The sequence below is a fragment of the Serratia plymuthica NBRC 102599 genome (assembly GCF_001590925.1).
Lineage (GTDB): Bacteria > Pseudomonadota > Gammaproteobacteria > Enterobacterales > Enterobacteriaceae > Serratia > Serratia plymuthica.
This window is the reverse complement of record NZ_BCTU01000013.1, coordinates 1-55,902: the sequence shown is the minus strand read 5'-3', so window position 1 is coordinate 55,902 and position 55,902 is coordinate 1. Positions and strand designations below refer to the sequence as shown.

57 protein-coding genes, 1 tRNA gene and 1 pseudogene (1 of these 59 only partly in view) are annotated in these 55,902 nt (G+C 54.2%); 36 read left to right on the top strand and 23 right to left on the bottom strand.

All coding sequences use genetic code 11. The annotated features are described in order from the left end of the window. On the bottom strand, positions 1-907 hold the 5' portion of the coding sequence (etsA, locus tag SPL01S_RS09755; protein WP_063199237.1) for a macrolide efflux RND transporter periplasmic adaptor subunit EtsA. It extends 278 nt beyond the left edge of the window; the window shows 907 of its 1,185 coding nt (coding positions 1-907); its start codon is at positions 905-907; its stop codon lies off the left edge, out of view. 247 nt (positions 908-1,154) lie between these two features. Between etsA and cho the strand changes: the two genes are divergently transcribed. The 5 genes from cho (at position 1,155) to SPL01S_RS25680 (ending at position 3,492) form a co-directional block, all read left to right on the top strand. Next, a complete protein-coding gene (gene cho / locus SPL01S_RS09750) occupies positions 1,155-2,006 on the top strand; it encodes an excinuclease Cho (RefSeq protein ID WP_063199235.1) in 852 nt (283 codons plus the stop codon). An 84-nt stretch (positions 2,007-2,090) separates the two neighbouring features. Further along, positions 2,091-2,187, top strand: a tRNA-OTHER gene (locus SPL01S_RS09745). A gap of 175 nt (positions 2,188-2,362) precedes the next feature. Next, a complete protein-coding gene (locus SPL01S_RS09740; protein ID WP_004942964.1) occupies positions 2,363-2,662 on the top strand; it encodes a sigma-S stabilization anti-adapter protein IraP in 300 nt (99 codons plus the stop codon). A gap of 125 nt (positions 2,663-2,787) precedes the next feature. Next, the gene (locus tag SPL01S_RS09735; RefSeq protein WP_006324632.1) at positions 2,788-3,291 is read left to right on the top strand and encodes a YlaC family protein; all 504 of its coding nucleotides are present in this window, start codon (positions 2,788-2,790) and stop codon (positions 3,289-3,291) included. A gap of 69 nt (positions 3,292-3,360) precedes the next feature. After that, positions 3,361-3,492 (top strand): hypothetical protein, encoded by a 132-nt coding sequence (locus tag SPL01S_RS25680; RefSeq protein WP_004942970.1) that lies wholly within the window; start codon positions 3,361-3,363, stop codon positions 3,490-3,492. A 632-nt stretch (positions 3,493-4,124) separates the two neighbouring features. Here the strand turns inward: SPL01S_RS25680 and SPL01S_RS09730 are convergent. The 3 genes from SPL01S_RS09730 to mdoC form a co-directional block, all read right to left on the bottom strand. Next, on the bottom strand, positions 4,125-5,846 hold the full coding sequence (locus SPL01S_RS09730; protein WP_013812406.1) for a potassium/proton antiporter: 1,722 nt from the start codon (positions 5,844-5,846) through the stop codon (positions 4,125-4,127). 282 nt (positions 5,847-6,128) lie between these two features. Beyond that, on the bottom strand, positions 6,129-6,353 hold the full coding sequence (locus SPL01S_RS09725; protein WP_004942973.1) for a hypothetical protein: 225 nt from the start codon (positions 6,351-6,353) through the stop codon (positions 6,129-6,131). Positions 6,354-6,667: 314 nt separating this feature from the next. Beyond that, positions 6,668-7,798: a glucans biosynthesis protein MdoC gene (gene mdoC, locus SPL01S_RS09720; protein ID WP_063199234.1), complete on the bottom strand. Its 1,131-nt coding sequence runs from the start codon at positions 7,796-7,798 to the stop codon at positions 6,668-6,670. A gap of 260 nt (positions 7,799-8,058) precedes the next feature. On the opposite strand from mdoC, the gene mdoG reads away from it, so the two are divergent. The 3 genes from mdoG to SPL01S_RS09700 all read left to right on the top strand — a co-directional run bounded on the left by mdoG (position 8,059) and on the right by SPL01S_RS09700 (position 12,589). Beyond that, positions 8,059-9,627 (top strand): glucans biosynthesis protein MdoG, encoded by a 1,569-nt coding sequence (mdoG, locus tag SPL01S_RS09715; protein ID WP_013812409.1) that lies wholly within the window; start codon positions 8,059-8,061, stop codon positions 9,625-9,627. Continuing rightward, positions 9,620-12,181 carry a glucans biosynthesis glucosyltransferase MdoH gene (mdoH, locus tag SPL01S_RS09710; protein ID WP_062870460.1) on the top strand — a complete coding sequence of 854 codons (2,562 nt, stop codon included), beginning with the start codon at positions 9,620-9,622 and terminating at the stop codon, positions 12,179-12,181. Before mdoG ends, mdoH begins: the two co-directional genes overlap by 8 nt. Before the next feature lie 210 nt (positions 12,182-12,391). Further along, positions 12,392-12,589, top strand: a complete 198-nt coding sequence (locus SPL01S_RS09700; RefSeq protein WP_042437287.1) for a YceK/YidQ family lipoprotein — start codon at positions 12,392-12,394, stop codon at positions 12,587-12,589. Here SPL01S_RS09700 and SPL01S_RS09695 read toward each other — a convergent pair. Both SPL01S_RS09695 and SPL01S_RS09690 read right to left on the bottom strand, forming a co-directional pair. After that, positions 12,580-13,140, bottom strand: coding sequence for a GNAT family N-acetyltransferase (locus tag SPL01S_RS09695; protein ID WP_063199229.1), 561 nt, complete (start codon positions 13,138-13,140; stop codon positions 12,580-12,582). The genes SPL01S_RS09700 and SPL01S_RS09695 overlap by 10 nt on opposite strands. 58 nt (positions 13,141-13,198) lie before the next feature. Next, on the bottom strand, positions 13,199-13,576 hold the full coding sequence (locus SPL01S_RS09690) for a MysB family protein (RefSeq protein WP_063199225.1): 378 nt from the start codon (positions 13,574-13,576) through the stop codon (positions 13,199-13,201). 210 nt (positions 13,577-13,786) lie between these two features. Between SPL01S_RS09690 and leuA the strand changes: the two genes are divergently transcribed. Next, positions 13,787-15,457 (top strand): 2-isopropylmalate synthase, encoded by a 1,671-nt coding sequence (gene leuA, locus SPL01S_RS09685; RefSeq protein ID WP_063199222.1) that lies wholly within the window; start codon positions 13,787-13,789, stop codon positions 15,455-15,457. Here the strand turns inward: leuA and SPL01S_RS09680 are convergent. Further along, a complete protein-coding gene (locus SPL01S_RS09680; protein WP_062792803.1) occupies positions 15,442-16,203 on the bottom strand; it encodes an AraC family transcriptional regulator in 762 nt (253 codons plus the stop codon). The two genes, leuA and SPL01S_RS09680, sit on opposite strands and share 16 nt — an antisense overlap. Before the next feature lie 141 nt (positions 16,204-16,344). Between SPL01S_RS09680 and SPL01S_RS09675 the strand changes: the two genes are divergently transcribed. Genes SPL01S_RS09675 through SPL01S_RS09660 form a run of 4 tightly spaced genes read left to right on the top strand, consistent with a single transcriptional unit; the run spans position 16,345 to position 17,909 of the window. Further along, on the top strand, positions 16,345-16,656 hold the full coding sequence (locus tag SPL01S_RS09675; protein ID WP_004942994.1) for an ArsR/SmtB family transcription factor: 312 nt from the start codon (positions 16,345-16,347) through the stop codon (positions 16,654-16,656). After that, entirely contained in the window at positions 16,653-17,087 is a 435-nt protein-coding gene (locus tag SPL01S_RS09670) for a YeeE/YedE family protein (protein WP_004942996.1), read from the top strand. The genes SPL01S_RS09675 and SPL01S_RS09670 overlap by 4 nt, the downstream gene beginning before the upstream one ends. Positions 17,088-17,091: 4 nt before the next feature. Next, positions 17,092-17,511, top strand: coding sequence for a YeeE/YedE family protein (locus SPL01S_RS09665; protein WP_063199219.1), 420 nt, complete (start codon positions 17,092-17,094; stop codon positions 17,509-17,511). Next, the gene (locus SPL01S_RS09660; RefSeq protein ID WP_063199216.1) at positions 17,511-17,909 is read left to right on the top strand and encodes a VOC family protein; all 399 of its coding nucleotides are present in this window, start codon (positions 17,511-17,513) and stop codon (positions 17,907-17,909) included. The genes SPL01S_RS09665 and SPL01S_RS09660 overlap by 1 nt, the downstream gene beginning before the upstream one ends. Positions 17,910-17,958: 49 nt before the next feature. Here SPL01S_RS09660 and SPL01S_RS09655 read toward each other — a convergent pair whose 3' ends face one another. From SPL01S_RS09655 to SPL01S_RS09640, 4 genes are all read right to left on the bottom strand, one after another. Next, positions 17,959-19,512, bottom strand: a complete 1,554-nt coding sequence (locus SPL01S_RS09655) for a peptide MFS transporter (protein WP_062870467.1) — start codon at positions 19,510-19,512, stop codon at positions 17,959-17,961. 473 nt (positions 19,513-19,985) lie between these two features. Further along, the gene (gene mdtG / locus SPL01S_RS09650) at positions 19,986-21,224 is read right to left on the bottom strand and encodes a multidrug efflux MFS transporter MdtG (protein ID WP_063199213.1); all 1,239 of its coding nucleotides are present in this window, start codon (positions 21,222-21,224) and stop codon (positions 19,986-19,988) included. Positions 21,225-21,470: 246 nt separating this feature from the next. Continuing rightward, a complete protein-coding gene (locus tag SPL01S_RS09645; protein ID WP_063199209.1) occupies positions 21,471-21,755 on the bottom strand; it encodes a YciI family protein in 285 nt (94 codons plus the stop codon). A 112-nt stretch (positions 21,756-21,867) separates the two neighbouring features. After that, complete coding sequence (locus SPL01S_RS09640) at positions 21,868-22,788, bottom strand: Kdo(2)-lipid IV(A) acyltransferase (protein WP_013812421.1); 921 nt, start codon at positions 22,786-22,788, stop codon at positions 21,868-21,870. A gap of 279 nt (positions 22,789-23,067) precedes the next feature. Between SPL01S_RS09640 and SPL01S_RS09635 the strand changes: the two genes are divergently transcribed. Continuing rightward, the gene (locus SPL01S_RS09635; RefSeq protein WP_006324651.1) at positions 23,068-23,229 is read left to right on the top strand and encodes a hypothetical protein; all 162 of its coding nucleotides are present in this window, start codon (positions 23,068-23,070) and stop codon (positions 23,227-23,229) included. Between the two features lie 18 nt (positions 23,230-23,247). Here the strand turns inward: SPL01S_RS09635 and SPL01S_RS09630 are convergent, their stop codons facing one another. After that, positions 23,248-24,345: an NADH:flavin oxidoreductase/NADH oxidase gene (locus SPL01S_RS09630; RefSeq protein ID WP_063199204.1), complete on the bottom strand. Its 1,098-nt coding sequence runs from the start codon at positions 24,343-24,345 to the stop codon at positions 23,248-23,250. A gap of 207 nt (positions 24,346-24,552) precedes the next feature. Here SPL01S_RS09630 and trhO point away from each other — a divergent pair, with 207 nt between their 5' ends. Further along, on the top strand, positions 24,553-25,620 hold the full coding sequence (gene trhO, locus SPL01S_RS09625) for an oxygen-dependent tRNA uridine(34) hydroxylase TrhO (protein ID WP_063199200.1): 1,068 nt from the start codon (positions 24,553-24,555) through the stop codon (positions 25,618-25,620). A 72-nt stretch (positions 25,621-25,692) separates the two neighbouring features. Here the strand turns inward: trhO and SPL01S_RS09620 are convergent, their stop codons facing one another. Then, positions 25,693-26,271, bottom strand: coding sequence for a YceI family protein (locus tag SPL01S_RS09620; protein ID WP_004943016.1), 579 nt, complete (start codon positions 26,269-26,271; stop codon positions 25,693-25,695). A 23-nt stretch (positions 26,272-26,294) separates the two neighbouring features. Continuing rightward, positions 26,295-26,849 carry a cytochrome b gene (locus SPL01S_RS09615; RefSeq protein WP_006322539.1) on the bottom strand — a complete coding sequence of 185 codons (555 nt, stop codon included), beginning with the start codon at positions 26,847-26,849 and terminating at the stop codon, positions 26,295-26,297. A 438-nt stretch (positions 26,850-27,287) separates the two neighbouring features. Here SPL01S_RS09615 and SPL01S_RS09610 point away from each other — a divergent pair, with 438 nt between their 5' ends. Then, a complete protein-coding gene (locus SPL01S_RS09610; protein WP_062870472.1) occupies positions 27,288-28,340 on the top strand; it encodes an AI-2E family transporter in 1,053 nt (350 codons plus the stop codon). Positions 28,341-28,461: 121 nt separating this feature from the next. Here SPL01S_RS09610 and SPL01S_RS24545 read toward each other — a convergent pair whose 3' ends face one another. The 7 genes from SPL01S_RS24545 to pyrC form a co-directional block, all read right to left on the bottom strand. Beyond that, the gene (locus SPL01S_RS24545; RefSeq protein WP_073972042.1) at positions 28,462-28,578 is read right to left on the bottom strand and encodes a DUF2770 family protein; all 117 of its coding nucleotides are present in this window, start codon (positions 28,576-28,578) and stop codon (positions 28,462-28,464) included. Positions 28,579-28,690: 112 nt separating this feature from the next. Beyond that, complete coding sequence (locus SPL01S_RS09605) at positions 28,691-29,317, bottom strand: LuxR C-terminal-related transcriptional regulator (RefSeq protein ID WP_062870473.1); 627 nt, start codon at positions 29,315-29,317, stop codon at positions 28,691-28,693. 223 nt (positions 29,318-29,540) lie between these two features. Further along, complete coding sequence (gene solA / locus SPL01S_RS09600) at positions 29,541-30,656, bottom strand: N-methyl-L-tryptophan oxidase (protein WP_063199195.1); 1,116 nt, start codon at positions 30,654-30,656, stop codon at positions 29,541-29,543. Positions 30,657-30,800: 144 nt separating this feature from the next. Further along, entirely contained in the window at positions 30,801-31,055 is a 255-nt protein-coding gene (gene bssS, locus SPL01S_RS09595) for a biofilm formation regulator BssS (protein ID WP_004943025.1), read from the bottom strand. A gap of 187 nt (positions 31,056-31,242) precedes the next feature. Beyond that, the gene (locus SPL01S_RS09590) at positions 31,243-31,515 is read right to left on the bottom strand and encodes a hypothetical protein (RefSeq protein WP_063199190.1); all 273 of its coding nucleotides are present in this window, start codon (positions 31,513-31,515) and stop codon (positions 31,243-31,245) included. 141 nt (positions 31,516-31,656) lie between these two features. Continuing rightward, positions 31,657-31,896 (bottom strand): DNA damage-inducible protein I, encoded by a 240-nt coding sequence (gene dinI / locus SPL01S_RS09585; RefSeq protein ID WP_006324660.1) that lies wholly within the window; start codon positions 31,894-31,896, stop codon positions 31,657-31,659. Between the two features lie 78 nt (positions 31,897-31,974). Beyond that, complete coding sequence (gene pyrC / locus SPL01S_RS09580) at positions 31,975-33,021, bottom strand: dihydroorotase (protein WP_063199187.1); 1,047 nt, start codon at positions 33,019-33,021, stop codon at positions 31,975-31,977. Positions 33,022-33,245: 224 nt separating this feature from the next. Between pyrC and SPL01S_RS09575 the strand changes: the two genes are divergently transcribed. After that, positions 33,246-33,533, top strand: coding sequence for a putative quinol monooxygenase (locus tag SPL01S_RS09575; protein WP_013812431.1), 288 nt, complete (start codon positions 33,246-33,248; stop codon positions 33,531-33,533). Positions 33,534-33,595: 62 nt separating this feature from the next. On the opposite strand, the gene rne is transcribed toward SPL01S_RS09575, so the two are convergent. Then, complete coding sequence (gene rne, locus SPL01S_RS09570) at positions 33,596-36,967, bottom strand: ribonuclease E (protein WP_063199183.1); 3,372 nt, start codon at positions 36,965-36,967, stop codon at positions 33,596-33,598. A gap of 552 nt (positions 36,968-37,519) precedes the next feature. Here rne and rluC point away from each other — a divergent pair. Next, positions 37,520-38,482 (top strand): 23S rRNA pseudouridine(955/2504/2580) synthase RluC, encoded by a 963-nt coding sequence (gene rluC / locus SPL01S_RS09565; RefSeq protein ID WP_004943036.1) that lies wholly within the window; start codon positions 37,520-37,522, stop codon positions 38,480-38,482. Positions 38,483-38,497: 15 nt separating this feature from the next. Here rluC and SPL01S_RS09560 read toward each other — a convergent pair whose 3' ends face one another. Then, positions 38,498-39,079: a Maf family protein gene (locus SPL01S_RS09560; protein WP_147424930.1), complete on the bottom strand. Its 582-nt coding sequence runs from the start codon at positions 39,077-39,079 to the stop codon at positions 38,498-38,500. Positions 39,080-39,220: 141 nt separating this feature from the next. Here SPL01S_RS09560 and yceD point away from each other — a divergent pair, with 141 nt between their 5' ends. The 18 genes and pseudogenes from yceD (at position 39,221) to SPL01S_RS25220 (ending at position 55,430) form a co-directional block, all read left to right on the top strand. After that, entirely contained in the window at positions 39,221-39,742 is a 522-nt protein-coding gene (gene yceD / locus SPL01S_RS09555) for a 23S rRNA accumulation protein YceD (RefSeq protein ID WP_004943040.1), read from the top strand. Between the two features lie 16 nt (positions 39,743-39,758). Then, on the top strand, positions 39,759-39,926 hold the full coding sequence (gene rpmF / locus SPL01S_RS09550) for a 50S ribosomal protein L32 (RefSeq protein WP_004943042.1): 168 nt from the start codon (positions 39,759-39,761) through the stop codon (positions 39,924-39,926). 11 nt (positions 39,927-39,937) lie between these two features. Beyond that, positions 39,938-40,972, top strand: coding sequence for a phosphate acyltransferase PlsX (gene plsX / locus SPL01S_RS09545; protein ID WP_020453780.1), 1,035 nt, complete (start codon positions 39,938-39,940; stop codon positions 40,970-40,972). Between the two features lie 6 nt (positions 40,973-40,978). Continuing rightward, positions 40,979-41,932, top strand: a complete 954-nt coding sequence (locus SPL01S_RS09540; RefSeq protein WP_004943045.1) for a beta-ketoacyl-ACP synthase III — start codon at positions 40,979-40,981, stop codon at positions 41,930-41,932. A gap of 16 nt (positions 41,933-41,948) precedes the next feature. After that, a complete protein-coding gene (gene fabD, locus SPL01S_RS09535; RefSeq protein ID WP_063199176.1) occupies positions 41,949-42,878 on the top strand; it encodes an ACP S-malonyltransferase in 930 nt (309 codons plus the stop codon). 11 nt (positions 42,879-42,889) lie between these two features. After that, on the top strand, positions 42,890-43,624 hold the full coding sequence (gene fabG, locus SPL01S_RS09530) for a 3-oxoacyl-ACP reductase FabG (RefSeq protein WP_063199171.1): 735 nt from the start codon (positions 42,890-42,892) through the stop codon (positions 43,622-43,624). Positions 43,625-43,778: 154 nt separating this feature from the next. Continuing rightward, complete coding sequence (gene acpP / locus SPL01S_RS09525; RefSeq protein WP_004719003.1) at positions 43,779-44,015, top strand: acyl carrier protein; 237 nt, start codon at positions 43,779-43,781, stop codon at positions 44,013-44,015. 82 nt (positions 44,016-44,097) lie between these two features. Further along, on the top strand, positions 44,098-45,339 hold the full coding sequence (fabF, locus tag SPL01S_RS09520; protein ID WP_013812437.1) for a beta-ketoacyl-ACP synthase II: 1,242 nt from the start codon (positions 44,098-44,100) through the stop codon (positions 45,337-45,339). Positions 45,340-45,521: 182 nt separating this feature from the next. Then, the gene (locus SPL01S_RS09515; RefSeq protein ID WP_063199168.1) at positions 45,522-46,238 is read left to right on the top strand and encodes an SDR family oxidoreductase; all 717 of its coding nucleotides are present in this window, start codon (positions 45,522-45,524) and stop codon (positions 46,236-46,238) included. Between the two features lie 29 nt (positions 46,239-46,267). Further along, on the top strand, positions 46,268-47,065 hold the full coding sequence (gene pabC / locus SPL01S_RS09510) for an aminodeoxychorismate lyase (RefSeq protein WP_063199163.1): 798 nt from the start codon (positions 46,268-46,270) through the stop codon (positions 47,063-47,065). A 13-nt stretch (positions 47,066-47,078) separates the two neighbouring features. Continuing rightward, positions 47,079-48,104: an endolytic transglycosylase MltG gene (gene mltG / locus SPL01S_RS09505; protein ID WP_004943051.1), complete on the top strand. Its 1,026-nt coding sequence runs from the start codon at positions 47,079-47,081 to the stop codon at positions 48,102-48,104. Beyond that, on the top strand, positions 48,094-48,729 hold the full coding sequence (gene tmk / locus SPL01S_RS09500; RefSeq protein WP_006324672.1) for a dTMP kinase: 636 nt from the start codon (positions 48,094-48,096) through the stop codon (positions 48,727-48,729). Before mltG ends, tmk begins: the two co-directional genes overlap by 11 nt. Continuing rightward, positions 48,729-49,736 (top strand): DNA polymerase III subunit delta', encoded by a 1,008-nt coding sequence (gene holB / locus SPL01S_RS09495; RefSeq protein ID WP_063199160.1) that lies wholly within the window; start codon positions 48,729-48,731, stop codon positions 49,734-49,736. The genes tmk and holB overlap by 1 nt, the downstream gene beginning before the upstream one ends. 14 nt (positions 49,737-49,750) lie before the next feature. Next, positions 49,751-50,527 carry a metal-dependent hydrolase gene (locus SPL01S_RS09490; protein WP_004943056.1) on the top strand — a complete coding sequence of 259 codons (777 nt, stop codon included), beginning with the start codon at positions 49,751-49,753 and terminating at the stop codon, positions 50,525-50,527. 336 nt (positions 50,528-50,863) lie between these two features. Beyond that, on the top strand, positions 50,864-52,297 hold the full coding sequence (gene ptsG / locus SPL01S_RS09485) for a PTS glucose transporter subunit IIBC (protein WP_013812442.1): 1,434 nt from the start codon (positions 50,864-50,866) through the stop codon (positions 52,295-52,297). A 196-nt stretch (positions 52,298-52,493) separates the two neighbouring features. Then, positions 52,494-53,123, top strand: a pseudogene (locus tag SPL01S_RS09480) (phage terminase large subunit family protein); the annotation flags it as partial. Continuing rightward, positions 53,124-54,161, top strand: a complete 1,038-nt coding sequence (locus SPL01S_RS09475; protein ID WP_063199155.1) for a phage portal protein — start codon at positions 53,124-53,126, stop codon at positions 54,159-54,161. It abuts the pseudogene before it with no gap. A 393-nt stretch (positions 54,162-54,554) separates the two neighbouring features. Continuing rightward, complete coding sequence (locus SPL01S_RS25220; RefSeq protein WP_073972041.1) at positions 54,555-55,430, top strand: hypothetical protein; 876 nt, start codon at positions 54,555-54,557, stop codon at positions 55,428-55,430. Positions 55,431-55,902: the final 472 nt, after the last annotated feature.

Genomic DNA, 55,902 nt, shown 5'->3' with positions numbered 1-55,902 from the left:
CCGGGTTGGGCACGTCCAGCAGCGCGTTGTAATACACCGAGGCATTCGACGTCCCGGAACCGGAGGCAGAACTGCTGCCGGAGAGCGAGTCGTCTTTCATCACCGATTCCGGCGCCAGTTCGACGGTGCGTAAAGTGGCGTCATAACGCTTTTCCGGATCGGAGAAAATAGTGAAATAGGCTTTTTGCCCCTGGGAAACGCGGGTAATGTCGGCCTCGGAGATCTGCGCTTTGATGGTCATCAGGTCCAGCCGTGCCAGTTTGACTATGGTCGGCGCGCTCTGGTTAGCGTTAACCGTCTGGCCTTGTTGGGTAATTACCGCAATCACGATGCCGTCCATCGGTGCCAGAATGCGGGTGTAACTCAGATCGACCTTTTTCTTATCCACTTCAATCTGCGCCTGCACGATACGCGCATTCAGGGCAATCAGTTCTGCGCGGGTGGTGGTGAGCGTAGCTTCGGCGGCTTCAAAATCCTCGAGTGAACTGGCCTCATCGTTCAGCATGCGCTTTTGGCGTTTAAAGCGGGATTCGGCCTGCTTCAGCAGTGCCTGTTTGGCCTGCAAATCTGCCTTGGCGACGTTCAGCGCCGCTTCAGCGTTGCGCAGGTCATTGCGCTGCGGCAGATCATCGATGTCGGCAATCGGCTGGCCCTGAGTGACCCGGTCGCCCAGTTTGACCTTCAGGGATTTGACCTGGCCTGAAACCTGTGCGCCGACGTTCACTCGTTCAACCGCGTCCATTTTGCCGGTTGCCAGTACGGCATTTTCTATATCGCCCACACGAACCGGCGCGGTGACGTGGTTTGCCTGTGGAGGGCGCTGCAGATAGCTCGTTAGAGCGATGAGTAAAACGACAAGCAGAGCGCCGGCCGCGACAAACGCCAAGCGGCGTGAGATTAATTTCATGAGGGGTTGCCTTAGTTTTCCCTAACAGCGGTAAAGCCGTGACTCCAAGAAGCGTCATGGTGACACTTTCAGCTTTAACTGACGATAAACACCTGAGGTGTTTGCGATACGTTATCGATAATAAATATTATTCTCATAAACTTCATCAAAGAAAAGTCATCATGGAGAGCATGCAATTTGAGCAAGCAAGCGTTATGCTGTATAAAAAACCAGTTATGTTGATAAACAAAGTTCGCGATTCGTTACTATGATGCCAAACCGACTCGAGCCGGAGCTCGACATTTATCAGTACCCGGAGCATCTGCGCACCAGCCTCGAGGTGTTGCCCAAGTCACCGGGCGTGTACCTGTTTCATGGCTTGAGCGACAGCATGCCGCTGTATATCGGCAAAAGCGTTAATATTCGCAGCCGGGTGATGGCGCATTTTCGCACGCAGGATGAAGCCCGCCTGCTGCGGCAAACCCAGCGTATCAGCTTTCATGAAACGGCCGGTGAGCTGGGGGCTTTGCTGCTGGAGGCACAGTTGATCAAACAGCAACAGCCGCTGTTCAACAAACGCCTGCGCCGTTCGAAGCAGCTCTGTTCATTGCATCTGGATGGCGGCCAGGTGAGCATTGTACATGCCAAAGACATTGATTTCGCCGCTACGCCCAATCTGCATGGGCTGTTTGCCAACCGAACTGCCGCGCTGGAAAAGTTGCGGATTATCGCCGATGAACAGCGCCTGTGTTACGGCAAGTTGGGTATTGATAAATTGCCCGCCGGGCGGGGGTGTTTCCGTTATAGCTTGCGGAAATGCGCCGGTGTCTGTTGCGGTGTCGAATCGGCTCTGCAACATGACCAACGGCTGGCGGCGGCGCTGCAACAGACGCGCATCAACACGTGGCCCTATGCCGGGCGAGTGGCTATGGAAGAGCAGGGGGCATTTTTGCGTCAGTACCACGTCATTCACAACTGGTTCTATTTGGGGAGCGTCGGCGCGCTGCAGCAGGCCGATTCGCTACAGCGAACCGCGAGTCATTTTGACAGCGATGGTTACAAGATCCTGTGCAAGCCGTTGATGAGCGGGCGTTACCCAATCATTGAGTTGGGTGGCTGAAGGGGTCAGATTTATCTGCAAAATCGCTCGCGCGCTTGATCCCATAGCATTGATATGGATAATGACGCCCCGAAGCGAAGGGATGCGCTATTAACTCAGTTGGCAGAGTGATTGGTTTTCTAATGGCTTGTTTTGGCTACAAAATTGATAGACGCGGGTTCGAGTCCTGCATAGCGCGCCAGCTTCCCTCTTTAAGATCCGTTATCGTAAAGCGCACCCGGGTTGATTTGCACTATCGGCTCCTTGTTGGGTTTTTCGGGTGTGCTTTACCGTAACGGGCTCTCCTTTCTGTGTTGCTATCGATCTTTGCTAGACTGTAATCAGGCAGGTTTGCTGCCCGGCAACAGGAGGTCGATATGTCTGAGTCCGATCAACTGCAGGAATTATTGCAACGTGTAGCTGCTCTGGAAGCCAGAGAGAAGTCGTTGACCGCTGCCTCCAACGCCTATCAGGCGATAATCACCACCTTGCTCGGCAGCCTGGATAAGCAGGAGCGCGACAAGATTATTGCGACGATCGACCAGGCGCATGAGATTGCCTACGCCCGCGCAATTCAGCGCTGTAATGAACCGCAGAAGCAAAAAATCAAACAAGCTGACGATATCGCTCAACGCATGTTCATGTTCGCACAAGGTAAAAATTCCCTGCAACGCTAGCGGTACAGGTATAACAGTTGCCGATTTTAAATTGCAGAACTGATCTACCTGGGCAAACTGTACTTGTGATAGTTTGAGGAATGATTATTGATAGCGTAATGCTCCCCAAGCATAAGGTTGTAAGTATGGACGCGATTAAAAGCATCTTGGTAAAAGAAATCGAGCGGATCAACCGGCAGGAAGGGCGCGACGGCAAGCTGCGTTTTAACAGCGAATTTGCCCGTGAGCACCGCTATCTGTGCCTTGCCATGTTCGCCGGCTATTTCGCCGTGATCGCCGTGATGTACCAGGTTCCTTATATGGGCTTCTTCTCATTTTTGGCTTTCACGGCCTTCGTTTTGTTCATGTTTGCCATGCTGATGATTGAAATCAAACCTGTGTATCGTTTTGAGGATATCGGCGTGCTGGACCTGCGCGTATGCTATAACGGCGAGTGGTATTTCACGCGCGCGCTATCGCCGCAGTCGGTGAAGGCGTTGCTGGATGAGCCGTCGATCGGCACGACGCTGAAAACGCGCATGCAGGAAATTATCGCCAATAAAGGCGAAATCGATTTCTATGACGTCTACGATCTGGCGTATTCAAAGAAGCCACAGGGCGAGCAGCCGCAGGTGGCGGTGCTTAACTGAAGGGTTTTCGCCTGTGCAGTTGTCGATTATACTCACTCCTCGAAGCCAGTTAAGCGTGAGGAGTTTGCGATGAGTGATGATATTTTCGATTTTGATATCGATGCAGAATTAGCGAAAGCGGAAGAAAAAGCCGCGCAGAAAGCAAAAGAGGTTCCTGAGATCCTTGAGGACGAAGCGGACTGCGAAGGGTGCAAAATCTGATCGCCATTGCCAACTAAAAAAACCGCTGCGGCGGTTTTTTTGTATCTGGAATAGGGTGAAACAGAAAAAAAAGCCCGTTTCAGGCGGGCCAACACTTAAGTAGTACGAGGGTATCATTTTTATTTCCATGTCCGTTCAGCATACGCGCTACGGCCGGGAAGAGATGTCGAAGCATTGTAACAAAAGATGGTTGTCGTGTTGCCTTGTTACCCATGCCAGCCGAACGATTAATCCAGCACAAAACCCCAAATCAACAACCCTGCCACGATAACCAGGCAGAGCGAAGAGACGGTAACCAGTATTTTTCCCAGAATATCTTTTTCTTGTTGCTGCTGTGTCACGTTAACGTTATCCAATTAAGATGCTATGGACCAAATCGGCGATGCCCAGATCCAGCGCGATGACCACCAGAGCCAGCAGCACCATGACAGATAAAAATCGAGTTTTGCTGTTCAAATCAATACCCATCACCGCTGCGCAGTGTTCCCAGAGTAAAGGTTAAAACGACGAGGCTAAAAGCCCCGATTTTGATAATTACAGAGTTTAAGAACCTTTCCGGGCTCATAAGTTCCGTCAGTATTATGGGGCCCGCTGCGGACGTCGCAGCGCAGCGAGCGGGTGCTGCGGGAGGATCAGTCAGTCACGATTTTTACGCCAATCTTGCTGATCAAGTTGCCGTCCATTTCGGCAATGGTCCAGGTCAGACCGTCCCATTCCACCTGATCGCCCACCACGGGGGCGCCGCCAATCAGTTGAAGGACGAACTGGCCGAGCGTTTGTTGTTCGTCTACGCCTTCCTGCAGGTTAAGACCGTATACCTGCGAGATATCGCTCAGGCGTGCGTCTGATTGCAGGATAAAGTCACCGAAGAAGCGCTCGTCCAGCGTGACCACCGGCGCCTGGCTGAACAGTTTACCCAGCACCGGCAGATCGTGCTCATGGCCGATTACGCACAGAATGTCATCTTCACGCAGCCTTGTGCTGCCGCTTGGGTGCAGTAGTTCCTTGCCCCGGAACAGGGCGGCGATACGAGTACCGGGCGGCATTTTCAGCTCACGCAGCGCAGCGCCCACGCACCAGTTTTCCGACGAGAGTTGGTAAACAAACTGCTCCCATTGGTTTTCCGGGTGCACATCCAGTCCGACCCGCGAGATGGGCGCCAGTGCCGGCGGCACTATGACCTTGGCCTTTTTGGCGGCGAATGACAGCGTGGTACCTTGCAGCAGCAGCGAGACCAATACGACAAAGAAAGCCACATTGAAAAACAGCTGCGCATTCGGCAATCCCGCCATCATCGGGAAGACGGCCAGAATGACCGGTACCGCGCCGCGCAGGCCGACCCACGAGATAAAACTGCGTTCGCGCAGGGTAAAGCTGCGAAACGGCAACAGCCCGATAAAGACCGAAAGCGGCCGGGCGAACAAGATCATCCACAGCGACAGCAGCAGGGCAGGGATGGCGATGGGCAGCAACTCGTGCGGATTGAGCAGCAACCCCAGCACCAGGAACATGCCGATCTGGCTCAGCCAGGCCAGACCGTCGAAGGTTTGGACAATGCCGTGCCGGTTGCGGATTGGACGATTGCCCAGCATCAGGCCGCACAGGTATACCGCCAGGATACCGCTGCCGTCCAGCGCGGTGGTCAGGGAAAAAATCAAAATGCCGCCGCTCACGGCCAGCAGCGGGTACAGGCCTTCGGCCAATTTGATGTGATTGATCAACCCCAACAGCAACCAGCCGCCGCCAAGGCCAAAAATGATCCCCATGCCGAACTGCTGCAGAAGATGAAGGGGGAACATCCAGCTCAGCGTGGTTTCGCCGGCGGCGATCATCGCAATCAGAGTGATGGTGAGGAACACTGCCATCGGATCGTTGCTGCCGGATTCAATTTCCAGCGTAGCGCTGACGCGTTCGTTGAGCCCCTTACCGCCCAGCAGTGAAAATACCGCTGCGGCGTCGGTAGAGCCGATAATGGCGCCAATCAGCATGCCCTGAAGCAGATCAAGATCAAACAGCCAGGCGGCAGCCAGGCCGGTAAGTCCGGCTGTAATCACTACGCCGATGGTCGCGAGGGAAAGCGCCGGCCACAGCGCGACGCGGAAAGAACTGACGCGGGTGCGCATCCCGCCATCCAGCAGGATCACCGCCAGCGCCAGGTTACTGACCAGATAGGCAACAGGATAATTGCTGAAAACGATGCCGCCTGGGCCATCGACCCCCGCCAGCATGCCAATCGCCAGGAAAATCACCAAAATGGGAATGCCCAGCCGCGAAGAGAATGAACTGAGAAGAATGCTTGCCCCCACCAACACGGCACCGATGATGAACAAGCTGTTGATCGTGCTGGCATCCAAAATAACGTTCTCCTGAGGCTGGGGGAAAGGCGGTGCGCGTGGGCGCAGATACCCGATGATGATAACGTGTTTAGTGGGTAAAACGCTAAAGCTGATTTGGTATTTATTGCCACTTGGTGGAAACGGACAGGGAAAGCGAGGGGAAGAGGACAAGTTCGTGCTTTTATCTATAGTTATCAGCAGACTGAATATTTACCTGGGCAACAATCATTGGCGGCCGAGTGAGGGAGAAAAACCATTAAGCCCCTGTTGGGAGGCTTAATGGTTTGTAGGCCAGTGTCGTTAATGATCGAGTGATTGCAAGGCCCGTCGGATCAACTCAGCGGCCAGCTTTCGCTCAGACTCTGAAATGCCGTCAAGATTGAGGCTGGAAAGCTCGGTTACCAGAATGCTGCGATCCTTGCCGCTGATCGACGAGTCCAGTGCGGACAGCAACCGGCCAAGGATTTTCAGTAGGGTGGCGTTTTCTGGAATGGCTTCCTGAGCCGAAGTGTCTTTGTCAGTCATTAAAAATCCTCTCTGTCGTGACGGAAGGGGGATGCTGCAAACATTGTCGTACCAACGACAACGTCGTCCCTCAGGGTTCATTGAGCCCAATCACTACCGTAAGGCAGGGATGTGGATTTCCACTTATGCATTGCAGTTATAACAACTAGCGGCAATATGCTCCAGCATAACTTTGCCCTAACTTTAACCAGTGGGCTGAGCAATGTGTGCTCAGTATTAAATATGGGCGAAAAATCGAACTATATCCGTTGCAGGGGACAACGGTATGACAGGAGGCGCCCCGGCAAGCCAAAAGCTGCCGGGAGGGAGAGGGATTACTGGGGTTTCCCGGAGAACAGGAAGCGCAGCAGAGGGATGCGCTTGTGCAGTTCATATAAGGCAAAGGCGCAGGAGAAAACGAACACCATACCAATCAGGAAACCCAGAAGGTTATTGTTGATATACGGCGTCACAAAAGCGCCATATATCAAGGTCAGCGGATGATGCACCAGATATATAAACAACGACGCGTTGACCAGGTACGTGATTTTTGGCGAATGATAGTTCAGCAACCGGTGTCCGAATGAAAACACCACGTTCGCCATCAGGATGCCGAGCAGGGTTTTGATCACAATTTCCAGTTCAAACATATAGCTGCTGTGGGCCAGTAACTTCTGATTCAGCATGTAGGCAATCAACAACAGCAGTGAGCCGAGCACTGCCAATGGGGAGGGTTTGAGGAAAATCTCTTTCAACCACACGTACTTAAACGCGTAAGCGCCGAGGATGAAGAACGGCAGGTAGAACATCGTCTCCATCACCACAAAATTGAACAGGCCATTGGAAAGCAATTGCGGCGCAAAAATTAAAATAATACGGTGCGCGGCCGAATAGCATAAAGCATATAAAAGAAAGAACAGTGAGATGTTTCCTAATCCAGTCATTTTATTTATCGGGTTAGGAGCGATGTTACTTTTTAACGTCTTAATTTTTTTGAACAGATAAAAACAGGCGGTGGTTAGCAAGGACAGAGTTAATAAAAACCACAGGTGGGAAACCAGTTCCCAGATTGTTACATTTATTTTCTGATAGATCGAAAAATCTTCCCAGCCGTTTAATTTATCCGTGAAGTATTTCAGCATGAAAAACTGCGGTACGGTTATTAAGGGAATCGAGCTCAGCAGGGGGATTGCCACCCGCTCCAGTCTGACCTTCAACCAATGGTGACGCTCGTAACGCTCGTAAAGCATGTAGGAGAAGTAGCCGGATATCACGAAGAACACTTGCATGCGGAAGGCATGGATGAAGTCGTTCAGCACCGTCAGCGAGAACGAGGGAGTCGCGCTGTTCACCGCCCAGGCATGGCTGGAATAGATCAGTGAGAGGTGGAAAGGAACACCGAGCAACATCAAATAAGCCCGGATCGAATCGAGGAAAAACTCGCGTTGATTGTTGCCTTTAGTCATTAGGTTACCGCTAGTCATTTTGTCGAGTGGTCATTAACACGCTTAATAAGTCGGCAATGGTTAAATCGCAATCCCGAACCCTACTATACCGATTCACATTTTTCCATAGCGTCTTGCTGCACGGCTTGCTACGCTGGTGTTTCATCAGCTGCTTAAACAATGAGCCATAAACATGAACCATCCATTTATCATGTTGTCGGAAAGCTGAATAATCCATTAATATGGATTTAAATGATTTGAGCACACGAATAGGGGGGGATGTGCTAGTTAATATATTATCCAGTAAACCACGCGCCGCGAGCGTTCGTTGGTTAGGTGCTACCGTATTGTTCACGCTGTTTACTTCGCAGGCATGGGCTTTTTCTATCGACGATGTGGCCAAGCAGGCGCAGGATCTGGCAGGAAAAGGCTTTGAGGCCCCGAAGAGCAACCTTCCTTCTCAATTCCGTGAAATGAAGTTCGCGGACTATCAGCAGATTCAGTTCAATCACGATAAAGCCTATTGGAGCAAGCTGAAAACCCCATTCAAACTTGAGTTTTATCATCAGGGGATGTACTTCGACACGCCGGTGAAAATCAATGAAGTCACTGCAACCAGCGTAAAACAGATCAAGTACAGCCCGGATTACTTCAACTTTGGTTCGGTGAAGCACGATCCGGATTCGGTAAAAAACCTCGGCTTTGCCGGTTTCAAGGTGATTTATCCGATCAACAGTGCGGATAAGAACGACGAAATTATGAGCCTGCTGGGCGCGAGCTACTTCCGCGTGGTGGGTAAAGGGCAGGTTTACGGGCTTTCCGCTCGTGGCCTGGCGATTGATACCGCCTTGCCGTCCGGTGAAGAGTTCCCGCGCTTCCGCGAATTCTGGGTTGAGCGTCCGAAGCAGGGCGACAAGCACCTGGTCGTTTACGCGCTGCTGGATTCACCGCGAGCCACCGGCGCTTATCGTTTTGTGGTCTATCCGGGCCGCGATACCACGGTGGACGTCGAGTCCAAAGTGTTCCTGCGCGACAAGGTCGGCAAACTGGGCATGGCACCGCTGACCAGCATGTACCTGTTCGGGCCAAGCCAGCCGTCGCCAACGCTGAACTACCGTCCGGCGCTGCATGATTCCAACGGTTTGTCGATCCATGCCGGCAACGGCGAGTGGATCTGGCGTCCGCTGAATAATCCGAAGCACCTGTCCGTCAGCACCTACCAGATCGAGAACCCGAAAGGTTTCGGTTTGCTGCAACGCGGCCGTAACTTCAAGGATTACGAAGATCTGGACGATCGTTACGACCTGCGTCCAAGCGCCTGGATCGAGCCGCGCGGCGACTGGGGCAAGGGTAAAGTGGAGCTGGTGGAAATCCCTACTGCGGATGAAACCAACGACAACATCGTTGCCTTCTGGACTCCGGACGTATTGCCGGATGCCAAAACCCCGCTGGCGCTGAGCTACCGCCTGCACTTCACCCGCGACGAAGACAAGCTGCATTCACAGGACATCGCCTACGTAAGCCAGACGATGCGTTCTACCGGTGACGTGAAGCAGTCCAACCTGATCCGCGAGCCTGACGGCAGCGTGGCATTCCTGGTTGATTTCGTTGGCCCGGTACTGAAAGGTCTGGACGGCGCTACGCCGGTCGCCTCTCAGGTGAGCATCGGCGACAACGGTGAAGTGGTAGAAAACAATGTCCGCTATAATCCAGTGACCAAAGGCTGGCGCCTGACGCTGCGTCTTAAAGTGAAAGACGACAAGAAGCCGGTAGAAATGCGCGCTGCGCTGGTCAATGGTGATAAGACCCTGTCGGAAACCTGGAGCTATCAGCTACCTGCCAATGAATAAGCTTACTCAACCTGCCCAGGATTATCTTGCGGCAATGCCTCTGACCGCCGAGCGGTCAGAGGCGCTTAAACCACAGCCGGCGGCAGATGACGGCCAGGCACTGGAGGCGCTGCATCGCAAGATGGGCGCCGCCGATGCCAACGTCAATAAGCTGTCGGCGGATGACGTGGCGCTGGCCTCGGTCAAAACGCGTATCGAAAGCGCGTGGCCGGATGCGGTCAGCGACGACGATTTCGACACCGACGCCGAAGGCCGTACCGTACTGAAGGCGATGCCTCCGATCAAACGTACCAGCATGTTCCCGGAAGCCTGGCGCACCAACCCGGTGGCGCGTTTTTGGGATTCGTTGCTGGGGCGCTCGCCGCACAATCGTCACGCTACCAAAGAGGAAGCCGAGGCGGAAAATCGCTGGCGCGTGGTCGGTTCGATGCGCCGCTATGTGCTGCTGGTGTTGATGCTGGTGCAAACCGGCATCGCCACCTGGTACATGAAAACCATTTTGCCGTATCAGGGCTGGGCGCTGATCGATCCGCTGGCCATGTTGGATCAGGATCTGATGCAATCGGTGCTGCAACTGCTGCCTTATGTCCTGCAAACCGGCATTCTGATCTTGTTCGCCATTCTTTTTTGCTGGGTATCGGCCGGGTTCTGGACCGCGTTGATGGGGTTCCTGCAACTGCTGATTGGCAAAGATAAGTACAGCATCTCTTCCACCATCAAGGGCGATGAGCCGATTAACCCGGCGCACCGCACCGCGTTGATCATGCCGATCTGTAACGAAGACGTCGAGCGCGTGTTCGCCGGCCTGCGTGCGACCTATGAGTCCGTCGCCGCTACCGGCCAGCTGGAGCATTTCGATATCTACGTGCTGAGCGACAGCTACGATCCGGATATCTGCATGGCGGAACAGAAGGCATGGATGGAACTGTGCCGCGATGTTGACGGCCATGGCCGCATCTTCTACCGCCGCCGCCGCCGCCGCGTGAAACGCAAAAGCGGCAACATCGACGACTTCTGTCGTCGTTGGGGTGGCGAGTACAGCTACATGGTGATTCTGGACGCCGACAGCGTGATGAGCGGTGAGTGTCTCACCGGTCTGGTACGCTTGATGGAAGCCAATCCGAACGCCGGTATCATCCAGTCCGCGCCGAAGGCCTCGGGCATGGATACGCTGTATGCTCGCGTGCAACAGTTTGCCACCCGGGTCTACGGGCCGCTGTTCACCGCAGGTCTGCATTTCTGGCAGTTGGGCGAGTCGCACTACTGGGGCCATAACGCGATTATCCGCGTGAAGCCGTTTATCGAACACTGTGCGCTGGCGCCGCTGCCGGGCGAAGGCTCTTTCGCCGGTTCCATCATGTCGCATGACTTCGTGGAAGCCGCGCTGATGCGCCGTGCCGGTTGGGGCGTGTGGATTGCCTATGACCTGCCGGGCAGCTATGAAGAATTGCCGCCGAACCTGCTGGATGAGCTGAAGCGCGACCGTCGCTGGTGTCACGGTAACCTGATGAACTTCCGCCTGTTCCTGGTCAAAGGCATGCACCCGGTGCACCGTGCGGTGTTCCTGACGGGCGTAATGTCTTATCTGTCGGCGCCGTTGTGGTTTATGTTCCTGGCGCTGTCGACCGCGTTGCAGGTGGTGCATACCCTGATGGAGCCGCAGTACTTCCTGCAGCCGCGTCAGCTGTTCCCGGTATGGCCGCAGTGGCGTCCAGAGCTGGCGATAGCGCTGTTCTCCACCACCCTGATACTGCTGTTCTTGCCTAAACTGCTCAGCATAGTGCTGATCTGGGCCAAAGGCGCCAAAGAATACGGTGGCGCTTTGCGCCTGCTGCTGTCGATGCTGATGGAAATGCTGTTCTCGGTGCTGCTGGCGCCGGTGCGCATGCTGTTCCACACGGTGTTCGTGGTCAGCGCTTTCCTGGGCTGGGAAGTGGTATGGAACTCTCCGCAGCGTGACGATGATGACACGCCATGGAGCGAAGCCTTCAAGCGTCACGGTTCACAGATGCTGTTGGGCCTGGTCTGGGCCGGTGGTATGGCTTGGCTGGATCTGCGTTTCCTGTGGTGGTTGTCGCCGATCGTCTTCTCGCTGATCCTGTCACCTATCGTGTCGGCGCTGTCGAGCCGCGCGACCTTGGGCATAAAAAGCAAGCGCGCCAAACTGTTCCTGATCCCGGAAGAATACTCACCGCCGCGCGAACTGTTGGCGACGGAAGAGTATCTGCAGCTTAACCGTGAGCGCGCGCTGGCCAATGGCTTTATGCACGCCGTGGTTAACCCGTCATTCAACGCATTGGCAACGGCGCTGGCGACGGCGCGTCACCACCTGCGCGGGGCGATTGAGCGTAACCGTGAAGAGCGGGTGACGGAAGCGCTGCAACTGGGGCCGGAGAAACTGGTGAAGGGTAAACGTCTGGAGCTGCTGAGCGATCCCGTGGCGCTGTCGCGTCTGCATCAGCGCGTCTGGCTGCTGCCGGAAGGCAAAGCGTGGCGTGAATGCTATCAGCAACTGCCTCATAACGAACAGGCTCATCCTGTCGGCCGGCGTTAGTCGCTGACCGGTTAGCCCAAGCGGGGAATGCGCATTGCGTGTTCCCCGTTTTTTTTGGTCTTTTGCTTACGCAATGCTGACAAACTGGCGCCAGGAAACTGTGCTAACATCCGCGCAGGGTGTTGTTTATTTTCAAAACAACCAGGTTCAAGAGTCAATTTGGTGAACTTTTCTTCTTTAATCCGCTTGGCGTTGCTGGCGGCAGGCGTCATGGCGTTAACCGGCTGCGGCAGCATCATCAGCCGCACGGTGCCCGGCGCCGGGCATGGCCATCAATATTACCCGGGCGTGCAATGGGATCTGCGCGATACGCCCTGGCGCTACATCACGGTGATCGACGTACCGCTGTCGATGGTGGTGGATACCTTTATGTTGCCGTTTGATGCACAGCACGGGCCTTACGAGTAAATCGGATCCCGTGTGGCGAATACCAGCAACTGATATCCGTGCCGGCCGCAGCGAAAGGGCGCCAGCACCGTCATCTTCAACCCTTGCTCGTGGGCGGTTAGTGAATGCGGATTGTCGTCGTCAATAAACAGCGCGCCGACATCGAACTCATCGCGGGTGCATGCCTTGACGGCCGCGAACAACCGTTTGAGTACCCCTTTGCCGCGCCAGGCGACATCAAGGCACACCGGGCCATACAAAAACACCTTCTGCTCACGGAGTGCCCGGCCGTTGAATGACTGGCTGCCGAGCGTATCGAGCATTGCATCCACCACCGGCGGGCGCGGCTGCATATCGGTGGGCATCAGGCAGACAAAGCCCGCCAACGTGCGATCTTCAACCGCCACCAGAATGCCCAGACGCCGGTTAATGCTTTCTAACTGAGCCTCATCCATACGAGAGACGATAAACCCTTGCCGTTTTTGGCTCTCGCTAAGGTTTGCCGGGGTGTTTTGCGATTGCAGTTGCAGGATAGCGGGGTAATCGGCGCGGCCTGCCTGGCGGATGATCATGAATCCTCCTGGGAGAACATTATGGGGGTCGGACAGGTTAACACCCATCCGACGTTATTCAGCGTTCATCCCACTCGTCTGCGGCAGTCTGACCCTCTTCGGTGTCCAGCGGCGGATCGAGCTGAAAATCACCTTCCTCCCACTCGTGCAGCGTATTTTCATCTATCCATTCCGCTCTGATTTCCACTTCGTCGTAGTCACCGTCAAAAATAGCCTGGGCGGCAGCGCCGCTGCGTAGCGTGAAACACTCGACCGATTCGCCTTCCTCCTCAAAGAATTCGGCCTGCCACATGATATCACCGTCCAGCATCACGTATTTTTGCAGATTGAACTGTTGCGGTACCGGCGGTTCATCGTCATCGCCGCTTTCGGCGGATTCAATAAACTCCTCGCGCGCGGCTTCGATAGCTTCTTCCAGGGTTGCATACAGGCTCATGTCCGTCTCCAGTCACAGTGAGGTTGATGAAAGGGCTTTGGCAGCGCCAAAGCGTCATGACATACGTCAGAAGTAATTGTTGTCTCACTGGCGCAGGATGCAAATTTTTTTGTTGTCCGTTTTGCGACGACGATTGTCCGCTAAGCGGGAGCAGCGAATAACCGGGCGGGAAATAATAAGGCATTGTTTACGACCACCCAGGAGATCGCCATGTTAATCAACCCTTCAAGCAAATATCGCCCATTCCCGCCGGTGGCGTTACCGGATCGCCAATGGCCCGGTCGCACCCTTGAGCAGGCGCCGCGTTGGTGCTCCAGCGATCTGCGTGACGGTAATCAGGCGTTGGCGGAACCGATGGATAACGCCCGTAAACGCCAGTTTTACCAGCTGTTGCTGCAGTGCGGGTTTAAAGAAATCGAGGTGGCGTTCCCCTCGGCGTCGCAAACGGATTTTGATTTTGTGCGTTCGCTGATTGAGGAACGGTTGATCCCGGACGATGTCAGCATTCAGGTGTTGACTCAGTCGCGTGACGATCTGATCGATCGCACCTTTGAATCGCTGCGCGGCGCCCCTCGCGCTATCGTGCATTTGTATAACGCCACAGCCCCCATGTTCCGCGAGATTGTGTTCAGGCAGGACAAAGCGGCGACGGTAGCCTTGGCGGTGAATGGCGCGTTGCGTATCCGCCAGCAGTGCGAATTGCAGCCGGAAACGGCCTGGACCTTCGAGTACTCGCCGGAAACCTTCTGCTTTACCGAATTGGAATTCGCGCTGGAGATTTGCGAGGCGGTGGCCGATGTCTGGCAGCCAGGTCCTGGGCGGCCAATGATCATCAACCTGCCGGCGACGGTAGAGGTCAGTACGCCTAACGTGTATGCCGATCAGATCGAATGGTTTTGCCGCCGTTTCAGCCAGCGCAAACAGGTGACGATCAGCGTGCATCCGCATAACGATCGCGGTACCGGGGTAGCCTGCGCCGAACTGGCGATGCTGGCCGGAGCCGATCGGGTGGAAGGGTGCCTGTTCGGCAACGGCGAGCGCACCGGCAATGTGGATCTGGTGACGCTGGCGCTCAATCTGTACACCCAGGGTGTTGCGCCGGGGCTGGATTTCAGCCAACTGAAGCAGGTGGTTGAGGTCGTTGAACAGTGCAACCAGTTGCCGGTGCATCCGCGTCATCCTTATGCCGGCGAACTGGTTTTCACCGCTTTTTCCGGCTCGCATCAGGATGCCATCAAGAAGGGTTTCGCCGCCCAACAGCAGCGGCAAGACGGTTTGTGGCAGGTGCCTTACTTACCGCTCGATCCGGGTGATGTCGGCTGCAGCTATGAGGCGGTGATCCGGGTTAACAGCCAGTCAGGCAAAAGTGGCGCGGCCTGGCTGCTGGAACAAAATCACGGCCTGTCGTTGCCGCGCGGGTTGCAGATTGATTTCAGCAAAGTGGTGCAACAGGCGACCGACGGCAGCGGTAAAGAGATGACTACCGCCGAATTGTGGCGGCTGTTCCGCACGACTTACGGGCTGGTTGAACAGCCGAGCCTGCAATTGCTGAGCTATCAGACAGAGAGCCATGGCGTGGAGGCTTACAGTTTCAGCGCCAGGGTATTGTTCGAGGAGCAGCAGCAGAGACTGATGGGCGTGGGGAACGGTTTGCTGTCCAGCGCGGTGGATGCGCTGCGCCAGCGCTTTGGCCTGGCGTTGGCGATTGAGGATTATCACGAACACACCCTGGGCCATCAGAGCCACAGTCGCGCGGTGGCTTACATACGTTGCACTTTGGCGCACGGTGAGGCGGCTTATGGCGTTGGCATCGACGTCGATTCCGCCAGCGCCTCGCTGCAGGCGCTGTTTAACGTCGCCGGGCGCTACCTGGCGAAATAAACGCTCGGGGCGACGCCCAGCAGACGGCGGAACATGGCGCTGAAGGCGCTGGGGCTGTCATAACCCAGGTCCAGCGCCACTTCCAGCACCGAGTGGCCGGCCGCCAGAGCGTTTAGCGCCGCCAGCAGCCGGGCGCGGCGGACCCAGTCGCCAAAACGCAGTCCGGTTTCACGCTGAAAGCGGCGCGACAACGTGCGGCCGCTGACGCTGATATAGCCGGCCGCCTGCTCCAATTCCCAGGGCTGCGCCAGCGATTGCTGAATATGCCGGCACAGCCTCTGCAGGGCTTCACCGCGTGGCTCCGGCAAATGCAGCGGCAAAATAGGCAAGATGCGCAGCTCGTCCAGGATCAACTCCATTATCCGCTCTTCGCGCCCGCCTGGCGGATAATCCACCGTGATGTCCATTGCGCAGATAATCAGCTCGCGCAGCAGCGGCGAGATTTGCACCACTTCGCACTGCGCCGGTAGATCGGCACGTGCCAGGGGATCGACAAACAGCGCTCTGGCCGCCACCTTGCCGGTGATGCGCAGGCTATGCTCCATCCGTGCCGGCAACCAGACGCCGCGGCCTGGCGGCACCACCCAACTGCCCAGGCGGGTGTTTACCTGCACCACGCCGCTAAGGCTGTGGATCAGCTGCGCACAGTTATGGTGGTGAAGGGGCTCGAAATCGCCGTGTTGGTAATCTTTGGCAATCGGCACAATCGACCGATTGGTTGGCATTAAGTCGTGGCAAAGCAGCATCTGTAGCGGTATCCCCGCGCGGTGGTAAGGCGTAATGGCAGCATGCCACGCCGGAACATTTCGCACCAGTCTCTGGTGCGCCGCCGAATTATAGTCTATAAGAATACAATATATAATTTTATAAATTGTTTTGAGGGTTCTATGAATATCGACAGTATGCGGCAGGCGGCAACGCAGGCTGGGGCGCTGTTGCGGGCGCTGGGCAATGAGGATCGCTTGCTGCTGCTATGCCAACTCAGCCAGCGTGAGATGTCGGTCGGTGAACTGGCGCAGACGTTGGGGATCCGTCAGCCGACGCTTTCCCAGCAATTGAGCGTATTGCGGCAGGAAGGGCTGGTGTCAACGCGACGCGAGGGCAAGCAGATTTACTATGCCGTCAGCGATGAAAAAGCGCTGACGATCCTCAGCACCTTGTATCAACTTTATTGCCCGGCACCGGGAGCGACACCATGACCATTGACTGGCTGCATTTCACGCCGCTTTCCGCACTGGCCGGCGGGGGGATTATCGGCATCGCGGTGGCGCTGCTGTTGGTGTTTAACGGCCGCATCGCCGGTATCAGCGGTATCACCGGTGGGCTGTTGACGCCGGGCGGTACAGAGAAAGCCTGGCGTGGCGCATTTCTTGTCGGGTTGCTGATTTCCCCCTGGCTGTATCGTATTGCCGGCCCTTTACCGGAAATGCCGGTCAGCGGCGGTAGCTTGTGGTTGATGGCGGCCGGGTTGCTGGTCGGTCTGGGGACCCGGTTGGGGGGCGGATGCACCAGCGGCCACGGCGTATGCGGCATGGCGAGGCTGGCACCGCGTTCGCTGGCTGCTACGGCGGTATTTATGCTGCTGGGGTTTATCACCGTCTGGGTTGTCCGTCACTTGGCAGGAGGCTAAAACCATGTTCAGGATTTTATTTGCGCTGTTGAGCGGGGTCATTTTCGGTTTGGGCTTGATTGTCGCCGGGATGGCCAACCCGGCCAAAGTGCTGGCCTTTCTCGATATTACCGGCCATTGGGACCCGTCGCTGGCTTTGGTCATGGTGGGGGCGATTGCGGTAGCGGCGCCGGCGTTTTTGTGGGCCCGGCGTCGGCAGAGAACGCTGTTGGGCGAGACGTTGCTCATTCCCACGAATCGCCGTGTGGATCGCCGTTTACTGGCGGGCAGCGCGCTGTTCGGCGTTGGCTGGGGCATGGCGGGTATCTGCCCCGGGCCGGCGTGGGTGCTAGCGGGAGCGGGCTCGTTACCTGGCTGCCTGTTCGTGGTGGCGATGCTGGTGGGCATGGCGCTGTATGAATTCATCATGATGCGGAGAAAATAATGCCGATAGCCAACGCGGTGCTGCGTATTGTGCGCCCGACCGATCGTCTGCAGGACATTGCGGCCATGTACTGCGAGGGGCTGGGGTTCGAACGGTTGGGGGAATTTGCCGATCACCAGGGTTTTGACGGCGTAATGGTCGGGCATCCGCAGCACGGTTATCACCTGGAGTTTACCCACCATCGCGGCGTAAAGGTGGGGCTGGCACCGACGCAGGATCACCTGCTGGTGTTTTATCTGCCGCAAGAAGGTGAATGGCTCGCAGGGTGTCGACGCATGTTGGTTGCCGGTTTTCGGCAAGTGGCCTCTTACAATCCTTATTGGGATAACAGAGGGCAGACCTTCGAAGATCTGGACGGTTACCGCGTGGTGCTGCAACGGCAGGCGTGGGGAAAATAAAAAAGCCAGCGCATTGGGCGCTGGCTTGAAGGAGAAAGAGAACGCGTTATCAGGCGTTGGTGGCCGGTTTCTGTTCGCTTTTACCCTGGGTGTTTTCCATCATGCGACGGATAGGTACGATCAGCAGCGTCAGCACTGCAGCGCAGATCAGCAACGCAATTGAGCAGCGGGCAAACAGGTTCGGCAGCATTTCTAACTGATCGGCCTTCACATGGCCGCCAATCAAACCGGCCGCCAGATTACCCAGCGCGCTGGCGCAGAACCACAGGCCCATCATCTGACCGCGCATTCTTTCAGGCGCCAGCAGAGTCATGGTCGCCAACCCTATTGGACTTAGGCACAGCTCACCCAGCGTCAGCATCAAAATACTGCCCACCAGCCACAGTGGGGACACGCCCGCACCTCCGTTGCCCAGTACGTTCTGCGCGGCCAGCATCATCAGGCCAAAGCCCGCAGCGGCAAACAGAATGCCGATAACAAACTTGGTGATGCTGCTCAGGCGCACTTTGTTACGTGCCAGAGCCGGCCAGGCCCAGCTGAATACCGGCGCCAGCAGGATAATGAACAGGGCGTTGATTGACTGGAACCAGACCGCCGGGATCTCGAAGCCGCCAATCATACGGTTGGTATAGTCGTTGGCAAACAGGTTGAATGAGGTAGGTTTCTGCTCGAACGCCGACCAGAAGAACGCGGCGGAGACCAACAGGATAAAGCACACCAGCAGGCGGGCGCGCTCTTTGCGGCTCAGGCCGGCAAAGGCAAACAGGTAAATAAAGTACAGGGTCACCGAAGCGGCAATCACGTAAACCAGCATGCTGGCCACCGCCACCGGATTAATCACGATCACGCCCTGTGCGATCAGGGTGACGATTACCGCCACACCGACGGCCAATGCGATTAACCAGGCACCGACGCCGTTTTTCTTGGCGACCGGGCTGTTCCAGGTGGAATCGAGACCGACTTCGCTGTCATAGCGTTTCATTGCCGGAACGGCAAATACCCGGAAGATCACCAGCGCCACCAACATCCCGATACCGCCGATGCCGAAGCCCCAGTGCCAGCCATGAGAGCGGATCAGCCAGCCAGAGATCAGCGGGGCGATGAATGAGCCCATGTTGATGCCCATATAGAACAGCGAGAAACCACCATCCCGGCGGTTGTCGCCCTTTTTGTACAAGGTGCCGACCATTACCGAGATACAGGTTTTGAACAGACCGGAACCCAGCACGATAAACATCAGGCCGATGAAGAACAGGTTGTTGCCCATGACGGCAGACAACGCGATCGACAGGTGACCGAGCGCGATCAGAATGGAGCCGTACCACACCGCTTTTTGCTGGCCCAGCCAGTTGTCAGCCAGCCAGCCGCCCGGCAAGGCCGCCAGATACATGCTGCCGGCGAAAATACCGACGATCGCCGAGGCGTTTTCGCGTGCCAGCCCCATGCCGCCATCATAGACCGTGGCGGCCATAAACAGGATCAGTAATGGGCGAATGCCGTAAAACGAGAACCGCTCCCACATTTCGGTAAAGAACAGGGATCCCAGCGGATAAGGATGGCCGAAGAAGGTCCGGCTTTCTTGGTTATTAACAGAGGATTGCATAACGTCTTCCCAATAAAATGCGCCGCACTTATGCGGCTTATACTGTGGTATGTATGTGTATTTAAGGAAGGTAATCCACCCAATGCGGATTACCCGACAAAACCGCAGCCGTAGCGCCCGTTAACCGTGGAAAGCGCGTCGACCTTTTTTCACTTGGCCAGTGATTGACATCTGGCGTGATATTATTTAACCATTTGATAACTGGATGGTGGTTTTGTCTAGTCCCTGCATCCCATTTTTTAGATGAAAAGTCGACAAACATCTCCTTTCTTGGTTTTTATGTTGGTTTTGGAGGGAATGTCATTGACAGCGTGTTTATTGTGCTAAAAGTTAATTACTTTTTTAAAAACAGGTAATTACATTAAGATTTTTCTGGTGGATGCAGAAAGGTAAACGGCAAAAGGTATCAATACGAAAAGTAGGGTAAACGGACACTAGACCCCTTTAAGTGAGTCAGTGAGTGATAAATGCGGTTATTGCTCTTCCTGCAGAGTGTCTTCTCTCATTCGTGTCGTCCGGCGTTGCAAACACCACCAGGAATAGGCGGCGTTAAACAGCACCACCAGGGCGGTGACGCAAAACACCGCCCGAAAACCGTAGCTGGCGGAGACCGCAGCGCCCAGCAGCGGACCGCTGACGTTACCTACGTCGCGGAACGACTGGTTATAACTGAAAATCCGCCCGGCGACTTGATTGGTGCAGTTGTAGATCAGCAGCGTTTGCACGGCCGGCAGCAGAGCACCGTCGGCGGCGCCAAGCAGGAAGCGCAATACGCCGAGCTGCCACGGCGTTTGTACAAAGGCCATGGGGATTAGCAACAACACCGAGACAATCAGCATAAATACCAGAATACGCTCCGGGCCAATTCGGTCACCCAGTTTGCCCAGCCGTGGTGCGCTCATCAACGCGGCGACGCCGGGCACCGAGGCGATCAGGCCGCTGATAAAAGCCAGATTATGAATGTTGCCGGCCAAGTCGCGCACATACAGCGTCAAAATCGGCGCGATTGATCCGGTGGCAATCTGGATAATCATGGTGGTGACGAACAGGCTGAGTATCAGTTTGGGGTTTTTCAGCGAAGCGAAAACCTGGCGCGCGTGCAGCATGTCTTTTTTTTGCACCGGGGTGAACTGTTCTTTGACGCACAGTAGCGTCAGCACAAAGCAGAGTAACAGCACTGCGGCGGTGATGTAGAACACCGGTCGCAGGCCATATTGGTCGGCCAGCAGGCCGCCTATCAGCGGCCCAATCAATGCGCCGCTAACGCCGCCGGTGGACAGGGTACCCAGCGCCCAGCCGCTGCGGTTGCGCGGCACCTGGGTGGCAATCAACGCATTGGCGTTGGGAATAAAACCACCGAGCAAGCCAAGCACCGCGCGTAGGGCCAAAAACTGCCAGATATTCTGCGCCATCCCCATCAGAAGCATCACAATCGACATACCCAATGCCGAGCGCAGCAGCATCAATTTGCGCCCACGGCGATCGGCCAATCCGCCCCAGAAGGGCGAGGCAATGGCGGAGAACAGGAAGGTGATGCTGAACACCAGGCCGGACCACATGTTCAGCGCTTCGTGGCCGGTCACACCGAGCGTTTCTACGTATAACGGCAAGAATGGCATGATCAGGCTGAAGGCGGCCCCGGTGAGGAAGCATCCCAGCCAAGCGACGAACAAGTTACGTTTCCAGTTTACTGGTTCTGGTACCGAAGCCATAAATTACCGTTGCAGAAGGTGATGCGCTTTGCTCGCAGGCGAAAACAGGGGGGCAAAGCAAGAAAGTTAGCCTGGTAAGTATGCGCCTAATTATAGGTAGCATCAATTGATGTGGCGGGGTTGTGCGAAAAATGAAATAAAGTTTTAAAAATAACGCGTTGCCGGTATTCCGCGCTGGCTGCGCGGAATATGCCGGTGGTTATCAAACGGCATCGCTGTTGGTGGCAACCTGAAATTTAGAGGGACTTACAGCCCGGCGAGCACGTCAAAACCGTTGCCGGTGGTGGAGGGGGTGAAGTCGGTAATGTCGTAGTTGGCCACGGCGTTGAACGGATCCTGCGCCACGATGCTATCCAACTGCGCACGGTCAATGCCTTTCACCAGAATCACACCGCCGGTACGCGGATTTTTACGTCCGGAGGCGATGAAAGTACCGTCCTGGAAATATTTTTTCAGCCAGGCAACATGTCCCTCGAGATGGCTGTCAACTTCTTCTATTGGGCGATGGTAAGTCAGGCTAACGATATACATAACGGCTCCAGGGTGAAAATAGTGAGTACGATCAGGATGATTACCCTCTCACCATTATCCCCGTTTCTCAATACCCAGAGCACAAAATGACCCGCCATCAGGCGGGTTGTGGTCAATATAACGAGGGCTCGCCTTCGGGCCGGGTCTTGAAGCGGCGGTGCAGCCACATGTATTGGTCCGGTGCCATCAGGATCTCTTTTTCCACCACTTTATTCATATACGCGGCGGCCACGAACTCATTGTCCAGCGGGAAGTTTTCCACTGCCGGCTGCATAATCAACTCATAACCTTTGCCATCCGGCAGACGACGCGGGGTAAAGGGAATGATTGCCGGTTTGCCCATCCGCACCAGTATGTAGCTGCCGGTGGTGGTCGCTGCCTTCTCCACGGCAAACAGCGGGGCGAACACGCTGCTGCGCGGGCCGTAGTCGTGATCCGGTGCATACCAGATGATGTCACCCTGTTTCAGTGCGCGGATCATGCCCTTCACGTCTTTACGGTCCAGCATGGACTTGTTGGAACGCATGCGGCCCCAGGTTTGTAGCCAGTCCATCAGCTTGTTGTCGTGTGGGCGGTAGACGCCGATACCCGGATTATGAATGCCAAAGATACGTGCGCCCAGTTCCAGCGTAAGGAAATGCAAACCGATCAGCAAAACGCCCTGATGGTTGTCGCGTGCCTTTTGAATGTGCTCCAACCCGCTGACGTGGAACCAGCGCTCGATACGCCAGTTTGGCCAAAACCAGGCCATACCGGTTTCAAACAACCCCATGCCGACGGACTCAAAATTTTGCACCAGCAGCGCTTCGCGTTCGGCCTGCGGCATATTAGGGAAGCACAGCGTCAGGTTACGCCGGGCAATCGCCACGCGATGCTTGAGAAAACGCATGGAAAAACGGCCCAGTGAGGTCCCGAGGCGGTAAATAATCGGGTAAGGCAGTAATACCAGCAAATAAAGCAGGCCAATACCGAACCAGGTAAGCCAGTAACGCGGGTGCAATAAAGTGCGATTAAAAGAAGGAACTTGAGTCATGTGTTCTCAGCTTAGAAGCAGTCATTTAACAATAATAACAGAGTAATAGCAGGGTTTATCCTTCAGACGGACATTTTATTCACCCTGCTTTTTCTGTCGTTTATAACGACCATTGTGACATTTTTCTCGCGCAACGTGAAAAAACACCGCATTAATACATCATTTTAATTGATGACTGGACATGACATGATTATTAATTCATCTAAATCGCTCTAAAGGATAAGGTTCGCGCACAAGAGATGCGTATCATGAGCGCGCAATTATTCAGAAGGGGGCGTTATGTGGGCATCATGGTTAAGTTCTGGGCTGCTGATCCTTGGGGCATTATTGGGCAGTCTGGGCGCGCACCTGCAGTTTAACCCTCTGCTGGCGGTTGCGGGAGGGGCGCTGTTGGCGGGGATAGTGATTTCCGGTTTTACCGAATGTCGACTTGGGCGCTGAGCGCCCAAGCCATGTCTGTCAGTCGTTTTTAAACAGTCCCTTCAATACGTGAGGCTCGCAACGCCAGTACTGTGGCGGTGCGCTGACTTTTTCACCTAACCTGGCGGCGGCGTGCCATGGCCAGCGCGGGTTGTACAAAATGCCGCGTGCCAGCGCCACCATGTCCGCTTGGCCGGTGGCGACAATCGCCTCAGCCTGTTCCGGCTCGGTGATGAGTCCCACAGCGATAGTTGGCAGGCCGCTTTCGCGTTTGATGATTTCGGCAAACGGCACCTGATAACTCGGGCCGACCGGGATCTTCTGCTGAGGCGAAAGGCCGCCGCTGGAAACGTGGATATAATCGCAACCCAACTCTTTCAGTGCTTTCGCCAGCGTCACCGATTGCCGTTCATCCCAACCGCCTTCCACCCAATCGCTGGCGGAAATCCGCACGCCGAGCGCTTTTTCCGCCGGGAACACTGCGCGCACTTCATTGAAAATCTCCAGCAGCAAGCGCATGCGATTTTGCAACGAGCCGCCGTATTGATCGTTGCGCTGGTTGGCCAGGGGGGAAAGGAACTGGTGCAGCAGATAACCGTGTGCGCCATGCAGCTCTATCAGCTCGAAGCCCAGGCGATCGGCACGTTTTGCCGCCGCAACGAACTGCGCTTTCAACCGTTCGATATCGTTCAGACTCATCGCCGCAGGGGGGGCATCATGCGGTGAGAAGGGCAAAGGGGAGGCGGATTGGGTTTGCCAGCCACCGCGTGCGGCGTTGAGCTGCCCGCCGCCCTCCCAGGGAATGCCGTAGGAGGCCTTGCGGCCGGCGTGGGAGAGTTGAATGCCTAATGGCATGGAAGCGTGTTTTCTCACTGCCTGCACCACCTGCGCCAGCGCCTGCTCGGTAGCATCGTCCCACAGGCCGAGATCGCTGGGCGTGATGCGCCCTTCAGGCGCGACTGAGGTGGCCTCGACGATCAATAACCCTGCACCGGACAATGACAACTGACCAAGATGCATGGTGTGCCATTCGGTGGCTTTGCCCTCGTCGGCAGAATATTGGCACATAGGGGCGATAATAATACGGTTGGGTAAATCCAGCTCCCCCAGTGAAATCGGGGTAAATAACTGACTCATGACGTCCTCCGGATCCGTGGTAAAGAGAAAGAAAACTACCCTTAGGCTTATCGGGGTTTGTGACCGGCGTCAAGTTTCCAGCGTTAAACATTGCCGCCGGGCTAATGCTGTTTTGAGCGACATTTTCGGGTATTATGTGCGCCGCGCGTGGGCCTGCGGCCTGCGCGCTCAAAATAAGCCACCTCCCGAAAGACAGGAAAGTACACCATGCCAGTGTTACATAACCGAATTTCTAATGAGGAACTGAAGGCGCGCATGCTGGCGGAAACAGAGCCACGCACCACAGTTTCTTTTTATAAATACTTCACCATCGACGATCCCAAAGCGTTTCGCGACAGCCTGTACGTTGAGTTTGACAAGCTGAAGGTATTTGGCCGCATTTATGTGGCCAAAGAGGGCATCAACGCGCAGATCAGCGTGCCGCAGAACAAGTTCGACGCGTTTAAAGCCGCGCTGTTTGCCTCGCACCTGGCGCTGGATCAGGTGCGTCTGAATATCGCCTTGGAAGATGACGGTAAATCTTTCTGGGTGCTGCGCCTTAAGGTGCGCGATCGCATCGTCGCCGATGGGATTGACGATGAGAGCTTCAACCCGGCGAATGTGGGTGAGTATTTGCAGGCCGACCGCGTCAACCAGATGATTGACGATCCGGATACGCTGTTTGTGGATATGCGTAACCATTACGAATATGAAGTCGGCCACTTTGAAAATGCCATCGAAGTACCTTCAGACACTTTCCGCGACCAACTGCCGATGGCGGTTGAGATGCTGCAGGACAATAAAGACAAAAATATTGTCATGTACTGCACCGGCGGCATCCGCTGTGAAAAAGCCAGCGCCTACATGCTGCATAACGGCTTCAAAAACGTCTACCACGTGGAAGGCGGGATTATCGAGTACGCACGCAAAGCGAAAGAGCAGGGATTGCCGCTGAAGTTTGTCGGCAAGAACTTTGTGTTCGATGAGCGCATGGGCGAGCGGATTTCTGACGATGTGATCGCCAATTGCCACCAGTGCGGCGCCGCCTGCGATACTCACACCAACTGCAAGAATGACGGCTGCCATTTATTGTTTATTCAATGCCCGACCTGCGCCGCCAAATTTGAAGGTTGTTGCAGCGAGATCTGCCGCGAAGAGCTGAAGTTGCCGCGTGAAGAACAGCGCGCTCGCCGAGCCGGCCGTGAAAATGGCATCAAGATTTTCAATAAGTCGAAAGGGTTGTTGCAGACCACGATGCACATTCCGGCACCTGAGGATGAAGGCCCAGCAAGCTGAGCCAATGATAAGCGCGGCAGATTTGCCGCGCTTTATACCCGTTGCCTTTCAGGCAACTCATAGCGCGCAGTATTACTTCGCGCGTACGCCTTCGACAGAAATAATCAGCTCAACATCCTGCGATGCCGGGCCGAGATCGGTAGTGATGCCGAAGTCTTTCAGCTTGATTTTACCGTTGGCCGCAAAGCCGGCGCGGTAGCCACCCCATGGGTCATTACCCTGGCCGATCAGTTTGGCGTCCAGCGTGACCGGTTTGGTAACGCCGTTCAGCGTCAGATTACCGACCACGGCATAGCCGTCACCGCTCTTTTTCACTTCGGTGGATTCAAACTTGGCCTGTTTGTTTTTTTCCACGTTCAAAAACTCTGCGCTGCGCAGATGTTTGTCGCGTTCGGCGTGATTGGTGTCGACGCTGGCGGTATTGATAGTGACGTTAACCTTGTCCTTGGACGGATCTTTTTCGTCGAAGGTGAAGCCGCCGTCAAAGTCTTTGAAGGTGCCGTACAACCAGCTGTAACCCAGGTGCTGGATGCGGAATTCGATAAAGGCGTGTTGCCCTTGTTTGTCAATTTTGTAGTCGGCAGCCAGCGCGGAACCGGCGCTCAGCAGCAGTGCGCCTGCGGTCAGGCCCAGTACGGTTTTCTTCAACATAGCAATCTCCATAAATCCAAAGGTTAATCGGCGCTGCTACCCAGCATCCGTTTCAAAGTCACATCACGATCAATAAAGTGATGTTTAAGCGCAGCCAGGCCGTGCAGTAGCGAGAGCACGACGACGGTCCAGGCCAGATAAAGGTGGATAGTGCCGGCGGTATCGGCCTGTTCAGCCATGCCGGTGACGGTGGCGGGGATGTCGAACCAGCCGAAAACGCTGATCGCCTGGCCGTCGGCGGTGGAAATCAGATAGCCGCTGATCAGGATGCTGAACAACACGACATACAGCGCGATATGAGCCAGTATCGCACTGACGCGAGTAAAACGACTGTAGCTGGCCAGCGGTTTTGGCGGCGGTGAAACGAAACGCCAGATCACCCGAACCACCATGACGATGAACAACAGTGTACCGATGCTTTTATGGATTTCCGGTGCCTGGTGGTACCAGACATCGTAATAGCCCAGTGTGACCATCCACAAGCCCAGGGCAAACATGCCGTAAACCGTCAGCGCAACCAGCCAATGGATTAGCACTGAAATATGGCCAAAACGGCTGGCGGTATTTTTCCAAAGCATCTTGTTTCCTTACATTCATCATTTTCTGGGTGCAATAATTAAACTTTAAGAAACATAAAATCAATAATAAATTTAACTATGTTACTTCTTTAGAATATTAATCAGTGAATTTGCGGGAGATTGCGGGAAGTTAATCAGTGAAATCGTCGTAGTGAATATCGTCATTTGAATTTGTTTTGTTCGTTACCCATTGAAATAAAATCATTTTATTTATTTCTGTCAGCTTTTGTCATTTTACGTAAATGCGGTCTTTTTCTTAACAAATAATCCGCTAGCAAAGAGCGTCGATTATTTCCAGTCTGATTTTGGCAAGGGTGCGGATTTTCTTGCTGGCTGGTGTTTATCGGCAGTTTACCTGCGCTGCAGCGGCAGAGTTTGCTAACATAAGAGGCATCTGGCGGCCCTGTGGGCCTGGATTGTCAATACAAAGGAAATGTCATGGGCCGAACCCTTTTGACCGATCGCAGCCTGCGTCTGGCCATTATGTTGGCGATGCTGGTGATTATCCTTGCCGGTATTAAAGCGGCGGCAGACATCGTGGTGCCGTTCATGCTGGCGGTATTTCTGGCGATGATACTGAACCCGCTGGTGGCGCAACTCGAACGCTGGCGGATACCGCGTGTGTTGGGGGTTAGCTTATTGGTGGTGGCCGTGGTGGTAGTGCTGATGCTGTTTATCGGCATGCTGGGTGCCTCGTTGAATGAGCTTGCCCGTTCATTGCCGCAATACCGCGGCATGATGATGGAAAAACTGCGCGAGCTGCAACATTACGCCGATCGTTTCAACATTACCCTGTCCACCGTGGCGATGCTGCAGTATGTCGACCCAAGCGCAGCGATGAACCTGGTCACTCGTCTGCTGAGCCACCTTTCCGGCGCTATGACCAATATCTTCCTGCTGCTGATGACCGTGGTGTTTATGTTGTTTGAAGTACAGTTGCTGCCTTACAAGCTGCAACAGGCGCTGGACAAGCCCAGTGAGGGGATTGCCAATATTCAGCGTGCGCTGGAGGGGGTGACCCGTTATCTGGTGATCAAAACGGCGATCAGTCTGGCGACCGGGATTATTGTCTGGGTGTTCCTTGCTGCGGTCGGCGTACGTTTTGCATTTATCTGGGGGTTACTGGCATTTTTGCTGAATTATATTCCCAATATCGGTTCGGTGATCGCCGCCATTCCTCCATTGATTCAGGCCCTGTTGTTTAACGGCTTTGGTGATGCGTTAGTGGTGGCGGGGGGCTTTATCATGATCAATCTGGTGATTGGCAATATGCTGGAGCCGAGGATCATGGGGCGAGGGCTGGGGTTGTCGACGCTGGTGGTCTTTCTTTCGCTGATTTTCTGGGGATGGCTGATGGGGCCGGTAGGCATGTTGCTCTCGGTACCGCTGACTATTATTGCCCGCATCGCGCTGGAAACCACTGAAGGGGGGCATAAAATGGCCGTTATCCTCGGCGATGGTCGGCCGGGCAAGAAAGTCACCTCGGAGTAAAGAAAAATCAGAAAGGGGGAGAGCGGGCGCGTAGCGCGTCCGTGACGACAATCTGCCGGGGGCTCAGAAACGCCTGAAACACAAACGGGGAAGGTTGACGTAGCGCCTTGAGTCAGGTCATTCAGGCCATAAAGAAGAAATAGACATCAAGCGCTAGCACCAGTAGCCACAGACAGAGGTACAGCACCAGATGTTCGCGTACATTGTTGACGATCGCCGACAGTATTTTGTTTAGCATTCTAAGCAGCCAAAAGGTTAGGACCGCTGATTATAGTATTTTTGTAGCCAACGTTAATACTGCGATAGGGCAAAGTGTGGGATCAGAGGTGAGTTTCACCTCTTTGAACAAGTCATACGGCCAGCAGAGACAGCGACATCGGGGCGGCCGGCGCGCTTGGCGGGTAGAAATAACGCAGTACGTTATAGAGAGAGTAAAACTCCAAGCGGTTGCGGGCGTTGATTTTTTCCGTGATATGGCGTTTGTGAACATAAACCGTGTGTGAGCTGATTTGCAGCTTTTTCGCGATACGGTAATTCGGCATTTCCGCCATCCAGTGTTTCATCACCGTCAGTTCTTGCGGGCTGAACAGGGAGTGTTCAACGCCACGATCCATCAGTGCAACAGGTTTTTCCCTCAGCATACGCAGGGTAACGGGCAAAATACTTTTGTTGAACAGGAAGGCGTTATCAGCGATGCGCATCGGTGTTTCGCTGTAGGGATAAGGCGTGTCCAGATAAATAAACAGCAGCGCCGAGGGGCTGGCCTCAATAAAAGCCTGCAACTGAGTATCGTCGTCGTTATAGCGGCAATGCTTGGTCAGGTTTACCAGGATGTGGCTCGGCTGGTAACTGCTCAGAAGCGGCATCGCCTGCTCAATGCTGTGACAACAGGTGGTCTGAGCGAAAACATGGTCAGAAAAATAGTTGTCGATTCCGACCCGGGTGAAGCAGCATTCGTCCACGACAAGCAGTTTCATGGTGACGTCCTTGTTGATCGAAAAATTACTTGGGCATATCAGCTGTAAAATAAGACTTACACCATAGAGGATCAATTCGGAAATCCGGATACTTGTGTCAGAAATTTCCGTTGCCAGATTTTTTATATGATTTTTTAATGAGTTATAGACGTGGTGAATTGTAACCGAGGGGGAAACCGCAGCCCGCGCGGGTTAACGGGTGCGGTTAGTGAATGGGAAAAGGTTAATTAAAACGTTTTAGCGCAAAGGGTGAGATGTCTACTGGCGGGTTTTTATCTTCGGCAAACAGGGCGGCGATCTCGCCCAACACGCTGGCAAACTTGAAACCATGGCCGCTCAGACCGCTGATGACCATCAGTCGATCGCATCCCGGGACGGTATCGATAATAAAATCTTCATCCGGACTCATATCGTAACTGCATGCTTCCCCATGTAAACATACCCCTACACCCGGTAAAAATTGGCGCAGGAATTGGAAGACTTCAGTGCCATCACTGGTAAAACTGCCGAAAGGTTTGCGTTGCTCTGGCGCATCCATCTCCTGGCCGCCGTCATGCTTACCCACTTTCAGCCCGTCGTTATCGGCGGGAAAACCGTAATAATGGTTGCCGTCCTGAGCCTCAACGGTAAAAGCCGGGAAACGGTTATTGACGCTGTAACGGCCATCCGCCTGATGCCATGAAAATACTTTTCGCAGTGGTACGATAGGTAACTGCGGCAGCAGCGCTTTTACCCAGGTGCCGGCGGTAACCACTGCTTTTCGGCCCCGGAAGCGGCCTTCAGAGGTGACGACTTCGACACCGCCATTAATAGGTTCCACTGCGCTGACGGGGCAATTGAACAGTTGGCTGCACCCGGCTTCATTAGCCAGTTTGATCAGGCAGGCGACGGCCTGTTCCGAGCGCAGGAACCCGGCATCAGGTTCAAACACGCCAATATAACCTTCAGGCGCGTTGAATTCGGGCCAACGCTGGTTGATCTGTTCTGTACTGAGGTTTTGCGTGTTGAGGCGGAATTTTTGCGCGCTGTGTTGGGCATTGCTGATGAATTCAGAATGCTGCGGCCCGAGGTTCAGTACTCCGCAGGCCTGAAACAGTTCTTCGCCGGTTTGCTGAATCAGTGCGTTCCACAGGGCCTGGGCGCGCAGAATCAGTGGCACATACTTTTCACCTTCGCCATAGGCATGGCGGATGATTCGTGTATCGCCGTGGTGGCTGCCGTTACGGTGTGGGGGCATCGCGCTGTCGATCATTAATACTTTCAAGCCGGATCTCGTAGCATAGTAACCCGCCGCTGCGCCTACCGAACCGCTGCCCACAACAATTAAGTCATATTCCACGTGCCGTAACCTCTCTGATATACGTTTCTTATCGGGCTATGATAAAAGGTTGGGCGCAGCAATGCACCCGTTGCGCCGTTGTGCCGGCAAAGAAAAAGGCGCCAGAGATAATCGCTGGCGCCTTAGGCTTTTTGGAGCAGTAAATTAGTGTTTTTTACGATCAAGGTCCTGGTAATCCGTTGCTTCAATCTTGGCAATGCCGGCTTCTAAAATATTGATTAATTGGCGTGCGACATCTGTAGTTAACCAAAGCGTTCTGTCTACTTGGGCTTCTTCTGGCGTCTGGTCTAGTGAAGACAGGTAATGAAGGCGTATCATCATGGCGTCATAAACGTCGACAGTACTAATATCCCAACCAACAAGCGGGTGTGTCTGAATTACTTCATCATTTCTGTCCATAAAGACCCCTTATTGAGTAGTAACTAACGTGAGTGACTAACGAGGATCAATGCGGCTCATCATCATGTGAGCAATTACAGTATACGCATATGGTTTCTGCGGTGGAGCTTTTCCATCCTTTTTTGCAAAATAAATATAATTATTCTACTGGCTGGCCAAGGAGGCCTGCGTGACGGGCATGCGGCAATCATTCAGTATCAGGAGGGGCGCTGTGTAACCGTTTCTCAAGCTCGGCGGCCAGATGCGCGAAATGCTGCTGCGTTTCGGCATCGCGATTCTGATTTTGCGCTTCCAGTTTCAGGCTGTGGATCAGCAATTGATTGGCTTTGTCATCCAGACCAAAAGCCAGATAGGAGAACGCAACTTCCAATACGTTCAAGCGCCGTTTTTGATCGCCAATCAGCGCCAGCAGCTCGCCAAAGGTCATCGTTTCTTCGGATTTTATCTTGTCCGGGGCCATGTCAAACACCTCCTGTTAAAAACATTCAGTACAGACCAGATAAGGCATTTCTTCCAGCATAAATTGAAGGGGGGAGGTGAGCGCGGTTTCAAAGGCAAAAAAGCCGGGGAGCGACCCCCCGGCAAAAACAGCATTGCAGTGTTATTCTGCGCTGAACCACTCGTCTGCGCTTTCCCAGGTTTCCTGGAGGATTTCAGCGATAAGGTCTTTATCCGTTTTTAGGCCGCCAAGCACAGAAAGCCCGTTAGAACCGGCATAACGTACCTGAACTACGGCATCTGGAAATTGACGATTTACCCGCTTGCCCAGCTCGCCGGTCAGGGCTTCAATTGCCCCTGGCGGTAGCGGTCTGGTTTTATCTATAGTGACTTCAACACGCATGATTGCCCCCGAAGCGATTTACTGGTTATTTATACAGTTAAGTTCGTGCGGGAGCAAGAGGTTGCGTTAAAAAAGATTTTACGCCTTCACGGACCAGCTCAGGGTCTCCCCAGCCAGGAATGGCACAACCGTTTCGTTACCCATGGCTATCTCTTCCGGTTGCGTCGTCGGCACACGTTGCAGTTCGATAAAGTCGGCATTAACCGGCAGGCCATAAAAACGTGGGCCGTTCAGCGAGCAGAAGGCCTCCAGATGCTCCAGCGCGCCCAGTTGTTCGAATACGCTGGCATAGGCCGGGATGGCATTCGGGGCGTTAAATACACCGGCACAGCCACAGCTTGACTCTTTGCGGTGCTTGGCATGCGGCGCCGAGTCGGTGCCGAGGAAGAAGCGCTCGGAACCGCTGGCGACTGCTTTACGCAGCGCATCCTGATGAATGTTGCGTTTCAGGATCGGCAGGCAGAACAGGTGCGGGCGGATACCACCAACCAGCATATGATTGCGGTTAAACATCAGGTGCTGCGGTGTGATAGTGGCGCTAAGGAAACGATTGCCTTCCTGCACATATTGAGCCGCTTCTTTGGTCGTGATGTGCTCGAAGACGATTTTCAACTCCGGGAACTGCCGGCGGATTGGCTCCATAACCTGTTCAATAAAACGCGCCTCGCGATCGAAGATATCTACGGCTGCGTCGGTCACTTCACCGTGGATCAGCAGCGGCATACCGATTTTCTGCATTTGTTCAAACAGCGGGTAAATACCTTTCACATCGCTGACACCGTGGCTGGAGTTGGTGGTGGCGTTGGCAGGATACAACTTGGCGGCGGTGAACACGCCTTGCTCAAAGCCGTTGACCAATTCGGCGGCGGCCAGCGAGTTGGTCAGGTAGCAGGTCATTAATGGGGTGAAATCGTGATCCTGAGGAACTGCGGCCAGAATGCGGTCACGATAGGCCCGTGCAGCCTCTACGGTAGTGATTGGCGGAGCCAGATTCGGCATCACAATCGCCCGGCCAAATACCTGACTGGTATAGGGCAGAACCGTTTTCAGCATGTCGTCATCACGCAGATGGATGTGCCAGTCGTCAGGGCGGCGGATTGTCAGGGCTTGAGGTTGTGCGGTCATGTTGCAAGGCTCCGGCGGTCAGAAACACGTCTATATAAAAGCGAATAATGGGGGTTATTCACGCCGGGGTGTAAGGATAAGCGGAAAGCGTCTTTGATGCATCTGTTTGTTCACGCCAAGTTGAAATCAATTGGCTTTCGGGCGCATAGTGACAGGGATTTTAACGATCCCCGCGTCATAACTGCTGGGTTATCAACGTTTATCATGTGGAATGGGAGAAAGAAATGGAAGTACGAGTTATTGCCACCCTGCAGGCGAAACCTGAATTTGTGTCCGCAGTCAGCGACACTGTGCATGAGATTATAGAACCAAGCCGTCAGGAGCTGGGCAATCTGCAGTATGATCTGCACCGCGATCTGGAACAGCCTGGCACCTTCGTGTTCTTCGAGCGTTGGGCAAGCGCAGAAGCGTTGGAAAAACACAACGCCACCGAGCACTTTAAACAGTTTGTCAGCCAGCTCGACGGCAAGCTGGACTTGCTGGATATCAAACAATTGAAAAAAATTGCCTGAACCGATTTTTTGACAAGAAAAAACCCGCCATTTGGCGGGTTTTTTTATCGGAGCAGATTAACTTATTCGTTAACCGGCTGCGGTTTGGTTGCCGGCGCTGTGGCTTGATTCACCGCAGCATGACCCCCCGCCGAGCCTTTACCTTCGAAATTGAAGGAAGGGCGTTGCCAATCGCTGCCTTTCTGCTCTTCCGGCTCGTAAGCCGGCGCTGGGGCCTTGGTCATTGGCGCTGTGGCGATATGTTTATAGAGTGTACCCTGCACCGGCGCTGGCTGCTGAACAACCGGCGGTTTTTCTGCAACAACAACCGGAGCAGCAGCTTCCTGAACAGGTACGGCCTCAACGATGATCGGCGCTGGCGCTGCGACAGGCTCAACAACAACGGCAGTCTCTTCCGCAACGGCAGCGGCTTCAACCACCGGGGCTGCTTCGACGTTCGTAGCTTCTTCAACCACGGTAGTCTCTTCAACCACGGTAGCTTCTTCAACTACTGGCGTCTCAGCCTGCGGTACCGCAGCCGTTTCCTCCAATTGAGCCGAAATGACCGGCGCAACAGTTTCAACTTCCGGCTGGGCTTCTTCTGCAATGACAACCTCAGCGGTTTCTACCGGTGCGATGGTTTGTGCTGCAGCCTCAGCGATAACCGGAGCGGCTACGTCGACAGCTTGTTGTGCCATCACGTTGTCGGCAGCGATTTCGGTAGCATCGGTCTGAACTTCAGCTTCTTCAATCACTTGTGCTGTTTGTGTTACAGGGTAACTTACCCATACCTTGCCAGAAGCCATTTCCGGAGAGGCGAAAGCCCCAGCCAACGGCATTGGCGACTGGGCAGGGTAACGCTCATCACGGTAACGGCGACGGCGCTGACCGCTCACGCGCAGATGGCGTGGCGAGCGGCGTGAACGGCGTGGCATGCCATTTTCGCCGTTGCGGTTGTCGCCCTGAACGTCATCTTCAGCCGGTGTCTCAAGGGTTTCTGGCAGCAATTTAACGCTGTCTTCTTCCAGAGCCGGTTTCACGTCCTGGGTTTTCACCACTGGCGCTTTAGGGGCCAGCAGCTCTTCCGCTGCGCGATGCAGTTCTTCTTCCGCGGACAATACGCGAACTTTCTGCGACAGAGGACGACGCTGGCGACGCTGCATGTTTTGCTGCTGGCGTTCTTCCAGATCTTCATCGCTGATAACGTTGGTGCTGGTGTCTACACTTTCCAGTGCAGCCACTTCCTGCTGAGCCTGGCGCTTCTCTTCCTGACGACGGCGCTGGCGTTCGGCACGCTGGTCACGGCGTTGTTGCTGGTCTTCACGCTGTGCCTTGGCGGCTTCTTCAGACTGTGGCGCCTCGGCAACCGGTGCGGCAACCTGCGGTGCATTGCGGCGGTTGTTACGGCGCTGTTCATCGCGCACTTCACGCGTTTCACGGCCTTCACTGCGATTGTCGCGCGGCTCACGATTTTCACGTGGTTCACGGTTATCGCGCTCGCGATTGTCACGGCCTTCGCCGCGTTCCTTGCGTTCGCCACGTTCAGGACGATCGCTACGCTCACCACGTTCTCCGCGTTCACCACGTTCTTTACGGCCAGAACCCTGACGGCGTTGACCACGGCGATCCTGGCGGCGGTTTTCACCGTTGCCTTCGGCCTTAGGTGCTTCAACGGCAGGTTTGGCTTCATCAACCGGTTGTTCTTCACTGGCGAACAGCGCTTTCAAACCACCGAACAGGCGGCCCAACAGACCAGGTTTTGCAGCGGTTGGGGCGCTTGGTTTGGCCACGACAGCGGCAGCAGCGGACTGTACCGCCACAGGTTCTTCGGCAGGCGGCGGAGCGTCAGCCGCCAGAGAGAACGAAGCCAGAGCCGGTTGTTCCGGACGCTTGCGCTCCATCGGCGCATCTTCCAGTGGCTGAGCCATCTCTTCTTCGTGCAATTTCGGCAGCAGGTAGCTCAGGGTTGGAGTCTCTTCGCCTTTGCGCACACGCAGCACGGAGTAGTGCGGAGTTTGCATCTGATCGTTCGGCACGATGATCGCTTTCACGCCACCCTGACGTTTTTCGATTGCGCTCACCGACTCACGTTTTTCGTTCAGCAGGTAAGATGCGACCTGAACCGGCACGATAGCGTGAACTTCTTTGGTATTTTCCTTCAGCGCTTCTTCTTCGATCAGGCGCAGAATGGAAAGTGCCAGCGATTCGTTATCACGGATGGTGCCGGTGCCGTTACAGCGAGGGCAGACGTGATGACTGGATTCACCCAGTGACGGGCTGAGGCGCTGACGCGACATCTCAAGCAGGCCAAAGCGGGAAATGCGGCCGATCTGGATACGCGCACGGTCCTGACGCACTGCGTCACGCAGGCGGTTTTCTACTTCGCGTTGGTGGCGCACTGGGGTCATATCGATGAAGTCGATAACGATCAGGCCGCCAAGGTCACGCAAGCGCAGTTGGCGAGCGATTTCGTCCGCCGCTTCCAGGTTGGTGTTGAACGCAGTTTCTTCGATATCGCCACCGCGGGTTGCTCGCGCGGAGTTGATGTCGATGGCGGTCAAGGCTTCGGTAGTGTCGATGACGATCGAGCCGCCGGAAGGCAAGCGAACTTCACGCTGGAAGGCGGATTCGATCTGAGACTCGATTTGGTAATGGCTGAACAGAGGGATTTCACCGCTGTACAGTTTGATTTTGCTGCTGAAATCCGGGCGGCCCAGAGCAGCGATGTGCTCTTTTGCCAAATCGAGAACTTTAGGGTTATCGATCAGGATTTCGCCGATGTCCGGGCGCAGATAGTCACGGAATGCGCGCACGATCACGTTGCTTTCCTGATGGATCAGGAACGGAGCAGGGCGGCCTTCGGCGGCTTTCTTGATGGCTTCCCAATGCTTCAGACGGAAAGACAGGTCCCACTGCAGCGCATCGGCAGATTTGCCAACGCCCGCGGTACGAACAATCAGACCCATGCCATCCGGCAATTGCAGGGAGGAAAGCGCTTCTTTCAGTTCGGTACGGTCGTCACCCTCGATGCGGCGGGAAATGCCACCGGCACGCGGGTTGTTCGGCATCAGCACCAGATAACTGCCGGCCAGACTGATGAAGGTGGTCAAGGCTGCGCCTTTATTACCACGTTCTTCTTTGTCAACCTGAACGATAACTTCCTGGCCTTCGCGCAGCACATCTTTGATGTTCGGGCGACCATGAGAAGAGTAGTTACTTGGGAAGTATTCGCGGGCGATTTCTTTAAGAGGGAGGAAACCATGTCGTTCTGCGCCGTAATCAACGAACGCTGCTTCAAGACTTGGCTCAATACGAGTGATTTTGCCTTTGTAAATATTCGCTTTTTTCTGTTCATGACCTGGGCTTTCAATGTCCAAATCATACAGCCGCTGTCCATCTACAAGGGCAACACGCAACTCTTCCTGCTGAGTTGCGTTAATCAACATTCTTTTCATCTTAACTTACTCGTTATTTTTACATTATCGACAAAGCTGCGGGCAAAATAACCTCATGGCCGGGTTAAAACCGAAAACCCCGTGTCTTCTCGCAAAGTCGTCAACCTCACGGTTGTCGCCTGCATAGGGGCGCATTATCTCGGTAAGCCTGTATTTCTTTGTGAAAAACAGCACTTTTACTAGGGGAATAGCCTCTGATTTACGTCGACAGATCTGATTCCGTTTGCCGGCCAAGCTGCAACCCGCAGCCCGCTAATTGTTTGATTTCGCATTACGTCTTACGCCATTGCTGCGTTTTTGCGCCATCAGACAAATTTTATAATCCCACCGTTTTCCCTGTTTAACGAGAATCAACGTGGAAAGTAAACGCATTATTCCACTGCTGATGCCGTTATAGCAAGGTGACTTTTCCTTAACTGCGGAAGAAATCGCAAACGTTCAAACCGGCTTGCTGCCTTATTGTTCGCTGGGGTTTCGTCTGCAGTCAGAGAGACAGTTAAGCACAGAAAAAGAAGTGGCGCTATTTACTCGCTCTATTTAGAATCCCGCTCCATGAAAACGAACATTCCTGCAGTACAATTAATCACGATTTCTGACGACGAAGCCGGTCAGAGAATCGACAACTTTTTGCTTGCCCGCCTGAAAGGCGTGCCGAAGAGCATGATTTACCGCATCGTGCGTAAAGGCGAGGTGCGGGTTAATAAAGGACGCATCAAGGCAGAATATAAACTGGCCGCCGGCGACGTGGTGCGTATTCCGCCGGTGCGCGTTGCCGAGCGTGAAGAAGCGCCAGTCTCCGCCAAACTGGATAAAGTGGCCGCGCTGGCAGATTGCATCTTGTATGAAGACGATCACCTGCTGCTGCTGAACAAGCCATCAGGCACGGCAGTACATGGCGGCAGCGGCCTGAGCTTTGGCGTGATCGAAGGCTTGCGCGCGCTTCGCCCGGAAGCCCGCTTCCTGGAACTGGTTCATCGCCTTGATCGCGATACCTCAGGCGTGCTGTTGGTGGCGAAAAAACGCTCTGCACTACGTTCGCTGCATGAGCAACTGCGCTTGAAGGGGATGCAGAAAGATTATCTGGCGCTGGTGCGCGGCCAGTGGCAGTCACATTGCAAAGCGGTGCAGGCGCCACTGCTGAAAAACATTTTGCAGAGCGGTGAGCGTATTGTTCGCGTCAACAGCGAAGGCAAGCCTTCGGAAACACGCTTCAAGGTGGAAGAGCGCTTTGAGCACGCAACGCTGGTCAAAGCCAGCCCGATCACCGGGCGCACCCATCAGATCCGTGTGCACACCTTGCATGCCGGGCATCCGATAGCCTTTGACGATCGTTATGGCGATCGCGAGTTCGATCGCCAACTGGCGGGTACCGGGCTCAAGCGTCTGTTCTTGCACGCGGCTGCTTTGCGTTTCGAACATCCGGGTACCGGCGAAACGATGCGTATCGAAGCGCCGATGGATGAAGAGCTGCGTCACTGCCTGCAGGTGTTGCGCAAGCAGTCTCAGGGCAAATAACGCAACCCTTTTATCCTATGCCAGCGGGTTGATGCCTTCAGCCCGCAGCATTTCCAGCAGGGCGATCAACGGCATGCCGATCAACGTATTGGGGTCCCGCCCCTCCAGCTTATCGAACAGCGCAATCCCCAATCCTTCACTTTTAAAGCTGCCTGCGCAGTTGAGTGGTTGCTCAAGTCGCACGTAAGCGCTAATTTCAGCCTCGCTCAGCGTGCGGAAATGTACGTGAAAGGGTTCGCACAGTACCTGCAGATGCCTGCTGCGGCTGTTATACAACGCCAGCCCGGTATAAAAGGTGACTTTCTGGCCGCTGGCCTGGCGCAATTGAGCGCAGGCGTTCTCTTCCGTGTGCGGTTTTCCGGTGATTCTTCCTTCGATCACGCAGACCTGATCGGAGCCGATAATCAGATGTTCGGGGTAGGCGGCAGCCAGCGCCTGGGCTTTCGCTGTGGCCAATCGCAGCACCAGCGCCTCGGCGCTTTCCCCCGCCAGCGGGGTTTCATCCACCTGCGGCGCCGCGCAAAGGAAGGGCAAGTGCAGCTTTTCCAGTAGCATCTTGCGGTAGGTCGAGGTGGAGGCAAGGAGAAGTCTTTGCATAATTTTTTTCGCAAACCGTAGCGTAAATAGAGTGGGCATTTTAAACTGTCCGCCGCTGAGGAAGCGAATAATGGTGAAAGGTACCGTTTTACGGCCTTTTTCTTTGACTCTACGTCGTTACAAAGTTAATATGCGCGCCCTATGCAAAAGGTAAAATTACCCTTGACCATTGATGCGGTACGTACCGCTCAGAAACGCCTGGACTATGTTGGTTCCTATGCGCCTGAGCAGGTTACACGTGTTGCCGACTCCGTGGTCAGTGTGGACAGTGATGTTGAGGTTTCGTTATCGTTCGATATTGATAACCAACGCCTCGCGGTGATAACAGGGCATTCGGACGTTCAGGTAACCCTGATGTGCCAACGCTGTGGTGTCCCGTTCGAGCGTCATATCCACACAACATATTGTTTTAGCCCGGTCGTCAATGATGAGCAGGCTGAGGCATTACCGGGAGCGTACGAACCGATCGAAGTCGATGAGTTTGGCGAAGTCGATCTGTTGGCAATGATTGAAGACGAAATTATTCTTTCACTGCCTGTCGTCCCGTTACATGAATCTGAACACTGTGAAGTGTCCGAAGCGGACATGGTATTTGGCAAACTGCCTCCAGAGGCGGAGAAACCGAATCCATTTGCCGTATTAGCCAGTTTAAAGCGTAAGTAATTAAGGAGTAAGGTCCATGGCCGTACAACAAAATAAACCAACCCGTTCCAAGCGTGGCATGCGTCGTTCACACGATGCTCTGACCACCACCACATTGTCTGTTGATGCGACTTCTGGTGAAACTCATCGTCGTCACCACATCACTGCCGACGGTTTCTACCGCGGTCGCAAGGTTATCGGCTAAGTAGCGGTACCTTGACTCGTCTAACCCTGGCGTTAGATGCAATGGGCGGGGACTTCGGTCCCTGCGTCACAGTGCCTGCTTCATTGCAGGCACTGGCCTCTAATTTACAGCTTCATCTCCTGCTGGTCGGCGATCCCGACGCCATCTCTCCTTTACTTGCCAAAGCCGATCCGGTTCTTCTGGAGCGTTTGCAAGTCGTGCCCGCTGAATCAGTGATTGCCGGCGACGCCAAACCCTCACAAGCGATACGCGCCAGCCGTGGCACATCTATGCGCATTGCGCTGGAGCTGACCAAAAACGGCGATGCGCAGGGTTGCGTCAGTGCAGGTAATACCGGTGCATTGATGGGTCTGGCGAAAATGCTGATTAAGCCGCTGGACGGTATTGAACGTCCGGCGCTGATGACCGTGATCCCAAACCAGCAGCTCGGTAAAACCGTAGTGCTGGATCTGGGCGCCAACGTTGAATGCGACAGCACTATGCTGGTGCAGTTTGCGGTAATGGGCGCAGTGATGGCCGAAGAGGTGGTGGGTATTGCGCAGCCCCGCGTGGCGTTGCTGAATATTGGTGAAGAAGAGACCAAAGGCCTGGATAATATCCGCGAAGCGGCCGCCGTGCTGAAAAACACCCCGGCAATCAATTATATTGGTTACCTGGAAGGCAATGACCTGCTCACCGGTAAAACCGATGTCCTGGTCTGCGACGGTTTCGTGGGTAACGTCACCCTGAAGACCATGGAAGGGGTGGTAAGAGTATTTTTATCGCTGCTGAAATCATCCGGAGACGGTGGCAAGCAGGCGTGGTGGTTAAAGTTGTTAGGCCGTTGGTTGCAAAAACGGGTGGTAAAGCGGTTCGGCCACCTGAACCCCGACCAGTATAATGGCGCATGTCTGTTAGGATTGCGCAGCACCGTAATCAAGAGCCACGGCGCTGCGAACCCACACGCGTTTGCAGTAGCAATCGAACAGGCTGTGCAGGCGGTGCAGCGGCAAGTCCCTGAAAGGATTGCTGCGCGCCTTGAAGCTGTATTACCTAAGAGTGACTGATCGTACATGTATACAAAGATTCTCGGTACGGGGAGTTATTTACCCGTACAAGTGCGCACCAATGCTGACCTTGAAAAAATGGTGGATACCTCTGACGAGTGGATCGTCACGCGTACCGGTATCCGTGAGCGCCGTATCGCTGCCGCTGATGAAACTGTGGCGACGATGGGCTTCCATGCTGCTGAAAAAGCGCTGGAAATGGCAGGTGTGGCTAAAGAAGACATCGGGTTGATCGTAGTTGCGACCACCACCTCAAGCCATGCATTCCCTAGCTCCGCTTGCCAGGTGCAGCAGATGTTGGGCATTAAAGACTGCGCGGCCTTCGATCTGGCCGCAGCCTGCGCCGGTTTTACCTATGCGCTGAGCGTGGCCGATCAGTACGTCAAGAATGGCGCGGTGAAACATGCGCTGGTGATCGGCGCGGACGTGCTGTCACGCACGCTGGATCCTGAAGATCGCGGTACCATCATTCTGTTCGGTGATGGCGCGGGTGCGGTGCTGTTGGGCGCGTCCGAAGAGCCGGGCATCCTGTCTACCCATCTGCATGCCGATGGTACCTACGGCGGCCTGCTGACGCTGCCGTTCAAGGATCGTCAGGATCCGGAGCAGCCGGCTTACGTTACCATGGCCGGCAATGAAGTATTCAAAGTTGCGGTTACCGAACTGGCTCACATCGTGGAAGAAACGCTGCAAGCCAACAATCTGGACCGCGACCAGCTGGATTGGCTGGTGCCACACCAGGCCAACCTGCGCATCATCAGCGCGACGGCGAAAAAACTGGGTATGGGGATGGAGAAAGTGGTAGTGACGCTCGATCGTCACGGCAACACTTCTGCCGCCTCGGTCCCTGCAGCGTTCGACGAAGCCGTGCGTGACGGGCGGATCCAGCGCGGCCAACTGGTGCTGCTGGAAGCCTTTGGCGGTGGTTTTACCTGGGGCTCGGCGCTGGTCCGTTTCTGATTAACAGGAAGAAAAAATGACGCAATTTGCTTTTGTTTTCCCAGGTCAGGGGTCTCAGGCTCTTGGCATGTTGGCCGATTTGGCTGCGCAATTTCCGATCGTTGAAGAGACTTTCAGCGAAGCCTCGTCCGCCTTGGGCTATGACCTGTGGCAGTTGGTGCAGCAAGGCCCGGCGGAAGAGCTGAACAAAACCTGGCAGACGCAGCCGGCATTGCTGGCCGCTTCCGTGGCGATTTTCCGCGTCTGGCAGCAACAGGGCGGTAAAACGCCTGCGATGATGGCCGGCCACAGCCTGGGTGAATACTCGGCATTGGTGTGTGCGGGCGTGCTGGATTTCCAGGCGGCGATCCGCTTGGTTGAACTGCGCGGCAAACTGATGCAGGAAGCGGTGCCGGAAGGCACTGGCGCGATGTTCGCCATTATCGGCCTGGATAACGAGGCTATCGCCAAAGCCTGTGAAGAATCCGCTCAGGGTCAGGTTGTTTCCCCGGTGAACTTCAACTCGCCGGGGCAGGTTGTCATCGCCGGCAACAAAGAAGCGGTCGAACGTGCAGGTGCGGCCTGTAAAGCCGCGGGCGCCAAGCGCGCGTTGCCGTTACCGGTGAGCGTGCCTTCGCATTGTGCGTTGATGAAGCCGGCGGCAGACAAGCTGGCCGTTGCGTTGCAGGAGATTACCTTCAGCGCGCCGCAGGTCGCGGTAGTGAATAACGTCGACGTGCGAACTGAAACCGACCCAGAAGCCATCCGCAGTGCGCTGGTACGCCAGCTGTACAGCCCGGTGCGCTGGACCGAAAGCGTAGAATTTATGGCAGCACAGGGCGTTACGTCGCTGCTAGAGGTTGGTCCGGGTAAAGTTCTGACCGGTCTGACTAAACGTATTGTTGACACCCTGACGGCGGCGGCTGTTAATGACGCAGCCAGCCTGTCAGCGGCGCTTGAACAATAAAGAGGAAAATAATGAGCTTCGAAGGTAAAGTTGTTCTGGTCACCGGCGCTAGCCGGGGTATTGGCCGGGCTATTGCAGAATCGTTTGTGGCACGTGGCGCCAAAGTGATCGGCACCGCCACCAGTGAAAGCGGCGCTGAGGCTATCAGCAGCTATCTGGGTGCAAGCGGCAAAGGGTTTACGCTGAACGTTGTTGATGCTCAATCTATCGACAGCGTTCTGGCATCTATTCGTGCTGAATTTGGCGAAATCGACATTTTAGTGAATAATGCCGGCATTACGCGTGATAACCTGCTGATGCGCATGAAGGATGATGAGTGGCAGGATATCCTGGACACCAATCTGACTTCCGTATTCCGTCTGTCAAAAGCGGTAATGCGAGCTATGATGAAAAAGCGGTTTGGCCGGATCATCACCATCGGTTCCGTAGTTGGCACCATGGGCAACGCAGGGCAGGCTAATTACGCGGCGGCTAAAGCCGGTTTGATTGGTTTTAGTAAGTCTTTGGCACGTGAAGTTGCTTCGCGTGGCATTACGGTCAACGTCGTGGCACCTGGTTTTATTGAGACGGACATGACACGGGCGTTGACAGATGATCAACGTGCAGGCATTTTGTCATCAGTTCCAGCCAATCGGCTGGGGGATGCTAAAGAAATCGCCAGCGCTGTTGCTTTTTTAGCCTCTGATGAGGCTGGCTACATCACCGGTGAAACGTTACATGTCAATGGCGGCATGTACATGATTTAAAAAATGCGAAAACTATTTGCGTTATTTGGGGTAAAAACCGCAAAATAGCGTAAAATCGTGGTTTGACCAGCCGGGATTTAGTTGCATCTTTTTCAACATTTTATACACTACGAAAACCATCGCGAAAGCGAGTTTTGATAGGAAATTTAAGAGTATGAGCACTATCGAAGAACGCGTTAAGAAAATCATTGTTGAGCAACTGGGTGTTAAACAGGAAGAGGTTTTAAATAACGCTTCTTTCGTTGAAGATCTGGGCGCTGATTCTCTTGACACCGTTGAACTGGTAATGGCACTGGAAGAAGAATTCGATACCGAGATTCCAGACGAAGAAGCTGAGAAAATCACTACTGTTCAGGCAGCTATTGATTTCATCAACGCTAGCCAGCAGTAAGAGAACATATCTAGGCGGTCACTCGACCGCCTAAGTTTTTTCTATCCCTAGTGTCATATTTTTCCCTCCTTGGAGGACAAACGTGTCTAAGCGTCGAGTAGTTGTGACCGGACTGGGCATGTTGTCTCCTGTCGGCAATACTGTAGAGTCCACGTGGAACGCTCTTCTTGCCGGTCAGAGTGGCATCAGCCTGATCGACCATTTCGATACCACTGCCTATGCGACCAAGTTTGCTGGCCTGGTAAAGAATTTTAATTCAGAGGATTTCATCTCGCGCAAAGATGCGCGCAAGATGGATGCCTTCATCCAGTACGGAATCGCTGCCGGCATGCAAGCCATGCAGGATGCGGGTCTGGATATCACCGAGGCTAACGCCAGCCGCATTGGCGCCGCTATCGGCTCCGGTATCGGCGGCCTGGGTTTGATTGAAGAAAACCACAGTTCACTGGTTAACGGTGGCCCACGGAAAATCAGTCCGTTCTTTGTGCCGTCAACCATCGTGAACATGATTGCAGGCCACCTGACTATTATGTTCGGTATGCGTGGTCCGAGTATTTCCATCGCTACCGCCTGTACGTCAGGTGTGCACAACATTGGCCATGCCGCGCGTATCATTGCTTACAATGATGCCGACGTTATGCTGGCCGGTGGCGCAGAGAAAGCCAGTACTCCTTTGGGCGTTGGCGGTTTCGGCGCAGCGCGCGCGCTGTCGACCCGCAACGAAAACCCACAAGCGGCCAGCCGCCCATGGGATAAAGACCGTGACGGTTTCGTCCTGGGTGACGGTGCCGGCATGATGGTGCTGGAAGAGTACGAACACGCCAAGAAACGCGGCGCCAAGATTTACGCTGAAATTGTCGGCTTTGGGATGAGCAGCGATGCCTATCACATGACGTCGCCGCCGGAAAACGGTGCGGGCGCGGCGCTGGCAATGGAAAATGCTTTGCTTGACGCAGGTGTGACTACGTCACAAATCGGGTATATCAATGCGCACGGCACTTCCACGCCGGCCGGTGATACCGCCGAAACCCAGGCAGTGAAGTCGGTATTTGGCAGCGATGCAAAGCGCGTGATGGTCAGTTCGACCAAATCGATGACCGGCCACCTGTTAGGTGCGGCAGGCGCGATTGAATCGATCTTCACCGTGCTGGCATTGCGTGATCAAGCGGTTCCACCAACCATCAACTTGGATAACCCGGATGAAGGTTGCGATCTGGACTTCGTTCCACACGAAGCGCGCCAGGTAAGCGATTTACAGTATACGCTGTGTAACTCCTTCGGTTTCGGCGGTACTAACGGTTCGCTGATCTTCCGCAAGGTGTGACGTGTCTGCTGGCAGACTGTAAAAAACCCGCTTTCGAGCGGGTTTTTTTATGGGTTGTTTACAAGTGAAAAGATGAGTTCCGCACTTTTTTGGCTGAAAAATTAATGGAATAGGCTTTACTGGTGGCAGGTTGCCGGCAAAAGTCGGAGTAAATCCATGGTTAGACAAGCAGGAGAAAGTGTATGTTGAGCGGAAAACGTGCGTTGGTTACGGGGGGCGGGCGCGATTTTGGGCAAGCCGTGTCGGTCTGGCTGGCGCGTGAGGGCGTCGACGTGGATATCTGTGCCCGACAACTCAGCAGCGCAAAGGAAACTCAAAACATCATACGAGCCGAAGGTGGACGGGCGCAGGCTTACCAGTGCGATATTGCCGATCCGGCTTCACTTACGGCGTTTGTCGATCAACTGTTGCAGGACGACAGGCCGATCGACATTCTGGTTTTGAGCGCCGCCCAATGGCTGGAGGGGGGGCTGGAGAGCAAAGATGATGCCGATGTCATCAGTACCATCAATTCCGGGCTGACGGGGAATATTTTACTGACCCGCGCACTCTTGCCCAGCCTGCGGCTTTCGGCCGGGGCTGATATTATGGTGATGGTATCTGTGTGCGGTATACCTCAGTTCATCCAGTCGAGTGCCCACCCGGCGTTTTTTGCCGCCAAGCAGGGGATCGGGGGCTTTTGCCACAACATCGCGCACCACCTGGCAGCGGAAAACATTCGGGTGACGGGTTTCTATCCGCCGGATTTTGAAATGAGCGGCCTGGATGACGAGCCAACAGAACAATCGGAGCAACCCGTGCTGAACGCACGTTCGATCTGGGAAACGATGCGTTTTGTGTTGCAGCAGCCGCGCAGTTGCCACATTAACGCCATCCACTTCCAGGGGCCTTGCCGCTAGCGCCGGCATAACGAGGAGAGTGTGGAAATATGTACTGGATTAACGGACAACAGCACGATGCGTTAGCGCCAAGCGATCGCGGTTTGCAGTTCGGTGATGGCTGTTTCACCACTGCCCGGGTTATCGACGGCAGAATCGAGCTGCTTCCCTGGCATATCGAACGCCTGCAACAGGCAGCGCAGCGGCTGATGATGCCGCTCACTGATTGGGGCGCTCTTGAAAGTGAAATGGCGCGTGCGGCAGAATCTATCCCGCTCGGCGTGGTCAAAGCGATACTGACGCGCGGCAGCGGCGGACGAGGTTACAGCCCGCAGGGGTGTGAAAATCCTACGCGCATTGTCTCTCGCAGCGCTTATCCCACGCACTACCTGTCGTGGCGTGAACAGGGCATCAGCCTGGCGCTCAGCCCGGTGGCTCTGGCGCGTAATCCGTTGCTTGCGGGGCTTAAGCATCTGAACCGTCTGGAGCAAGTGTTGATCCGCGCGCATCTTGACCAGACGGCCGCCGACGAGGCGCTGGTGCTTGACACTGCCGGTATGCTGGTGGAATGCTGTGCGGCTAATTTATTCTGGCGTAAAGGAAATGCGGTATTTACGCCCGATCTGAGCCAGGCCGGCGTGGCTGGGTTGATGCGTCGCAGAGTGATTGAGCTGCTGGCGGGCAGTGAATATTCGCTGCATTGCGTCAGTGAGCCGTTGGCCACTCTTGCCGACGCCGAAGAAGTGCTGGTGAGTAACGCGCTGATGCCGTTGCTGCCGGTAAATACAGCGCAATCATGGCGTTATCACTCACGCCAACTCTATGATTTTTTGCGTCCACACTGTTAACGATGGCTGATTGATGAAGAAAAGAAAGCTGAAGGTCGTTTCTCTTATTGTTGTTCTGGTATTGGCCCTGCTGTGCTGGGGTTACCAGAAAGTTGAACGCTTTGCTGATACGCCATTGGCGATCCAGCAGGAAGCCATTTTTAAACTGCCGGCGGGTACCGGGCGGGTAGCACTGGAAGGCTTGCTGGTACGCGACAAGCTGATCCGCAACGGTGCCTGGTTCCCGTGGTTGCTGCGCCTGGAGCCGCAACTGGCAGAGTTCAAGGCCGGTACTTACCGCTTTACGCCGGGAATGACGGTGCGCCAGATGCTCAAACTGCTGGCCAGCGGTAAAGAGGCACAGTTCAGCGCACGTTTTATCGAAGGTTCGCGCCTGCGTGACTGGCTGTTGGTGCTGCAGCAGTCGAAATACCTCAAACATACGCTGGCGGGCAAAAGCGAAGCGGAAATCGCCGTGGCGCTGGGCCTGCCGGAGGACACTCATCCGGAAGGGCGCCTGTACCCGGATACCTATCTGTATACTGCCGGCATGAGCGATATCGCGTTGCTTAAGCGTGCCCATCTGCGCATGATCAAGACGCTGGAAGCCGCCTGGCAAAGCCGCGATACCAGTTTGCCCTACAAGACGCCGGAAGATTTGCTGACTATGGCTTCAATAGTCGAGAAAGAAACCGCCGTGCCGGAAGAGCGCACCAAGGTGGCTTCGGTATTTATTAACCGCCTGCGTATTGGCATGCGCCTGCAAACTGACCCAACGGTGATCTACGGCATGGGCGACGCCTATAATGGCAATATTACCCGTAAAGATCTGGAAACGCCGACGCCGTACAACACTTATGTGATCAGCGGCCTGCCGCCGACACCGATCGCCATGCCGGGCCAGGCTTCTTTGGAAGCCGCCGCCAATCCGGCGAAGACGCCTTATTTGTACTTTGTCGCCGACGGCAAGGGCGGCCACCAGTTTACCACTAACCTGGCAAGCCATAATCAGGCGGTGCGCGCCTATCGCCAGGTGCTTAAGGAAAAGAATGAAAAGTAAATTCGTGGTTATCGAAGGGCTTGAGGGCGCGGGGAAAACCACCGCGCGCGATACCGTGGTCAACGTACTGCGCGAGCACGGCATTAACGACATTGTCTTTACTCGCGAACCCGGCGGCACTCCGCTGGCGGAAAAGCTGCGGGATCTGTTCAAACGCGGCATAGACGGCGAACTGCCGACCATCAAAGCCGAAGTGCTGATGCTGTATGCAGCCCGCGTGCAATTGGTAGAAACCGTCATCAAACCGGCGCTGGCGCGTGGTGCCTGGGTGGTCGGCGATCGTCACGATTTGTCATCGCAGGCCTATCAGGGCGGTGGTCGTGGTGTAGATCAACAACTGATGGCTTCACTGCGTGACACTGTCTTGGGGGATTTCCGCCCGGACCTGACGGTTTATCTGGATCTGCCGCCGCTGGTTGGCCTGCAACGTGCCCGTGCACGCGGCGAGCTGGATCGTATTGAGCAGGAAGCGCTGCCGTTCTTTGAACGCACCCGCTCGCGCTATCTGGAGTTGGCGGCGCAGGACGATTCTATCGTCACCGTCGACGCTTCCCAATCGCTGGAACAGGTGACGGCGGCTATCCGCCGTTGCCTCAGCCAATGGCTACAGCAGGAAGGCGTGTAATGAACTGGTACCCGTGGCTGAACACGCCTTACCGTCAGTTGGTCGGGCAATATGCCGCAGGCCGTGGTCACCATGCGCTGCTGTTGCATGCTGCCGCCGGCAATGGCGACGAGGCGCTGGCCTATGGCCTGAGCCGCTGGTTGATTTGTCAACGGCATAACGGCGAGAAAAGCTGCGGCGAGTGCCACAGCTGCCGGCTTATGCTGGCGGGCAACCATCCGGACTATCACGTATTGACGCCGGAGAAGGGCAAAAGCAGTCTGGGGATTGAACCTATCCGCCAGGTGATCGAAACCCTTTATTCCCACGCCCAGCAGGGTGGCGCCAAGGTTATTTGGTTGCCACAGGCGGAGCTGCTGACTGAAGCGGCAGCCAATGCCCTGTTGAAAACGCTGGAAGAGCCGCCGGAAAAAACCTATTTCCTGTTGAGCTGCCGCGAGCCTTCACGGCTGCTGGCGACATTGCGCAGTCGCTGTTTCTATTGGCATCTCGCCAGCCCGGATGAACAGCTCAGTTTGCAGTGGTTAAACCGGCAAGTGCCGGGCAACCCGGTGGATCTCCTCACTGCGCTGCGGCTGCATGACGGTGCGCCGCTGGCGGCCGAACAACTGTTGCAACCCGAGCGTTGGCAGCAGCGCGGCGCTTTGTGCGCAGCACTGAATGCCGCCTTGCCGCAGCATGACATGCTGTCGCTGTTGCCGGTGCTGAATCACGAAGACGTGGCGGAGCGGCTGCACTGGCTATGCGCATTGCTGGTGGATGCCATGAAGTGGCAGCAGGGCGCGGCGAGCTTTGCGCTTAATCAGGATCAGCAACCGCTGGTACAGCAATTGGCCAGCCAACTGAGCGGCACCTCGCTGCAGCAAGTGGTACAGCAATGGCTTAACTGTCGCCATCAGTTGCTTAACGTAACCGGCGTCAATCGCGAGCTGCTGCTGACCGAACGATTACTCAGTTGGGAGCAGATGCTCGGCGCTACCGGCTATTCTCATCCTCATTCGTTGTAAAAGAGTTAACTATTATGTTGTTAGTAGATTCGCATTGTCATCTTGATGGCCTGGATTACCAAACGCTGCACCAAAACGTGGATGACGCCCTGGCAAAAGCCAAGGCGCGCGATGTCGGTTACGTACTGGCAGTCGCCACCACTTTGCCGGGTTATCAGGCCATGACGCAGTTGATCGGCCCGCGCGATGACGTGGCGTTTTCCTGCGGCGTTCACCCGCTCAATCTTGAGGGCGGTTACGATTACGCAGAGCTGCGTCGTTTGGCGGCGGCAGATCAGGTGGTGGCGCTGGGAGAAACCGGGCTGGATTACTTCTATCAGAAAGACAATCTCGAGCTGCAGCAAGCGTCATTCCGTGAGCATATCCGCATTGGTCGTGCGCTGAATAAACCGGTGATCGTGCATACCCGCGACGCGCGTGAAGATACGCTGGCGATCCTGCGTGAGGAGAATTCGCAGGACTGCGGCGGCGTGCTGCACTGTTTTACCGAAGATATCGCCACCGCAGAAGCGTTGCTGGATCTGGGGTTCTATATTTCCTTCTCCGGCATTTTGACCTTCCGCAATGCGGAGCAACTGCGCGAGGTGGCGCGCTACGTGCCGCTTGATCGCATTCTGGTGGAGACCGATTCGCCGTACCTTGCCCCGGTGCCGCATCGCGGCAAAGAAAACCAACCTGCCTACGTGCGTGATGTGGCTGAATACATGGCGGTATTGAAGGGCGTGAGCCTGGAAACGCTGGCCGAAACCACTACCGCCAACTTTTCACGCTTATTTCACATCGAACTATAATCCTTGGCCTAGGCTTAGCTGTAGTCATTGATGTTGGGATTTTTTTTAAGCTCGTAATTAATCGCTGAAACGGGTAATGTTCCCACCCGTTTTATGGCGGTGGCTGGGCGTTTTTTTGTCTTTTTTGATAAAAAATGGCCGATTTAAGAAAAATACCCGGCTTTGTTCATCGAAACGTGACTGCCATCAAACATTGCGCAGGCTATTTATTTTACTCTGCGTAAAAATTCAAGGGGTGCTCAGACACCCTGAATTGCAGGGGTTTTTCTCCCCCCCTTGCAGCGCGAAGAATCGCGAGAAGTAGCAAAGCACTATTACTCAGGAGCACACTCAACTATGTTCAAGAACGCATTTGCAAACCTGCAAAAAGTAGGTAAGTCGCTAATGCTGCCGGTTTCCGTATTGCCTATCGCAGGTATTCTGCTGGGCGTCGGTTCCGCCAACTTTAGCTGGCTACCTACGGTAGTTTCTCACGTGATGGCGGAAGCCGGCGGTTCAGTTTTCGCCAACATGCCGCTGATTTTCGCTATCGGTGTTGCCCTGGGCTTCACCAATAACGATGGTGTATCTGCGTTGGCTGCGGTCGTGGCTTACGGCATCATGGTGAAAACCATGGCGGTGGTTGCACCTTTGGTTCTGCACCTGCCGGCTGAGGAAATTGCGGCTAAACACCTGGCGGATACCGGTGTGCTCGGGGGGATTATCTCCGGCTCCATCGCGGCCTATATGTTTAACCGCTTCTTCCGTATTCAGTTGCCTGAATACCTGGGCTTCTTTGCCGGTAAGCGGTTTGTGCCGATTATCTCCGGCCTGGCGGCTATCGTTCTGGGCGTAGTTCTGTCCTTCATTTGGCCGCCAATCGGTACGGCTATCCAGACCTTCTCCCAGTGGGCTGCTTATCAGAACCCGGTAGTGGCGTTTGGTATCTATGGCGTGGTTGAACGTGCGCTGGTGCCGTTTGGTCTGCACCATATCTGGAACGTACCTTTCCAAATGCAGATCGGTGAGTTCACCAACGCGGCCGGCCAGGTATTCCACGGCGATATCCCGCGTTATATGGCGGGTGACCCGACTGCGGGTAAACTGTCCGGTGGCTTCCTGTTCAAAATGTACGGTCTGCCTGCTGCCGCTATTGCCATCTGGCATTCAGCCAAGCCGGAAAACCGCGCAAAAGTCGGCGGTATCATGATCTCCGCTGCGTTGACCTCGTTCCTGACCGGTATCACCGAGCCGATCGAGTTCTCCTTCATGTTCGTTGCGCCGATCCTGTACGCAATCCACGCCATTCTGGCTGGTCTGGCGTTCCCGATCTGTATCCTGTTGGGTATGCGTGATGGCACCAGCTTCTCGCACGGTCTGATCGACTTTATCGTGCTGAGCGGTAACAGCAGCAAGATCTGGTTGTTCCCAATCGTGGGTATCATCTACGGTCTGGTGTACTACACCATCTTCCGCGTGCTGATTGCCAAACTGGATCTGAAGACGCCTGGCCGTGAAGACACCGTTTCCGAGCAGGTCGCTCAGGGCGGTTCTGAAATGTCCGCGGCTCTGGTTCAGGCCTTTGGCGGTAAAGATAACATCACCAATCTGGATGCCTGCATCACCCGTCTGCGCGTTAGCGTGGCGGACGTGAGCAAGGTTGACCAGCCTGGTCTGAAAAAACTGGGTGCTGCCGGCGTTGTTGTTGCAGGCTCAGGCGTTCAGGCTATCTTTGGTACCAAATCTGACAACCTGAAAACCGATATGGACGAATACATCCGTAATCACTAATTCAGGCTGGGGAGCTTTGAGGGAGGCGAAAGCCTCCCTTTTTTATTTGTTTTTTCATTGATTTGTAGGTGTTTTTTTATTTTTTTTATGTCCACATAAAGCCTTCAGTTAACCGCTACAGTACAAATGCCCACATCTACGAGTAACCTGATTAGCCAAAGATCAATGCAGTTTGTCCGCCGCTTTTGGGATGAAGCTGCTCCCTATTGGGGAAATGCAGCGTTGTATGGTCGACAGTGGGAGTATTGGACGGACGTTAAACCCTTCGCATTGCGCCCGGTGGCGGCGCGGGAAGTCTGGATCGGCCAGCTCTGAAAACGGTGGCAGCGCCGGCTGTGCGATCATCCTGCCACCGTTGGTTGCCGGCGGGAAGTTCCGCGTGCTGGAGCGCCATCAATGGCGCGGTATGGATTTTTCTGCACAGGCCAAAAATATCAAATCGCTGACAGAGCGCTACAACGTGACCTATATCGGCATCGATAACACCGGCCTTGGCCGTGCGGTGTCGCAACTGGTGCGCCAGTTCTTCCCGGCGGTTAACGCCATCAACTACAGCCTTGAAATGAAAACCGACTTGGTGCTGAAAGCTCGCGATGTGATCCGCTCTGGCCGCCTAGAGTTTGACGCCGGCGCGCTGGATATCGCCCAGGCGTTTATGTCCATCCGCAAGCAGATGACCGCAACGGGCCGGCGGGCAACCTATGTCACCAGCCGCGCAGAAGGCGTCAGCCACGGAGATGTGGCCTGGGCGGTTATGCACGCCTTATTCAATGAACCGCTCGAAGGGGCAACCGGTAGCAATACAGGTTTTATGGAGATTTTTTAAATGAGCAAACGCAACCGAGGCCACAAAAACACCCAGCCGATCATGCAGAAACAAAGCGGCGCGCAGCATGTTGAGGCGTTCACCTTCGGCGACCCTATCCCGATGCTGGATCGGCGTGAAATTCTGGATTATCTGGAGTGCAGCATTGTTGACCGTTGGTATGAGCTGCCGATCTCTTTCAGTGGCCTGGCGAAGACGTTCCGCGCAGCAGTGCATCACAGTTCACCGATCACCATGAAACGCAATATTTTAGTGAGCATGTTCAAGCCGCACCGGTTGCTGTCAAAGCAGGATTTTAGCCGCTATGCGCAGGATTTTATGGTGTTCGGTAACAGTTTTATTGAGGGGCGCTATAACCGGTTGGGCGGTCTGATGAAACTGGCCCCCAGCCTGGCGAAATATACCCGCCGTGGGGTAGAAACTGATTCTTACTGGTTCGTGCAATCGTGGATGGAGCCGCACCAGTTTGCGGAGGGTTCTATTTTTCACCTGATGGATCCTGACATTAACCAGGAGATTTACGGTGTTCCCGAATACCTTTCCTCGCTTAACTCCATCTGGCTTAACGAGGCGGCGACGCTGTTCCGCCGGAAATACTACCTTAACGGCAGTCATGCCGGATTTATCCTGTACATGAACGATGCTGCGCACAAGCAGGAGGATATCGATAATCTCCGAAAAGCGCTGAAAGAGTCAAAAGGGCCGGGCAATTTCCGCAATCTCTTTATGTACGCACCCGGCGGCAAACCGGATGGGTTACAACTGATCCCCCTGGCCGAGGTTGCGGCAAAGGACGAGTTTTTGAACATCAAGAACGTGACCCGTGATGATCAGCTTGTCGCCCAGCGCACGCCACCGCAACTGATGGGGATTTTGCCGAACAATACCGGTGGTTTTGGGGATGTAGAGAAAGCCGCACGGGTTTTCGCGATTAACGAGCTGGCCCCGTTACAAGAAAGGCTATGTGAACTCAACGAGTGGGCAGGGGAAGAGGTGATCAGCTTCAAGCCTTATGAATTGCTGAAATCGGATGTTTAAGCGTTTAGCTCAATAAACATACTTAATAATACTTGAACGGATAATTTTTTTTATGTTTTGAGCCAGATTTTATCTGACAGTCGACTTTTGCAGAAACCGACGTTGGTAGATATCTAGGCGGCCTCTCTTTTACCATTTTAATCCCGGAGATATAAAAAAACTGGCTAAATCCACAGTAATTATGTTGCGGCGGTTCACTTCCGTGATTAAAAGATGACCAGCTAAAGTGTCAAAAGTTAGCGTTAATTTGAAATTAGTAAGTATAATGGATACATATGTTTTTTTTCGTCAAAGCATGAAAATGAATAACTTCATGTTGTTTATTAAAATGCAAATGAACTTGCTGGTATCTGTCTCAAGCTGAGTCGTTTTATTTTTAGGAGAAAGTTAGTAATGCCAACAACGGTTCCTGATTCTTCATGGTACAAAGCTAAAAGTGCTGGTGCAGATGCTCCTTGTTCGTGTCCGTATGCCAATGTACACAAATGTTATAGATACTATGCGAGCCTAGACATGCTTGGCAAAGCTAAAATGATCACATCTATCAGTGATGAAAAAAAATCTGAATTAGAAGCATTTTGGTCAGAAACAGGTTTGGTTCCGGTAATCGCTGAAGAAGATACTGGCATCGGCGGTTCACCAGGTAGTTGGACCTCCTTTTCAAACTTCTGCCCAGAAGTCATTTTTTCCTATTTCGGTTATTACGCTAGTTATTTGGCAAAATATGTAGATGATATAGACAAAGATGCAGGGCAGAGAAGGGCTGAAAGGGAGGGTATTAAAAATAATTGGCGGTATAGTTGGGGGTTTTTAGATGCTTGCCACTTCCTTGATTGTAGTGTTTACAATCAAGTCAATATATTTAATTCGGAGAAAATTAAAGAGTTAGATAGGTTGGTGCATTCAAATATAGTAGTTCTGATTGGTCGGATGGAACAATGTCTTGAAAGCAAAGATCCTTCTGGTGTTCTTCATGCTGCTTCTAATATTTTGGAGACAATGGCTAAGGATATTCTTAATGATGCAGGTTTATCCGATCAGACTTTGGGAAGTTTTATTGGGAAGTATGAAAGAGAATCAGCTCTTCCAAAAGAGATAACAAAAGTTGTTGGTTCTATTTATGGGCTTCGCAATAAAATGCCTCTATCTGGACATGGGAATACAAAAAAACCAAATATAAGCATGCATGATGCAATAATTATTGCAGCTGCAACAAAATTCATCGTGGAAATTGAATATAGATTTAGTAAGGCTTTGCAGCGGAGCTAGCTTTTTACTGAATTCGGAGTCTATAGCACGATACTAAGTGTATTTTCTCACTCATAATCGATAGGAGTTACGTATCGAACCATCTAATAGGCGAAAGTCGGTTTTCAACATCTCTATACGCCGATTATTCATATGGTAGATGCTTAGTCGTGTGTTGTTGTGACATGTCACGAGCATTTTATTTTTATCAAAAAGGCACGTCACAAGTATGTTGAAAATAAAATTGTGACGTGGCAGGATAGTTTTTCTCCACTTGGTACGCCCTGTACCGACACTCTTATATAAAGTGTGTTTTTTATCAGCATCGACCCGGATTTTAACTAAAAAAACACTGCATATCTTAAGTGCAAAAATTCGCATACTTTTTTCATACCTAATAATCTCTCCAAGCCACATATGACAAGGCTTTGACGTTTTTTTCCTACTGCATAAAAAGTGAGTTCTCAAGTATGCAGCGCGGGGGCGGGGGGGG

What these genes read in the sequence shown, in the direction of transcription:
- SPL01S_RS09645 (WP_063199209.1), bottom strand. Translation starts at nt 21,755, where the DNA reads ATGTATATCGTTAGCCTGACTTACCATCGCCCAATAGAAGAAGTTGAC.
- SPL01S_RS09670 (WP_004942996.1), top strand. Translation starts at nt 16,653, where the DNA reads ATGACCATTGACTGGCTGCATTTCACGCCGCTTTCCGCACTGGCCGGC.
- SPL01S_RS25220 (WP_073972041.1), top strand. Translation starts at nt 54,555, where the DNA reads ATGCCAACAACGGTTCCTGATTCTTCATGGTACAAAGCTAAAAGTGCT.
- trhO (WP_063199200.1), top strand. Translation starts at nt 24,553, where the DNA reads ATGCCAGTGTTACATAACCGAATTTCTAATGAGGAACTGAAGGCGCGC.
- holB (WP_063199160.1), top strand. Translation starts at nt 48,729, where the DNA reads ATGAACTGGTACCCGTGGCTGAACACGCCTTACCGTCAGTTGGTCGGG.
- rne (WP_063199183.1), bottom strand. Translation starts at nt 36,967, where the DNA reads ATGAAAAGAATGTTGATTAACGCAACTCAGCAGGAAGAGTTGCGTGTT.
- SPL01S_RS24545 (WP_073972042.1), bottom strand. Translation starts at nt 28,578, where the DNA reads ATGCTAAACAAAATACTGTCGGCGATCGTCAACAATGTACGCGAACAT.
- leuA (WP_063199222.1), top strand. Translation starts at nt 13,787, where the DNA reads ATGTTAATCAACCCTTCAAGCAAATATCGCCCATTCCCGCCGGTGGCG.
- dinI (WP_006324660.1), bottom strand. Translation starts at nt 31,896, where the DNA reads ATGCGTGTTGAAGTCACTATAGATAAAACCAGACCGCTACCGCCAGGG.
- SPL01S_RS09665 (WP_063199219.1), top strand. Translation starts at nt 17,092, where the DNA reads ATGTTCAGGATTTTATTTGCGCTGTTGAGCGGGGTCATTTTCGGTTTG.
- fabG (WP_063199171.1), top strand. Translation starts at nt 42,890, where the DNA reads ATGAGCTTCGAAGGTAAAGTTGTTCTGGTCACCGGCGCTAGCCGGGGT.
- SPL01S_RS09660 (WP_063199216.1), top strand. Translation starts at nt 17,511, where the DNA reads ATGCCGATAGCCAACGCGGTGCTGCGTATTGTGCGCCCGACCGATCGT.
- SPL01S_RS09695 (WP_063199229.1), bottom strand. Translation starts at nt 13,140, where the DNA reads ATGATCATCCGCCAGGCAGGCCGCGCCGATTACCCCGCTATCCTGCAA.
- SPL01S_RS09515 (WP_063199168.1), top strand. Translation starts at nt 45,522, where the DNA reads ATGTTGAGCGGAAAACGTGCGTTGGTTACGGGGGGCGGGCGCGATTTT.
- SPL01S_RS09540 (WP_004943045.1), top strand. Translation starts at nt 40,979, where the DNA reads ATGTATACAAAGATTCTCGGTACGGGGAGTTATTTACCCGTACAAGTG.
- SPL01S_RS09725 (WP_004942973.1), bottom strand. Translation starts at nt 6,353, where the DNA reads ATGACTGACAAAGACACTTCGGCTCAGGAAGCCATTCCAGAAAACGCC.
- acpP (WP_004719003.1), top strand. Translation starts at nt 43,779, where the DNA reads ATGAGCACTATCGAAGAACGCGTTAAGAAAATCATTGTTGAGCAACTG.
- mdoH (WP_062870460.1), top strand. Translation starts at nt 9,620, where the DNA reads ATGAATAAGCTTACTCAACCTGCCCAGGATTATCTTGCGGCAATGCCT.
- SPL01S_RS09740 (WP_004942964.1), top strand. Translation starts at nt 2,363, where the DNA reads ATGTCTGAGTCCGATCAACTGCAGGAATTATTGCAACGTGTAGCTGCT.
- tmk (WP_006324672.1), top strand. Translation starts at nt 48,094, where the DNA reads ATGAAAAGTAAATTCGTGGTTATCGAAGGGCTTGAGGGCGCGGGGAAA.
- SPL01S_RS09575 (WP_013812431.1), top strand. Translation starts at nt 33,246, where the DNA reads ATGGAAGTACGAGTTATTGCCACCCTGCAGGCGAAACCTGAATTTGTG.
- SPL01S_RS09655 (WP_062870467.1), bottom strand. Translation starts at nt 19,512, where the DNA reads ATGCAATCCTCTGTTAATAACCAAGAAAGCCGGACCTTCTTCGGCCAT.
- ptsG (WP_013812442.1), top strand. Translation starts at nt 50,864, where the DNA reads ATGTTCAAGAACGCATTTGCAAACCTGCAAAAAGTAGGTAAGTCGCTA.
- SPL01S_RS09490 (WP_004943056.1), top strand. Translation starts at nt 49,751, where the DNA reads ATGTTGTTAGTAGATTCGCATTGTCATCTTGATGGCCTGGATTACCAA.
- SPL01S_RS09690 (WP_063199225.1), bottom strand. Translation starts at nt 13,576, where the DNA reads ATGAGCCTGTATGCAACCCTGGAAGAAGCTATCGAAGCCGCGCGCGAG.
- SPL01S_RS09475 (WP_063199155.1), top strand. Translation starts at nt 53,124, where the DNA reads ATGAGCAAACGCAACCGAGGCCACAAAAACACCCAGCCGATCATGCAG.
- SPL01S_RS09700 (WP_042437287.1), top strand. Translation starts at nt 12,392, where the DNA reads ATGGCGTTAACCGGCTGCGGCAGCATCATCAGCCGCACGGTGCCCGGC.
- yceD (WP_004943040.1), top strand. Translation starts at nt 39,221, where the DNA reads ATGCAAAAGGTAAAATTACCCTTGACCATTGATGCGGTACGTACCGCT.
- SPL01S_RS09640 (WP_013812421.1), bottom strand. Translation starts at nt 22,788, where the DNA reads ATGACTCAAGTTCCTTCTTTTAATCGCACTTTATTGCACCCGCGTTAC.
- SPL01S_RS09605 (WP_062870473.1), bottom strand. Translation starts at nt 29,317, where the DNA reads ATGAAACTGCTTGTCGTGGACGAATGCTGCTTCACCCGGGTCGGAATC.
- SPL01S_RS09675 (WP_004942994.1), top strand. Translation starts at nt 16,345, where the DNA reads ATGAATATCGACAGTATGCGGCAGGCGGCAACGCAGGCTGGGGCGCTG.
- SPL01S_RS09560 (WP_147424930.1), bottom strand. Translation starts at nt 39,079, where the DNA reads ATGCAAAGACTTCTCCTTGCCTCCACCTCGACCTACCGCAAGATGCTA.
- cho (WP_063199235.1), top strand. Translation starts at nt 1,155, where the DNA reads ATGATGCCAAACCGACTCGAGCCGGAGCTCGACATTTATCAGTACCCG.
- SPL01S_RS09680 (WP_062792803.1), bottom strand. Translation starts at nt 16,203, where the DNA reads ATGCTGCTTTGCCACGACTTAATGCCAACCAATCGGTCGATTGTGCCG.
- SPL01S_RS09615 (WP_006322539.1), bottom strand. Translation starts at nt 26,849, where the DNA reads ATGCTTTGGAAAAATACCGCCAGCCGTTTTGGCCATATTTCAGTGCTA.
- pabC (WP_063199163.1), top strand. Translation starts at nt 46,268, where the DNA reads ATGTACTGGATTAACGGACAACAGCACGATGCGTTAGCGCCAAGCGAT.
- rpmF (WP_004943042.1), top strand. Translation starts at nt 39,759, where the DNA reads ATGGCCGTACAACAAAATAAACCAACCCGTTCCAAGCGTGGCATGCGT.
- SPL01S_RS09735 (WP_006324632.1), top strand. Translation starts at nt 2,788, where the DNA reads ATGGACGCGATTAAAAGCATCTTGGTAAAAGAAATCGAGCGGATCAAC.
- rluC (WP_004943036.1), top strand. Translation starts at nt 37,520, where the DNA reads ATGAAAACGAACATTCCTGCAGTACAATTAATCACGATTTCTGACGAC.
- SPL01S_RS25680 (WP_004942970.1), top strand. Translation starts at nt 3,361, where the DNA reads ATGAGTGATGATATTTTCGATTTTGATATCGATGCAGAATTAGCGAAA.
- mdtG (WP_063199213.1), bottom strand. Translation starts at nt 21,224, where the DNA reads ATGGCTTCGGTACCAGAACCAGTAAACTGGAAACGTAACTTGTTCGTC.
- SPL01S_RS09635 (WP_006324651.1), top strand. Translation starts at nt 23,068, where the DNA reads ATGTGGGCATCATGGTTAAGTTCTGGGCTGCTGATCCTTGGGGCATTA.
- SPL01S_RS09610 (WP_062870472.1), top strand. Translation starts at nt 27,288, where the DNA reads ATGGGCCGAACCCTTTTGACCGATCGCAGCCTGCGTCTGGCCATTATG.
- pyrC (WP_063199187.1), bottom strand. Translation starts at nt 33,021, where the DNA reads ATGACCGCACAACCTCAAGCCCTGACAATCCGCCGCCCTGACGACTGG.
- SPL01S_RS09590 (WP_063199190.1), bottom strand. Translation starts at nt 31,515, where the DNA reads ATGGCCCCGGACAAGATAAAATCCGAAGAAACGATGACCTTTGGCGAG.
- mdoC (WP_063199234.1), bottom strand. Translation starts at nt 7,798, where the DNA reads ATGACTAAAGGCAACAATCAACGCGAGTTTTTCCTCGATTCGATCCGG.
- SPL01S_RS09630 (WP_063199204.1), bottom strand. Translation starts at nt 24,345, where the DNA reads ATGAGTCAGTTATTTACCCCGATTTCACTGGGGGAGCTGGATTTACCC.
- fabD (WP_063199176.1), top strand. Translation starts at nt 41,949, where the DNA reads ATGACGCAATTTGCTTTTGTTTTCCCAGGTCAGGGGTCTCAGGCTCTT.
- bssS (WP_004943025.1), bottom strand. Translation starts at nt 31,055, where the DNA reads ATGGACAGAAATGATGAAGTAATTCAGACACACCCGCTTGTTGGTTGG.
- SPL01S_RS09620 (WP_004943016.1), bottom strand. Translation starts at nt 26,271, where the DNA reads ATGTTGAAGAAAACCGTACTGGGCCTGACCGCAGGCGCACTGCTGCTG.
- mltG (WP_004943051.1), top strand. Translation starts at nt 47,079, where the DNA reads ATGAAGAAAAGAAAGCTGAAGGTCGTTTCTCTTATTGTTGTTCTGGTA.